The organism is Paraburkholderia sp. J63 (assembly GCF_905220245.1).
In the GTDB taxonomy this organism is placed as follows: Bacteria; Pseudomonadota; Gammaproteobacteria; order Burkholderiales; family Burkholderiaceae; genus Paraburkholderia.
Map to the genome: position 1 here is coordinate 1 of NZ_CAJMZF010000008.1, position 57,671 is coordinate 57,671.

Genomic DNA, 57,671 nt, shown 5'->3' on the forward strand with positions numbered 1-57,671 from the left:
CACAAAAAAGGCGCGGCGCCATGGTGGCGCCGCGCCTCTTGCCGGAACGGAGTCTTCGGGCTTACTGGCTGAAGAGCCGCCGCGTCGCGGGCGAGCCTGCCGGAATGCCGGCCTGCTCGAGCTTCGCGTAAAGCGTCATGAGTTGCTTGTCGATGGACTGCAGCACGGATTCGGGCAGCGGCCGGCGCTGGTCGTCCACGACACGCCCGCCGATGCGCTCCGCGAGCGAGCGCGCGTAATCGCACATCAGGCGGAACGGCAGGATGTCTTCGTCGGCCACGGGCACGTCGAGGACCAGCGTGATCATCTGGCCGCCCTTGTAGGTGAGATCGTCGCGCAGAAAGTTGGTGTCGCCGAACTGCAGCATGAACACCGGGCTCTGCTTCGCGTCGAGCTTCACGAAGCGCGTGCCGTCGCGCGAGAGCAGCAAGCCGTCCTGGGCCGCCACCGCCTGCACGTAGTTCGCCGACCACGGTGCGCCGTCCGAGAGCACGTTGATCGAGAGCTGGGCGTCGCATTGCGCCGCGAAGCCGTCGAGCTCGCGCGCCATCGCAACGGTTTCCGTCATGTCGGGGAATTCGGGCAGGCCATCGAGCGCATCGGCGAACTGCTGCACCCCCGCGACGAACTCGGAGAACTCCAGCTCGTTGAGCGGGCCATTGCGGTTCGCCAATTGCGCGGCCACCCGCAATTCTTCGTAGCGCACACCGTTCTGCAGCAGTTCCCAGCCGTCGCCGCCTTCGGGCTTACCTTCGATATGCACCGGCTTGCTGCCCGCGCGGCGCAGGCGCTGCGCGAGCGGAATCACGCGCTCGCCAGGCAGCGTCGCGCCAAGCCGGATCGGCACGATGCAGTCGATGCGGCGATCCACGATGGCCGGCGGCGCGGACGATATCGTCGTGGCGGCAGGTAGCACCGGTTCGACGCGTTCGTCGTCGTTGCGCTTGGGTTCGCGCTTTTCGTCCCGCTTCGCTTCTTTTGCAGCGCTTGCCGCTGGTTCGGGCTGCGCGGCGTCCGCCTCATCGTGCTCCGTGGAGGACGCGGGCGATTCGCTGCCTTCGACCTCGTCGGGCTCGGCGTCCGCAAAGCCATTCGGCGAGGTTCGCTCCGCCTGGATGTCGACCGGTGTGTCGGCAGGCGCCACCGCGCCAAAACCCGGCTCCACGCGCTCCTCGACGGCGCTGCCGCCCGCGAGCGACGGTTCGCGTTTGGCCGGCGCGCGCGCCGGCTCGATAAACGGGCTCGTTTCCTGCAGGTCGTCGCGCAGCGGCGACTCGGCCGCTTCCTCGGGCATCGGGCGCGGCATGCGCCGGCGCACCCTGGCGCTCTGCCATGCGTTGTACACCACCACGCCCCCGACGACCACGGCACCCGCGCCGATCAACCCGAGAGTCAACTGATCCATGCATGCTCCATCTGCAATTCTTTTCCGGCGGCGTGCATCGTCCTTCGAGGACGCGCGCACCGCGTGCGTGGCGCCAGCGACATTCGCGACAGCCGCCCTTGCGTAAAACGCAGGCGTTGCCGGTCGCGTGCCGCGCGCCGTGTTTCAGACCCGCCGTTCAAACCTGCCTTGAGACCCGCGTTGAGACCATCAGGCCGTATTCTGTGCGAAACCGGCGGCCGTTTCCATGTCGACCGCAACGATGCGCGAAACGCCCTGCTCCTGCATCGTCACGCCAATCAACTGCTGCGCCATCTCCATCGCAATCTTGTTGTGCGAGATGAACAGGAACTGCGTCTTGTCCGACATCGCGCGCACCAGATTGGCGAAGCGTTCCGTGTTGGCGTCGTCGAGCGGCGCGTCCACTTCGTCGAGCAGACAGAACGGCGCCGGATTCAACTGGAACATCGCGAACACGAGCGCCGTGGCGCTGAGCGCCTTCTCACCGCCCGAGAGCAGGTGAATCGTCGAGTTCTTCTTGCCGGGCGGCTGCGCCATCACCTGCACGCCGGCGTCGAGGATTTCGTCGCCGGTCATGATGAGCTTTGCCTGGCCGCCGCCAAAGAGGCGCGGGAACAGGTCGCCGAAATGCCGGTTCACTTCGTCGAAGGTGCCTTGCAGCAGCGTGCGCGTTTCCTGGTCGATCTTGCGGATCGCGTCTTCGAGCGTTTCGATCGCGCTCGTGAGGTCGGCGGACTGCGCGTCGAGGAAGGTCTTGCGCTCCTTCGCGGCGGCCAGTTCGTCGAGCGCGGCCATGTTGACCGGGCCGAGCGCCGCGATCGCGTTGTTGATGCGCGTGACTTCGCCCTGCAGGTAGGCCGGCTTGAGGTCGGGCGTGAGCTTCTCCTGCAGCGCGGCTTCGTCCACGCCCGCGGCCTGAAGCTGCTCGACGAACTGCTCGCCGTTCAGGCGCGCGGCCTGTTCCTTCAACTGCAATTCGGTGATGCGGTCGCGCAGCGGCTGCAGCGCGCGCTCGGCGGTGAGGCGCGTCTCGTCGGCCGCGCGCAGCTTCGCGCTCAGATCGTCGAGCTCGGCGCGCGCGGCGCGCAGCGCCTCTTCCTTCTCCGTGCGGATCTCCAGCGCGTCCTGCAGGCCCGTGTGCGCGGTCTGCTCGTTGATGGTTTCCAGTTCCGCGCGCGCGTCTTCGAGCGAGGCGGCCACGCGCTCGCTCTGGTCGTGCGCGATCTGGATGTTGCGCTTGAGCTCTTCGATGCGGTTGGCCATGTTGCGCGCCGCGAAACGCGCATCGCCCGCCGCGCGCTCGAGGTCGCGCGCTTCGTTGCGCGCGGCGCCCAGTTCCTCGTCGAGGGTCTCGAACGCCAGTTGATTGTCTTCGAAGCGGGCCTGCAATTCCGCGAGCTCGACGTCGTGGCGCTCGAAGTTCGCTTCCGACTCCGCGCGCAACGCGCGCTGCTCTTCGATCTGCGCGCGGATCTCTTCGAGTTCCTCGCGAATCTGCGTGCTGCGCGCCGTATAGCGCTCGTGCGCCTGGGTCAGCTTGAGCACGTCCATCTGCAGCGCGTGCACGCGCTGCGTCGCGCGCTCGGCCTGCTGGCGCAAATCGGTGAGCGCCTGGGCCGCCTGGGTATGCGCAGCCTCCGCGCGCACCGCGGCCGTGCGGGCCTCGTCGGCGAGCAGCGCCTGGGCGCGCACCTGGCGCGTGAGATTCTCAATTTCCTGCTGGCGCGCCAGCATGCCGGCCTGCTCCGAATCGGCGGCGTAGAGCTGCACGCCGACGCGCGTCACCATGTGGCCGGCCTGGACCACGAACGCGCCGCCTTCGGGCAACTGCGCGCGTTTGGCGAGCGCGTCGGCGAGATCGGCGGCCACGAACGTCGTGCCGAGCCATTCGTTAAGCACCGCGCGCAGGCCCGCGTCGTCGATGCGCACGAGCGAGCAGAGCGGCGTGAGGCCCGCGGGCACGGCCGGCGCCTGTCCGGCCGGCGGCGGCGCGTAGAACGCGAGCTTGGCGGGCGGCGCGTCGGTTGCGAAGGCCTTCACCCAGTCGAGATTCGACACTTCGAGCGCGGCAAGGCGCTCGCGCAGTACCGCTTCGAGCGCGGTTTCCCAGCCGGCCTCGACATGAAGCTTCTTCCACAGACGCGGCAGCGCGCCCAGTTCATGGCGCTCGAGCCAAGGCTGGATCTTGCCCTCGGTCTGCACGTTTTCCTGGAGCTGCTTGAGCGCCGCGAGGCGCGCTTCGAGCTGATGAATCTGCGCGCCTTCCGCCTGCACGCGGTCGTGCGCGGCGCGACGTTCCGCATCGAGTCGCGGCACGGTTTCCTGCGCGTCGGCAAGACGCTCCTGCGCCTCGCGCAGGATCTCTTCCTGCTCGGCCAGTTGCATGCGCAACTCTTCGAGCTGCGCTTCGTCGGGCGCGTCGAGGCCGCCTTCCTCCGTCTTCAGGCGCTCGTGGCGCTGCTGAAGCTGCTGGAGCATCTGGTCGGCGTTGCGCTGATGCGCGGCTTCGAGCTTGATCGCCTGTTCGGTGCGCGCGATCCCCGCGCGCTCGTCGTTCAGTTGCGCCTGCGCGTCGCGCCAGCGGTTTTCGAGCGCGGGCAGCGCTTCCTGCTTCGCCGCCGCCTGCTCTTCCGCGATGGCCGCCTTTTCTTCGCCCATCGCGAGCTGCTCTTCGGCGTCCGCGATGTCGTCCTGGGCCTTCTGCGCCTGCACCTGCCATTGCTCGCGCTGGGCGGTGAGCGCCGCGATCTGCGCCTGCGTGCGATTGCGCGACTCGACGATAAACTTGATTTCCGCTTCGAGGCGGCTCACTTCGGCGTTCGCTTCATAGAGCGAGCCTTGTGCGCCCTGCATCGCATCGCTCGCCGAATAGTGCGCGACGCGCAGCGTTTCGAGCTGCGCCTCGACTTCGCGCAGTTGCGCGGTGTGCCGCTCGAGGTCGATCTGCGCCTGCTCGATCGCGCGTTGCTGACGCTGCTGCTCGCTGCCCGCTTCGTTCTTGCGCAGCAGCCACAGCAGGCGCTGCTTTTCCTCGCCTTCGGCCTGAAGCTCGCGGAACTTCGTCGCGATCACGGCCTGGCCTTCGAGCTTCTCCAGGTTCGTCGAGAGCTCGCGCACGATGTCCTCCACGCGCGTGAGATTCTCGCGCGTGTCGTGCAGACGGTTTTCCGTCTCGCGGCGGCGTTCCTTGTATTTCGAGACGCCCGCGGCTTCTTCGAGGAACACGCGCAGCTCTTCGGGCTTCGCCTCGATGATGCGCGCGATCATGCCCTGCCCGATGATCGCGTACGCGCGCGGCCCAAGGCCGGTGCCGAGGAAAATGTCCTGGATGTCGCGCCGGCGCGCCGGCAGATTGTTGATGTAGTAGCTCGAGGTGCCGTCGCGCGTGAGCACGCGCTTGACGGCGATCTCCGCATACTGGCCCCACTGGCCCGCGGCGCGCCCGTCGGCATTGTCGAACACGAGTTCGACGCTCGCGCGGCTGCCCGGCTTGCGCGCGGTGGAGCCATTGAAGATGACATCCTGCATCGACTCGCCGCGCAGTTCGGACGCGCGCGATTCGCCGAGCACCCAGCGCACGGCGTCGATGATGTTCGATTTACCACAGCCATTAGGCCCGACCACCCCGACGAGTTGGCCCGGAACCTGGAAATGCGTGGGATCGACGAATGATTTGAAGCCAGCGAGTTTAATCGAGGTCAGACGCACGGCGATATCGCTGTTTGAATAGGAAGAGTGAACGGGACCGCCCGCGCCGCAAGCCACATGCCGCCGGCCTCATGGCCGGTCGCACCGCGGTGCGCCACCTGGCGCACCGCGCCAAGCGCTTGGGGCACTTCAGGCATGTCAGGCACTTCACCTCAAGCGCTTCGCTTCAGGCACTGCGGGCACTACATCTCGGGCAGCCGCCACGGCTCGCCGTGCAGAGCCGCTTGTGCGCGCCCGGCCAGCGAGGATCAGCGGCAATCATACCATCGTGCGCGCGCCATTCCGCCCGCTGCGCGGCGAAGTGCTGGGCCCGCCGGTCTCATTGGCGCCGCCGTCGCCATCGCCGCTCTCGTCGATGGGGCACGCTTGCGCGTGGGCAATCGCGCTGGCGTCGGCGCTCGCATGCTTTTCATGCATTGTGCGTTTTTTCGTGTCCTGCGCGCGGTGCACCCAACTCGAAAGCAGCGAGGCAAGCACGATGCATGCGCCGCCCGCCCACTCGCGCGGCCCCGGCGTCTCGCCCGCGAGCAGCCACGACGAGAGCGCCGTCACCACGATCTCGAACAGCATGATGATCGACGCGCGGTTCGCGGGCACGCGTGCGAGCCCGTACTGCACGAGCATGTTGTTCGAGCTGAGCAAGAGGCCCAGCACGAGCACCAGCAGCACAATGCGCGCGAGCGGCTCGCCGGCGTGCAGCACCGGCATCGGCTCGAAATGCGACGCCACCGCGCCGAAGATCGCCGCCCCGCCGAAAATCACGGCCGTGCGCATCTCCGGCTTCATCTGCGGCAGCACGCGGCTCGTCTTCACCACGAGCACGTTGCTCATCGCGAAACCCATACCGCCCGCGAGCCCCGCCCACTCGGCCGCGCTGGCCGGCAGCGGCACACCCAGCTTCGGCGACCACAGCATGAGCACCGCGCCCGCGAGCGACAAAGCCGAGAGCGCGGCGCCGGACCAGGTGAGGCGTTCGTTGAGGATGAAATGCGCGAAGATCGCCGTCCATGCGGGCGTGAGGTAGAACAGCAGCAGCACGCGCATCACTTCGCCGTGGATCGCGCCCCAGACGAAGCCGATGTTGGTCACGCCCGCCGCCAGCCCGAGCATCGGCAGGACCCAGTGCCAGCGCACCGTGGCGATCGAGCGGCGGCGCAGCAGCAGCACGAAGAGGCACCCCGCGGCGCTCGTCGCGGCACCGGCGGCCGTGCCGGTCAGGCCGAGCCCCGCCAGCGTGCGCAACGGATACCAGATCACACCCCATACCGAGGCGCCGATCATGATGGCGAGCGTCGGCCAGCCGGATTTCAGGCCCGTGCTCATCGCGCTGTCCTCCTGCACCGCGCCGATGCGCAGAGCGCGCGCAGCGGTCGATTTCCAGACTGCATATCTGTCCTTTTTTCCGTTCCTGATCGTCCTGCTTATCGTGTTGCTTGTGGCCTGCTTGCCACCGTATGGGCGATATGCGCGATATGACATGCGCCAGCGACCCGGGCCGCCGGGGCACGCCCTCCGTGCCCTGCAGGTCCCGCGAGTCCGTACCGCCCGCACTCCCGGCCATACGCCTCGCCCGAACGCGCGCGGGGGCGCCCGCAGGCCGCGCATCGCCAAGTTATAATTCACGCTTTCCAGCCGCACCCGACGCACCCGATGCACGACAGGCGCTGCGCCGCCGCGATCCCGCCACCCACGCCCGATCGCGCCGCCCGGCGCAGCGCAAACCGGCCCTATCCTGGCCACGTCGTCGCCGGAACCGGGCCGCCGACGCGGGCCGATGCCCAAGCCATCGCGCCGCGCGCCATCCACCCGTCTTTCGCTTTCGCCCGCCAAGCCAGTGAATCCGCTACTCGACACACTCCAGCCCTATCCCTTCGAAAAGCTGCGTGCGCTCTTCAAGGACGTCGCGCCGAATGCCGGCCTGCGCCACATCAGCTTCGGGATCGGCGAGCCGAAACACCCGACGCCTGCGCTGATCCGCGAAGCCATCGTCGCGTCGCTCGATGGCCTTTCGGCCTATCCGGCCACGGCCGGCAGCCCTCTGCTTCGCGAAGCCATCGCGAAATGGGTGAGCGAGCGCTACGGCCTGCCCGCCATCAATGCGGCCACGCAAGTGCTGCCCGTGTGCGGCTCGCGCGAGGCGCTCTTCGCGCTCGCCCAGGCGGTCGTGGACCCCACGGCAGGCGCGAAGAAGACGGCGGACCCGGCAAAGCGGCCGATCGTACTCTGTCCGAATCCGTTCTACCAGATCTACGAAGGCGCCGCGCTGCTCGCGGGCGCCGAGCCGTACTTCGTGAACAGCGACCCCAGCCGCAACTTCGCCTGCGATTATTCGCAAGTCCCTGAAGACATCTGGGCGCGCACGCAGCTGCTCTACGTCTGCTCGCCGGGCAACCCGACCGGCGCCGTGCTCACGCTCGACGACTGGCGCGAGCTGTTCGCGCTCTCCGACCGCTACGGCTTCGTGATCGCCTCCGACGAGTGCTACTCGGAAATCTACTTCGACGAATCGAAGCCGCCGCTCGGCGGCCTGGAAGCGGCGCACCGGCTCGGCCGCGGCTTCGAGCGCCTGATCATGCTCTCGAGCCTTTCGAAGCGCTCGAACGCCCCCGGCATGCGCTCGGGCTTCGTCGCCGGCGACGCGGCGCTGCTCAAGCAGTTCCTGCTCTATCGCACCTACCACGGTTCGGCGCTCTCGCCGGTCTGGCAGTCCGCCAGCATCGCGGCCTGGGGCGACGAGGCACACGTGCGCGAAAACCGCGCGAAATACGTGCAGAAGTTTTCGACGGTGACGCCGATGCTCGCCGAAGTGCTCGACGTCAAGCTGCCCGACGCCGCGTTCTATCTGTGGGCCAACGTCGCGCGCACCGGCCTGGCCGATACCGCGTTCGCCCAGCGCCTCTACGCCGACTATAATGTGACGGTTCTGCCGGGCTCGTATCTCGCGCGCGAAGCGCATGGCGCGAATCCCGGCAAAGACTTCGTCCGCATGGCGCTCGTCGCCGACGTCGAGGAGTGCATCGAGGGCGCGCAGCGCATCGTCGACTTCTGCCGCTCGCTCAAGCAGTAAAGCCACCTCCGTACGCGCGCCCGCTCCCGGGTGCGCGAGCTACCGCATCTGAACTCACACGAAACCACCACCATGTCGCAACAACTTCAGCAGATCATCGACACCGCCTGGGAAAACCGTGCCGACTTCTCGGCCAAGTCGGCACCGAACGACGTGCGCGAAGCCGTCGCCCACGTGATCGCCGAGCTCGACCGTGGCGCGCTGCGCTGCGCCGAGAAGAAGGACGGCGACTGGGTCGTCAACCAGTGGGTGAAAAAGGCCGTGCTGCTGTCGTTCCGCCTGGAAGACAACGTGCCGATGGCCGCCGGCGGCGAGGGTGTCAACTACACGCAGTTCTACGACAAGGTGCCCTCGAAGTTCGCCAGCTACACGGCCGAAGACTTCGCCGCGGGCGGCTTTCGCGTCGTGCCGCCGGCCATCGCGCGCCGCGGCTCGTTCATCGCGAAGAACGTCGTGCTGATGCCGTCGTACACCAACATCGGCGCCTATGTGGACGAAGGCACGATGGTCGACACGTGGGCGACCGTCGGCTCGTGCGCGCAGATCGGCAAGAACGTGCACCTCTCGGGCGGCGTCGGCATCGGCGGCGTGCTGGAGCCGCTGCAGGCGAACCCCGTCATCATCGAGGACAACTGCTTCATCGGCGCGCGCTCGGAAGTCGTCGAAGGCGTGATCGTCGAAGAGAACTCGGTCATTTCGATGGGCGTGTACCTCGGCCAGTCGACCAAGATCTACGACCGCGAAACCGGCGAAGTCTCGTATGGCCGCATTCCGGCAGGCTCGGTCGTCGTGGCCGGCAACCTGCCCTCGAAGGACGGCACGCACAGCCTCTACTGCGCCGTGATCGTCAAGAAGGTGGACGCGAAAACGCGCGCCAAGGTCGGCCTGAACGAGCTGCTGCGAGGCGACTGATGGCGAAGGCCGCAAAGACCGTCGTCGTCTACGGCATTCCGAACTGCGACACCGTGAAAAAGGCCCGCGTGTGGCTCGAAGAGCATGGTGTCGAGTTCGAATTCCATGACTTCAAGAAAGCGGGCGTCTCGAATGCGCTGGTCCAGGACTGGCTCAAGGACGTGTCGCTCGATCAGCTCATCAACAAGCGCGGCACGACCTGGCGCGCTCTGTCCGACGTGCACAAGGCCGAAGCCGACACGACCGCCGGCGCGATCGCCCTGATGATCCACAAGCCGTCGATCATCAAGCGGCCGGTGCTCGCCGTGAACGGCCGTGTGAAGACGCTGGGTTTTTCCGCCGAGCAGTACGAAACGCTGTTCGCTTGAGCGGAAACGCTGTTCGCTTGAGCGGAAACGCTGTTCGCCTGAGCCTGAATGCGCCGCCCCTTTGTTGAGCGGCGCGCGCGCCCGACGCCATGAGCGCCCGCTGTGTGTCTTTAACGCGCGCTCGTCGATTCGGGCGCACACTGATATCTCTTGCTGTTGCCGGCCCCTGTTCGATCAGCGGCGCCGGCATTTTTATTGAAAGTGGTCCATTCATGTCCGCCACCCTCGCCCTTACCGAAGCCCTGATCGCGCGTGCGTCCGTGACGCCCGACGACCAGCACTGCCAGCGCATCATGACCGAACGCCTCGCCGCGCTCGGCTTCGCGTGCGAAACGATCGAATCCAACGGCGTGACCAACCTCTGGGCCGTCAAGCGCGGCACGGCCGGCGCCGCAGGCCCGCTGCTCGCGTTCGCGGGCCACACCGACGTCGTGCCCACGGGTCCGCTCGAGCAATGGAGCTCGCCGCCGTTCGAGCCCGCGCACCGCGACGGCAAGCTCTACGGCCGCGGCGCCGCCGACATGAAGACCTCGCTCGCGGCCTTCGTCGTGGCAAGCGAGGAGTTCGTGGCCGCGCATCCGCAGCATCGCGGCGCGATCGCCTTTCTCATCACGAGCGACGAGGAAGGCCCCGCCACCGACGGCACCATCAAGGTGGTCGAGGCGCTTGAAGCGCGCGGCGAAAAGATGGACTACTGCATCGTGGGCGAGCCCACTTCCACGCACACGCTCGGCGACTGCGTGAAGAACGGCCGGCGCGGCTCGATGTCGGGCAAGCTCGTCGTGAAGGGCGTGCAGGGCCACATCGCGTATCCGCATCTCGCGAAGAATCCCGTGCATCTGCTCGCGCCGGCGCTGGCCGATCTGGTCGCCGAAAAATGGGACGACGGCAACGAATATTTCCCGCCCACCACGTGGCAGGTTTCCAATATCCATAGCGGCACCGGTGCGTCCAACGTGATTCCCGGCCACGCCGACGTGATGTTCAACTTCCGCTTTTCGACGGCCAGCACCGTGGAAGGCCTGCAACAGCGCGTGCACGAGATCCTCGACAAGCACGGCCTCGAATACGATCTGCACTGGAGCGTGAGCGGCCTGCCCTTCCTTACGCCGCGCGGCGCGCTCTCTAACGCGCTCGAAAAGTCGATCCTCGACGAGACCGGCGTGAGCACCGAGCTTTCGACCACGGGCGGCACGTCCGATGGCCGCTTCATCGCACGCCTGTGCCCGCAGGTGGTGGAATTCGGGCCGCCCAACGGCAGCATCCACAAGATCGATGAGCACATCGAAGTGAAATTCATCGATCCGCTCAAGAACGTCTACCGCCGCGTGCTGGAACAACTGATCGCCTGAACGGTGAGCGCACCCGCCGGAATACTGCTGGAGTAAACACATGACCCATCCGCTAGCCACGACCTTTTCCACCGTACGCGACCTGCTGCGCTACGGCGTCTCGCGCTTTTCGGGCGCGCAGCTCGCGTTCGGCCACGGCTCGACCAACGCCTACGACGAAGCCGCGTATCTGATCCTGCATACGCTGCATCTGCCGCTCGATCTGCTCGATCCGTTTCTCGACGCGCGCCTCGCGCCCGAGGAAGTCGACCAGGTGCTCGCCGTGATCGAACGTCGCGCGAACGAGCGCGTGCCCGCCGCCTACATCACGCAGGAAGCGTGGATGCACGGCCTGCGCTTCTACGTCGACGAGCGCGTGATCGTGCCGCGCTCGTTCATCGGCGAGCTGCTTGAAGACGGTCTGCAGCCCTACGTGGAAGATCCCGAACAAGTCACCGCCGTGCTCGAGCTGTGCACGGGCTCGGCGAGCCTCGCGATCCTCGCGGCGCACGCGTTCCCGAATGCCGACGTCGACGCCGTCGATCTCTCGGCGCCCGCGCTCGAAGTCGCAGCGCGCAATGTGCACGAGCACGGCCTCGACGAGCGCATCTCTCTGTTCGAAGGCGACCTGTACGCGCCCCTGGCCGAACGCCGCTACGACGTGATCATCACGAATCCGCCGTACGTGAACGCCGAATCGATGCAGGCGCTGCCGCCCGAATACCGCCACGAGCCGGAGATGGCGCTCGCGGGCGGCGCGGATGGCATGGACATCGTGCGCCGCATCATCGGCGAAGCGCGCAACTGGCTGACCGACGACGGCGTGCTCGTGGTCGAGATCGGCAACGAGCGCGCGAACGTGGAAGCCGTGTTCGGCGGCCTCGAACTCGTCTGGCTCTCGACGAGCGCGGGCGACGACCAGGTGTTCCTGATCCAGGCCGCAGACCTGCCGGTCTGAGCCCGGTTCAGGCGCAACCCAGACCCAACCGGGAGCCGACTCAGACCCAGCCGAGGGCCGATCCAGGCCCCAGGCCGGCGCGCTGCGCTCGCGCCTTCGATTCGCGCAACGCGGGCCTGCAAGCGCAAATGCCACCGCCCGACAGGGTTCGGTAAGATGGACGTTTCCCGGCTCACGCGGCATGGACGTTCAGCGGCTCGCACGGTCCGCGCCCGCGCGAAGCGCCGCACGGCTTCAGGAGCGTCCCACGCCCTTATGCGATTCGACTGGTCAACCCTCGGCACCCTGCTCGCGTTCATCCATGTGATCGGGCTGATCGCGGCGTGCCACGCCATCCTCAACACACGCACCTCGCAAGGCGCGATCGCCTGGGCCGTCTCGCTCGCGACGATGCCCTACCTCACGCTGATCCCGTATCTGTTCCTCGGCCGCAGCAAGTTCGAGGGCTACGCGGACGCGCGGCGTCTGCGCAACGAAACCCTGCGCTCGCGCGCGCACGTGCCCGACTGGAGCCGGCCCGGCGGCGCGGCCGACGGACTCGCCAATACGGGCGACTGGCCGGCCGACGAATTGAGCACGCGCGTGATCCGTACGTTCTCGCACCTCGGCGGCATGCCGCTCGTGCCCGGCAACACGGTGCGCACGCTCGTCAATGGCGAAGCCACGTTTGCCGCGATCTTCGACGCCATCGAAGAGGCGCGCCATTACGTGATCGTGCAGTTCTTCATCGTGCGCGCCGACGCGCTCGGCGACATGCTCAAGGACCTGCTGCTCGCCTGCGCCGCGCGCGGCGTGCGCGTGCTGTTCCTCTACGACAGCATCGGCAGCTTCGACCTGCCCGCGAGCTACGTGCACGACCTGCGGGCGGGCGGCATCGAAGTGCATCCGTTCTCGGCCAGGCGCCGCTTCGTCAACCGCTTCCAGCTCAACTTCCGCAACCACCGCAAGATCGTGGTGGTGGACGGCGAGCGTGCCTTCGTGGGCGGCCACAACGTGGGCGTCGAATATCTGGGCGCGAAGCCGCCGCTCTCGCCGTGGCGCGACACGCACATCGAGGTGCGCGGGCCCGTGGTGGCGAACATCCAGTTCACGTTCACCGAAGACTGGTACTGGGTCACCCAGGATCTGCCCGGTTGCGAGCCGCCGGCGCTAGCGGCGCGCGACGGCGACGACATGTACTGCCTCGTGATGCCCACCGGCCCCGCCGATCGTCAGGAGACCTGCTCGCTGTTCTTCGTCGAGGCGATCAACGCCGCGAAAAAGCGTATCTGGATCACCACACCCTACCTCGTGCCCGACGAAGCCGTGTTCTCGGCGCTGCGTCTCGCGGCCCTGCGCGGCGTGGACGTGCGCATCATGATCCCGAGCCGGCGCGATCACCTCGTGGTCTTCGCGGCCTCGACGCTCTACGCCTTCGACGCGGTGCGCGCGGGCATCCGCATCTTCCGCTACAAGCCGGGCTTCCTGCACCAGAAGGTCGTGCTGATCGACGACAACGCCGCCGCCATCGGCAGCGCGAACCTCGACAACCGCTCGTTCCGCCTGAACTTCGAGATCATGGTGCTGACCGTGCACCGCGGCTTTGCGTCCGAAGTGGAAACGATGCTGCTGCGCGACTTCGACGACACCTTCGAGATCGACCGCAGCGAATACCGCAGCGCCCCGGCCTGGCGCAAGATCGCGATGCATGTCGCGCGACTCTTCGCGCCTATTCTCTAGCGCGCCTGCGCTGCGCCGGCTATAGCAGTGACTCGATGTCGGCCGCAATGGCATCGGGCTTCGTGGCCGGCGCATAGCGCTTGACGACCTTGCCATTGCGGTCCACGAGGAACTTCGTGAAGTTCCATTTGATCCGGCCAATGCCGAGCAGGCCCGGCGCCTCGCCCTTGAGCCACTGGTAGAGCGGGTGCGCGTTCTCGCCGTTCACCTCGATCTTCTCGAACACAGGAAACGTGACGCCGAAGTTCTTCTCGCAGAAGGCGCCGATCTGCGCCGCGTCGCCCGGTTCCTGCTTGCCGAACTGATTGCACGGAAAGCCAAGCACCGCGAGGCCGCGCGCGGCGTACTGCTCGTGAAGCTTCTGCAAACCCTGGTACTGCGGCGTGAATCCGCACTCGCTCGCGGTATTGACGATCAGCATGACCTTGCCCGCATAGTGCTCGAAGCTCACCGGCGCGCCACCGCCGAGCGGCGTGGCCGAAAACGAATAAACCGTCGACATCTGGCTCTCCCAACGAAAACGCCAGTCTACGTGAGAAAACCTGCCCGCCGCACCCTGGCCGAATGGCCAGAACGATCCAAATGACCAGGCGGATGGCCAACGCCCGGCGTTAGCCATCCGGCCGATGCCGGCGCGGGTGCCACCCAGTCTAAAATAGCGCTTTACGTTTTATCCGCGGCTTGGTCCGCGCCGGCCCTCTCGTGATCCGCTTCAATCAATTCAGCCTCGCCCGCGGCACCAAGCCGCTTTTCGACCAGACCTCGTTCACCCTGAATCCGGGCGAAAAAGTCGGCCTCATCGGCGCCAACGGTGCGGGCAAGTCCACGCTCTTTGCCGTGCTGCGCGGCGAACTGCATGCGGATGCCGGCGATTTTTCGATGCCGCCCTCGTGGCAGATCGCCCACGTCGCCCAGGAAACGCCGGCTGTCGAGAAGAGCGCGCTCGAATACACGCTCGATGGCGACGCCGCGCTGCGCGACATCGAGACGCGCATCGCGGCGGCCTCGGCGGCCCACGACGGCGCGGCCGAGGCCGAAGCGCACGCCGCCTTCGCCGACGCCGACGGCTACACCGCGCCCGCGCGCGCCGAGGCGCTGCTGCTCGGCCTCGGCTTCACCATGGAGCAGACGCAGCAGCCCGTATCGAGCTTCTCGGGCGGCTGGCGCATGCGCCTGAATCTGGCCCAGGCGCTGATGTGCCGCTCCGACCTGCTGCTGCTCGACGAACCCACGAACCACCTCGACCTCGACGCGATCGTCTGGCTCGAAGACTGGCTCCACCGCTATCCCGGCACGCTCGTCGTGATCTCGCACGACCGCGAATTCCTCGATTCCGTCTGCAACGTCACGCTCCATCTGGAGAACCAGCAGATCAAGCGCTACGGCGGCAACTACTCGCAGTTCGAGATCCTGCGCGCGCAACAGCTCGCGCTCCAGCAAAGCGCCTACGAAAAGCAGCAGAAAACCGTGGCGCATCTGCAGAGCTTCATCGACCGCTTCAAGGCCAAGGCCACCAAGGCGCGCCAGGCGCAAAGCCGCGTCAAGGCGCTAGAAAAGATGGAGCTGATCGCGCCCGCGCACGCGAGCTCGCCGTTCACCTTCGAGTTCCGCACGCCCGACTCCGCGCCCAATCCCATGCTCGTGATGGACGGCGTGCGTTGCGGCTATCGTGCCGATGACGGCAGCGAGACGCCCATCGTCGAAGGCGTCGCGCTCTCGATCCAGAACGGCCAGCGCATCGGCCTGCTCGGCGCGAACGGCCAGGGTAAGTCCACGCTAATCAAGACGCTCGCGGCCACGCTCGCGCCGCTCTCAGGCGAACTGCGCACCGGCAAGGGCCTGCGGATCGGCTATTTCGCGCAGCATCAGCTCGAAACGCTGCGCCCCGGCGACACGCCGCTCCAGCATCTCGCGCGCCTCGCGCCCAATACGCGCGAGCAGGAGCTGCGCGATTTCCTGGGCGGATTCAACTTTCCGGGCGAGATGGCCACGGCGCCCATCGCCCCGTTCTCGGGCGGCGAGAAGGCGCGCCTCGCGCTGGCGCTCATCATCTGGCAGAAGCCCAATCTCCTGCTGCTCGACGAGCCGACCAACCACCTCGACCTCGAAACGCGTCACGCGCTTACCATGGCGCTCGCGCAGTTCGAAGGCACGCTGATCCTCGTCTCGCACGACCGGCATCTGCTGCGCGCCACGACCGACCAGTTCATGCTGGTGGCCAGGCACCGCCTGCAGCCGTTCGACGGCGATCTGGACGACTACCGCGACTGGCTGCTCCAGCACGCCGCCGAGCAGCGCGCCGCGCTCAAGAACGCGCCCGGTACGGCAAATGCGCTCGATGGCGCAGACGCAGGCGACGCCGGCGTGAACCGCAAGGAGCAGCGCCGCCAGGAAGCCGAGACGCGCCAGCGGCTCTCGCACCTGAAAAAGCCGCTGCAGGCGAAGATCGGCAAGATCGAAAAGGAAATGGATGCGCTCAACGCGGAAAAAGGCACGCTGGACGTCTTCGTCGCCGACCCCGCCAGCTATGAGCCCGCGCAAAAGACACGGCTGACCGAAGCCATCCGCCGCCAGGCCGAAGTCCAGGTGCGCCTCGAAACGCTCGAAGCCGAATGGCTCGATGCGCACGAGGAGCTCGAGCAGATCGGCTGATGCCTTGCGGGCTGGCATAGCGTTGCTCACGCAGGCGCCGGCCGCCGGATCCGTGTCCTTGCCACCGCGTGCTTGTGTCTGCGTCTTGTTGTTAATGTCGTAGCCAGCGTCATTCTCAGGAGCCAAACGAGTGTCGATACCCGCCGCATTGCAGGGCCTGCGCGTTCTCGATCTGACCCGCCTTCTGCCTGGCCCCGTGGCTACGCTGCGCCTCGCGGAAATGGGCGCCGACGTGCTGAAGATCGAGCCGCCCGGCGCCGGCGACGCGGCGCGCAACATGATGCAAAGCGCCGAAGACGAGGTCGCGGGCCGCCCCGGCGCGTTCTACCGGCTCGTCAACCGCGGCAAGCGAGAGACGCGCCTCGACCTCAAGTCCGAAGGCGGCCGCGCCGTGCTGCTCGCGCTCGCACGCGACGCCGACGTACTCGTGGAAAGCTTCCGCCCCGGCGTGATGGAGCGGCTCGGCCTCGGCTACGAAACCCTGCGGGCGAACAATCCCAAGCTCGTCTACTGCGCGATCACCGGCTATGGCGCGAACGGCCCGTTCTCGGACCGGGCGGGCCACGACCTGAACTACATCGCCTATGCGGGTGTGCTCGACCAGATCGCCACACGCGAGGGCGACCCCGTGCTGCCGAACTTCCAGATCGCCGACCTGCTCGGCGGCGCGCAGGCTGCTGTCACGCAGATCCTCGCCGCGCTCTGGCAGGTGGCGCGTGGCGGGGAAGGCCGCTTCGTCGACGTTTCCATGGCCCACCAGGTGCATGCGCACAACGTGATGGCCCAGGTCGCGCTCGCCAACGACGACGCCGCGGCGCTCCAGCCCGGCGGCGGCCTGCTCAACGGCGGCGTGCCCTGCTACAACCTGTACCGCACCCTGGACGAGCGCTGGCTCGCCGTGGGCGCGCTCGAACTGAAGTTCTGGCAGGCGCTGTGCACGGCCATCGGCCGCGAGGATTGGGCCCAGCGGCACTGGAGCCTCGGCCAGGCGCCGGGCGGCTCGGACGCGGCATCGCTCACGCGCGAGTTCGCCGCGCTCATCGCCGGGGAAACGCTGCAGACGTGGATAGACCGGCTCGAAGTGATCGACTGCTGTGTCTCGCCGGTCCTCACGCCCGGCGAGGCGGCCAACCACCCGCTTTTCAACGCCGAAGTCCTGCAGGCGCTGCTCAACGAAGCCGCTGCCCAGCGCGAAGCCGCGGCACGGCGCGCAACCGGTCAAGGCGTGGTTGCGCCCGCCGCTGCACCGGCGAGCGGTCAAACGCAAGCCGGCCAGCCGCCCGGCAAGAAGCCGTTCAATTACGGCCCTTGGGGTTGAAGGTTGAGTGAAATGCAGAAGACGAAAATGGGCGCTTGACGGCTCCGGGGCGGAGCATCAAGCGCCCATTTTCACGATTGACGAATGATTGAGGAGAAAGTGCCGACCTAGCGGCGCGGCAGTGTCTGGCGCGGTGCGCGCTCGTCGTCGTAGAGCACGTGCTTGCGGCCTTCCACATGATGCGCGATGGTGCTGCGCACCTGCGCCGGCGTGACGTTGCCGGCCACCACCTGACGTGAAATGCGGCCGTCGCTGTCGATCCACTCGACGATGCGGCAGCTGCTGCCCCAAGGCTGCAAGAGCGGCTCGGAGACCCGGCAGCCGCGCACGACGATCGAACCAACGCCGATTGACAATTCTGTCTGTTTCAAGTCGCTATCCTTTCCGCTGGATGCGGGGTTGAACATCCGCGCAAGGATAGGGAAATCGCGAAACGAAAAGGTTACAGTGCGTACCAGGGTTGTTACCAATCATTACGCGACAGACCGTGACGCCGCGCCGGCTTACTCCAGCTCGCGCACGCGGTCGATGGCTTCCTCGATCCGCTCCACCGCAAGCACGTTCAATCCCTCGATCGGCTGCTTCGGCGCATTGGCGCGGGGAATCAGCGCACAGGTAAAGCCGAGCTTGGCTGCTTCCTTCAGACGATCCTGGCCGCGCGGCGAGGGCCGGATCTCGCCCGCGAGCCCCACTTCGCCAAAAACGATCAGACCCTTGGGCAACGCCTTGTTACGCATCGATGAGTGAATCGCGAGCAGCACGGCGAGGTCGGCGGCCGGTTCGGTGATCTTCACGCCGCCCACCGCATTGAGAAAAACGTCCTGATCGAAGCAGCCGATGCCCGCATGGCGATGGAGCACCGCGAGCAGCAGCGCGAGGCGGTTCTGCTCCAGTCCGACCGCGAGGCGGCGCGGATTGGGCACCTGAGCCGTATCGACGAGCGCCTGGACCTCCACGAGCAGCGGCCGCGAGCCTTCCTGCGTCACCAGAACGCACGAGCCGGGCACGCTCTGCTCGTGCTGCGAAAGAAACAGCGCCGACGGATTCGCTACGCCGCGCAACCCGCGCTCGGTCATCGCGAACACGCCCAGCTCGTTGACCGCGCCGAAGCGGTTCTTGAACGCGCGCACAAGCCGGAACGACGAATGGGTGTCGCCCTCGAAGTACAGCACCGTATCGACAATGTGCTCCAGCACGCGCGGACCCGCGAGGTTCCCCTCTTTCGTCACGTGGCCGACCATAATGATGGCCGTGCCCGACTGCTTGGCGATGCGCGTGAGCTGCGCGGCGCACTCGCGCACCTGCGCGACGGACCCGGGCGCGGACGTGAGCGCCTCGGAATAGATCGTCTGAATGGAGTCGATCACGGCGACATCGGGCCGTTCGGTCTCGATGGTCGCCTGGATCTTTTCGAGCTGGATTTCGGCGAGCAGTTGCAGCTCGCTCGCCTTCGAACCCGGATCGAGCAGCGCCAGCCGTTGCGCGCGCAACGCGATCTGCGCCGCGGACTCTTCGCCGCTCACATAGAGCGCGCGCCGCTCAGCCGCGATCTGCGCGAGCGACTGCAACAGCAGCGTGGACTTGCCGATGCCGGGGTCGCCGCCGATCAGCACCACGCCGCCCGCGACCAGCCCGCCGCCCAGCACGCGGTCGAACTCGCCCACGCCCGTGGTGAAGCGCGGCACGTCGGACGCTTCGATATCGGCGAGGCGCCGCACCGGCGCGCTCTTCGCGAGCGACTGGAAGCGGTGATTGCCCGCCGGCTCCGCGACGCTTTCCACCAGCGTGTTCCACGCCCCGCACGCAGGGCACTGCCCTTGCCACTTCGGCGCCTGTCCGCCGCATTCGCTACAGATATAGAGCGTCTTCGCCTTCGCCGTGCTTTTTGCCATGAGCGTTATTCCGCCCGCACCGGCACGCGCGGCGCGACCGCGCACATCAGCTCGTAGCCGATCGTGCCGCACGCCTGCGCGACGTCGTCGATCGGCAGGTTCGCGCCCCACAGCTCGACGCGCGCGCCCACGCCCGCACCGGGCACCGGCGTGAGATCGACCGTAAGCATGTCCATGGAGACGCGGCCCACGACGCGCGTGCGCACGCCGTCGACGATCACGGGCGTGCCCTCGGGCGCCACGCGCGGATAGCCGTCCGCGTAGCCGCAAGCCACCACGCCGATGCGCATCGGCAGGCGCGCCGTGAAGATCGAGCCGTAGCCGACGGCCTGGCCTTCGCCAATGGTCTGCGTGGCGATGAGCTCGGAGGCGAGCGTCATGGCCGGCTGCAGCCCGACGCCGTCGAGCGCCGACGCCACGCCGGAGGGCGAGGCGCCATAAAGAACGATGCCGGGGCGCACCCAGTCGAAATGCGATTCGGGATGCCAGAGCGTGGCCGCCGAGTTCGCGAGGCTGCGCGTGCCCGCGATGCCCTGCGCGCCGCGCTCGAACGTGGCCATCTGGTCGGCGATGCCGCGCGGCGTGTCGGCGTCCGAAAAGTGCGTCATCAACGTGATCTGGCCGATGCCGGCGCAGGCGCGCGTGCGCTCCCACGCCGCACGATATTTCTCGGGCGAGTAGCCGAGCCGGTTCATGCCGCTGTTCATCTTGAGCTGGATGTTGACCGGCTTCGAAAGACGCGCCATTTCGAGCATGCGCAACTGCTCGTCGCAATGGACGACGGTGGTGAGGCTGTAGCGGTCGATGACGTCGATATCGGTCGGCCGGAAGAAGCCCTCGAGCAGCAGGATCGGCCCGGCCCAGCCGAGCTCGCGCAGTTTCACGGCCTCTTCGAGGTCGAGCAGGCCGAAGCCGTCCGTGGCGCGCAAGCCGGGGAACGCGCGTGCGAGCCCATGCCCGTAGGCATTGGCCTTGACGACGGCCCAGATTTTCGACTGCGGCGCGTATTTGCGGACGACGGCGAGGTTATTGGCGAGAGCGGCGGTATGAATCGTGGCAGAGAGGGGGCGAGGCATGGGAATTTTTTCGCAAAGACGCTTTCGAATCAGGAGCTTACAGGGTGTTTTCAGCGCCCGGCAGGTCCGCCGGATGGGCGGTCAAGGAATGTGCTAGTCCGAATCCAGCTATTTTCGTGATATAAAGCCCTGCGCACAACCCATTTCGAACGTAATAAGCCCGGATGCCTCCCACCCGTCCGGGGCGGACGGACCGCAGCGAGGAAAGCATCGCATCAGATGAAAAAAGGCTTTTACACCATCATGGCCGCGCAGTTTTTTTCGTCGTTGGCCGACAATGCGCTCCTGATCGCTGCAATTGCACTGCTGAAAGACCTCAACGCCCCGAACTGGATGACGCCGCTGCTCAAGCTGTTCTTCGTCCTTTCCTACGTCGTTCTTGCCGCATTCGTCGGCGCCTTTGCTGATTCCCGCCCTAAAGGCCAGGTCATGTTCATTACGAACACGATCAAGGTCGTGGGCTGCGCCATCATGCTGGCCGGCACGCATCCGCTCTTCGCTTATGGTGTCGTGGGCTTCGGCGCGGCGGCCTATTCGCCGGCCAAATACGGCATTCTCACCGAGCTGCTACCGCCCGAACGCCTCGTCGCCGCCAATGGCTGGATCGAAGGCACCACGGTCGGCTCGATCATCCTCGGCACGGTGCTCGGCGGCGCGCTCATCAGCCCGCACATCGCCGCCCACGTGCTCCGCCACACGCCCGCCTCGATCAGCACGCCCGCCGAAGCCGCGATGCTCGTGATCATGGTCATCTACGTGATCGCCGCGCTCTTCAATCTGCGCATCCCCGACACCGGCGCGCGCTATCCGCGCCAGCAGCACGGGCCGATCCGCCTCATCACCGACTTCGCCGACTGCTTCAACACGCTCTGGCACGACAAGCTCGGCCAGATTTCGCTCGCGGTCACCACGCTGTTCTGGGGCGCGGGCGCCACGCTGCAGTTCATCGTTCTCAAATGGGCCGAAGTGTCGCTCGGCATGTCGCTCTCGGAAGGCGCCGTGCTGCAGGCCGTGGTGGCCGTGGGCGTCGCAGCCGGCGCGATGATCGCCGCCGCGCGCATCCCGCTCAAGAAGTCGCTCTCGGTGCTGCCGGTGGGCATCATGATGGGCATCGCCGTCATGCTCATGGCGTTCTACACGCGCCACCTGTTTCCGCCGCACTGGGGCCTGCGTATCGGCCACATGCACATTCCCGGCTACCTCGTGTTCGCCTATCTGTTCCTGATGGTGGTCGGCGCGCTCTCGGGCTTCTTCGTCGTGCCGATGAACGCGCTGCTCCAGCATCGCGGCCACGTGCTGCTCTCCGCCGGCCACTCGATCGCCGTGCAGAACTTCAACGAGAATCTCTCGGTGCTCGTGATGCTCTGCCTCTACGCCGTGCTCGTCTGGCTCGACGTGCCAGTGACCATCGTGATCGTGCTGTTCGGCACCTTCGTCTGCCTGATGATGTGGCTCGTGATGCGCCGCCACCAGGCCAATCAGCGCTCGTTCGACTCGGTCGCGCTGATCGGCGAAAATCATCGTCATTGAAGCGCGGATTGCGGGTGCGAATGGCGGCTGCGGGCCTCGCCCTGCCGCACACAGCGAATCCGGGCGCGCGAGACCTGAACGCGCCGGCCGCCGCGGGCCTCCACCGTAATCCGTAATCGACTCTTTCCAGCGCCTCGCGCAACGGCGGCCGGCCGGCCCTGAAGCGCGGCGCATTTGCGACGCTGCCATGACCTCACCGATTCCCAATGTCCTCACGATCGCCGGCTCCGATTCGGGTGGCGGCGCAGGCATCCAGGCCGACCTCAAGGCTTTCTCCGCGCTCGGCGCCTATGGCGCGAGCGTCATCACCGCCCTCACGGCGCAGAACACCCGCGGCGTCACCGCCATCCACGCGCCCGATGCGGGCTTCGTCGCGGCGCAGCTCGACGCCGTGTTCGAGGACATCCGCATCGACGCCGTGAAGATCGGCATGCTCGCCAACGCCTCGATCGTGCGCGCCGTCGCCGACGCGTTGCGCCGCTACCAGCCGCCGCGCGTCGTGCTCGACACGGTCATGATTTCGAAGAGCAATCACGCGCTGCTCGCGCCCGAGGCCGTGGCCGCGTTGCGCGAGGAATTGCTGCCGCTCGCGGGCGTCGTCACGCCGAATCTGCCCGAAGCCGCAGCGCTGCTCGGCGTGGCGCCGGCCGCCGACGAAGCCGCGATGGTCGAGCAAGGCGAGGCGCTGCGCGCGCTCGGCGCGCAGGCGGTGCTGATGAAGGGCGGACACCTCGGTGGCGCCGACAGCCCCGACTGGCTGATCGAAGCGGGCGGCACGCTGCGCCTGGGCGGTCCGCGCGTGCCGGTGACGAACACGCACGGCACGGGTTGCACGCTCTCCTCGGCGATTGCCGCGCTGTGGCCGCAACAGGCGACGCTCGCCGATGCCGTCGCGCAGGCGAAGACGTATCTCACGGGTGCGCTCGAAGCGAGCGAGCGGCTCGACGTGGGCCATGGCGTCGGCCCGGTGCATCACTTCTGGCGCTGGTGGTGATTGCGGCGCGGCGTCGTGGGTAACGACGTCATTCGCGCGCGAAGGCTTGTGCGCGCGAAGGCCAGTCGTCGGGGACGATGAAGCCGCGCGAGCGCTCGACGTAGCCGCCTGCGCCATCGGCGACAAAGGCGGCGACCATCGCGGGCTCGTGGGGTCGCGCGAGGCTGGCGAATAGCGTCGCCGCATCGACGGGCGCAGCAATGGCTGTACGATCTGCGAGGGTCGCTTCTTCTCCGTCGCGTCGCCCCGCTCGCGTTCCGCGTCCTCCTCCCTGGCGACCCGACGGCCCTTCCGGTCCCGACGGACTTCCCTCTCCGCTCGGCTGCTGCGCAGACGTGTTGCTGGCCGCACCTTGGCTGTTAGTTGCAAAGTCAGCACGATCTAAAGATTTATCGGTGCGTGGCGTCTCAGCCCCGATGCGCCGAGGCGCAAGCCAGGCAAGCCGAGGCAGCAAGCTCCAGCCATCCACGCCCTCGTGACCGGCAAAATCGGCCCAGTCGGCATGCGTGACCCACCAGCCGCGCCCATGCCGCGCGGCAAGCTCCGGCGGATCGTCCGGCGCTAATCCCGCGCCCTTGCCCGCGCGATAGAACAGCCAGCCCTTCACGAACATCTGCGCGAGCCACGGTCCTTCATAACCGAGCCACGCGAATTCCTCGCGCGCGCTCAGGCGCAGCTGGTGATCGAGCAGATGGGCGAGCTTCAGATCGAAGCGGTCGCGCAGGTTCGGGCCGACGAAATCGGCGAGCCGTGGCGCCACGCCCGCTTCCACGCCTGCATGCAAATAGCACTTCACCGCCAGCTCCCAATGGAGCCGCTGGGCATCGCTCGTTTGCACGAGGAAATCGCACTCGCCGAGCGTGAGGCCCGCGCGCCGCAGCGCGACGTTCGCCGCGACGAGCCGGGGCGCCGGTCCATGCGCGAGATACCAGCCGAGCAGCGCTTCGGCGTAACGGCCGAGGCGCGTAAGACGCGTCGCGTCCAGCACGGCATGCAAGCGCGCAGGATCGTGGTCGAGCTCGGTGAGCCAGGCCGCGGCGGCGCGGGCCTCGTCATCGCCGGCCCACGGCGCGGCAAGCGGCGCATGAGGTTGCGCGCGCAACAAATCGGCGCTAAAGAGCAGCCACGCGAGATCGCGCACCGCGGGATCGCCGAAACGCTCGTAGAGCGCGTCGAAAGGCGGCCCGTCGCTGCGCGCGGCGGACGGGCCGCCGAAGGCGTCTGCGGGCCGCCGCGCGGTCATGGCTTGCCGCCTCCGGCCGCATGCCAGGTGTCGCGGGCGAGGCACAGGTCGGCCCAGGCCTTCGACTTGTCGTGCAGGCTGCGCAGCAAATAGGCCGGGTGATACGAGACGATCACGGGCACGCCTTCGTATTCGTGCACGCGTCCGCGCAGCGAGGCAATGCTGCCCTCGGTCCTGAGCAGGCTTTGCGCCGCAAAGCGCCCGAGCGCGAGGATGATCTTCGGCTTCACGAGCGCCACCTGGCGCTGCAGATAAGGCTCGCAGCGCGCAACCTCGTCCGGCTCCGGATTGCGGTTGCCCGGCGGCCGGCATTTGATGACGTTCGCGATATAGACGTTCTCGCCGCGCGCGAGCGACAACGAACGCAGCATGTTGTCGAGCAGCTTGCCCGCCTGGCCGACGAACGGCTCGCCGAGGCGGTCCTCGTTCTCGCCCGGCGCCTCGCCGATCAGCATCCACTCGGCGTTCCGGTCGCCGACGCCGAACACCGTGTTGGTGCGCTTCTCGCACAGGCGGCATCGCGTGCACGATGCCACACGCTCGGCGAGCGCATCCCAGTCGAGCGTCGCGACGTCGTCGCGCGGGGCGCGCGCAGGCGCCGGATCGTGCGACAGCGACGGCTCGGGCGCAGCATCGAACCACGCGAAATCGTCTTCGGTCAGCGGCGGAGGCTCCTCCGGCCCGGCTTGCCTCGGCTCCGCGGCTGCACGGCCGGCGCGTGCCGGTGACACTGGCGCTTCTGCAAAGGCTTCTGGTTCCGGTGCCTGCGCCACGGCACGCTTCGCAACCGGCTGCGTCGGCACATCCTCTGCGGCTGCGTCGTCCACGCCAACGCGGCCAGTCGGCACCGATTGCGTCACGGACTCAACCGATGACCGTGCAACCGGCGCGGCCATCAATCCGGGCGGCGCATCGGCGGCGCGCTCGTCATCCCGTGCGCCCGCCTGCCCCGCCGCCGCGCCCTTGCGCACCCAGCGCGGCGCGAGGCCGAGCTCCTCCAGCGCGATCTCATCGAGCGGCATCCGCGCCCTCCAGTGCAAAAGTGAAGCGCATCACGATCGCGTCTTCACGGGTGTGATGGCGAGCCGGGTAGTAATTCTTGCGTCGCCCGATGGTGACGAAGCCGAATTGCTCGTAAAGCCGGATCGCCCGATGATTCGACGGCCGCACCTCCAGCAACAGCCCTTCGAGCCGCTGCGCCTGCGCGATGCGCACGCCTTCGCGCAGCAACGCAAGGCCTGCGCCCGCGCCCTGCGCCTGCGGCGCGACGCACAGGTTCAGCAGATGCATCTCGTCGACGACCGGCATGAGCACGCAATAGCCGATCAAGGTCCCCGTCACATGGCGCATGCACAGGCCAAAATAGCCGTTGCGCAGCGAGTCTTCGAAGTTGCCGCGCGACCAGGGGAATTCGTATGCCGATTTTTCGATGACCACGACCTCGTCGAGGTCGCTCTCGGTCATCGGCGAGAGGTAGCGGTCCGTCATCAGCACGCCGCTCATCGTTCGCCTTCGCGGGTGCCGTTCTGTGCCGCGCCCTGCGCAGCCTTCGCGGCCAGGCGCTCGGCCGTGGTCTGCGCGACCTTGTTGCGCACATATTCGGGCGCGGCCTCATCGGCGCGCACGGTACGGCCCGCGCGCAATGCGCGCAGCGCGGCGTGGGCGAGCGGCAGCGCGTGCGGCAGGGCTTCGGCGTCGATGGTGCGCGCCGTCGTCGAGGCAACCAGGCGCGCGCCGAATGCCGCCGCGGCGTTGCCCGCGAGCGTGAACGGCGCGTCGGGCGCGGCGATGGCCTCGGGCGCGTCGAGCGACGCCGGGCTCAGCGTGCACCAGTCGCCGGCGGCCGCGTCCCAGGCGTAGTTGGCCCAATACGCTTCGTCCATGCGCGCGTCGAGCGCCGCGAGCACGCGCGTCGCCGACGGATCGCGCATGCGCGCGCTCTCGGCGCAGACGAGCAGCGTGCTCACGGGAACCACGGGAATGTCGAGGCCGAACGCGAGGCCCTGGGCGACGCCCGTGGCGGTGCGCAGACCGGTGAAGGAGCCGGGGCCCGCGCCGAACGCGATCGCATCGCAGTCGGCGAGCGTGAGTCCCGCTTCGGCCAGCAACTCGCCGATGGCGGGCAGGAGCCGCGTGCTCGAGACGGCGCCGGTCGCTTCGTGGCGCATCCAGACGCGCGGCTCGGGCGGCGCCTCGGCGGCGGAGTCGGCAGCGGAATCGGCGGCGGAGTCGGACGCGGCGCCGGCAGGCGCGGCGGCGCGAAGCAAGGCGACCGAGCAGTATTCGGTCGAGGTATCGAGGGCAAGCAGCACGGTTTCAGTCATGACCGCTATTGTAATGCGCCGCCTTCATGCAGTCGCCGGCCAGGCATGGCCCATGCGTTCACGCGCCCGGCCTCGCCAGAATGGAGCAATGGTTCCAGCCCCATATCGAATACGCTGCGAATGGCGCTGCTACCATCGCCCGAGCTGTCCCGCTATCCCGATTACCCAGTGGAGGAAAAAACAATGAGCGATGTGAACGCCCAATTCGAGCAGGCCCAGCAAGACGTGCAACAACTGCCGGAGCGGCCGGGCAACCTGACGCTGCTGCGCCTGTATGCACTCTTCAAGCAGGCGACCGAAGGCGACGTGCACGGCGACAAGCCGGGCTTCACCGACATCGTCGGCAAATACAAGTACGAGGCATGGGCGGCGTTGCAGGGCACCGCGCAGGACGCCGCGAAGACGCAGTACGTCGAGCTGGTCGAATCGCTCAAGAGCGGCGCTGCGAGCTAACAGGATCGGCGAGAAAGGAACGGCGAGAAGCCACGAAAGCGGCGAAGAAACGGACTGCTGCACCGCACACGGCCCGCGCCACGCGCCGGGCCGCTCGCGATTCGGCTTCATCCTGATCGCGCCCTTTCTCCTTATTGCACCTTGGCAGCCGCCCTTGTCGCGCCTCACACATAGGTGCAAAGACCGCTGGCGCGCTGCAGCAAAACGAGATACAATACGCGCTGCGTTGCGCTCCGGTCGCCTTTGCGATCAGCAAAACGCCTCGTAGCGTTAAGCTCCAATCCAGTTTAGAACCTGTCCCCTCCTGCCATGGCCCTGTTTTTCGGGCCGTCAATATCAGGCTGGCGGCTGGCCAATCCCGGCCTGAACCGCACCCAAAACAGCTTCTAACGAAAAATCCGCCCTTCCGTGGTGCGGATTGCCCCCGTTTTTCGATTTGTTTGCACGATCTAACGACTTGGGTATGCCGATTGGCGCCGACGTTCTATTTCCTGTGTACCAAGGATTTTCATGACTTCGAGCAATACCCAAAGCCCCCTCGACGCGATTGCCAACGACGCCCTCGGTCTCGACGCCGCCGCCGCTTCCCCTGAAGCCGCCGTGCAAGCCGACGAGACGCCCGCAGGCCCGACGTTCGCATCGCTCGGTCTGTCGCCGGAGATCGTCTCCGCGCTGACCGCGGCGGGCTACAAGGCCCCGACGCCCGTGCAGGAACGCGCCATTCCTGCCGCCATCGCCGGCCGCGATTTGCTGGTCTCCAGCCCGACCGGTTCGGGCAAGACCGCTGCTTTCATGCTGCCCGCGATCGAGCGCTTCGCGCAGCTGCAAAAGACGCAAGCCGCTCAACCGCGCGAGCCGCGTCCCCAAGGCCAGCAAGGCCAGGGCGACCGCCGCCAGCGCCGTCCGCAGCCGGTCGCGCGCCCCGGCCTGCTCGTTCTCACGCCCACGCGTGAGCTCGCCATGCAGGTGACCACGGCCGCTTCGACGTACGGCCAGCATCTGCGCCGTCTGCGCACGGTCAGCATTCTCGGCGGCGTGGCCTATGGCCAGCAGCTCATGCTGCTCGCGAAGAACCCCGAGATTCTCGTGGCGACGCCGGGCCGTCTGCTCGATCACCTCGAGCGCGGCCGCATCGACCTGTCCGAACTCAAGATGCTCGTGCTCGACGAAGCCGACCGCATGCTCGACATGGGCTTCATCGACGACATCGACACGATCGTGGCCGCTACGCCCGAAACGCGTCAGACGATGCTGTTCTCGGCCACGCTCGACGGCAAGATCGCGTCGATCACGGGCCGCCTGCTCAAGGATCCGGAGCGTATCGAGATCGTGCGCAAGGTCGAGGCGAACTCGAACATCGCGCAGACCGTGCATTACGTGGACGACCGCGATCACAAGGATCGCCTGCTCGACCATCTGCTGCGCGACGAAAAGCTCGACCAGGCCGTCGTGTTCACGGCGACCAAGATGGACGCCGATCAACTCGCCGGCAAGCTCGCCGACGCCGGTTTCGAAACGGCCGCCCTGCACGGCGACCTGCCGCAAGGCGCGCGTAACCGCACGATCCGTGCGCTGCGCGAGCGCCGCGTGCGCGTGCTCGTCGCGACCGACGTCGCGGCGCGCGGTATCGACATCCCCGGCATCACGCACGTCTTCAATTACGACCTGCCGAAGTTCGCCGAAGACTACGTGCACCGTATCGGCCGTACCGGTCGTGCGGGCCGTTCGGGCATCGCCGTGAGCCTCGTGCATCACGCCGAGCAAGGCGCGCTCAAGCGCATCGAGCGCTTCGTGCGCTCGCCGCTGCCCGTCAACGTGATCGAAGGCTTCGAGCCGCGCAAGGCGCCGCCCGCGAACCGCGGCTTTGGCGGCCGTGGCCGTCCGGGCGGTGGCAACGGTGGTGGCCGTCGCTTCGGTAACGGCAACGGCAAGCCGGGTGGCTATGGCAACCGCGGCGGCGAGCGCAGCTTCGGCGACCGTCCCCAGGGCGAACGCAGCTTTGGCGATCGTTCGAACGGCGGCGAGCGCAACGGCAACAGCAACAGCTGGGGCAACCGCTCGGAAGGCTCGCGCGGCGGCTATGGCCAGCGTGAAGGCGGCTACGGCGCCTCGCGCCGCGAAGGCGGCGGCGGCGATCGTGGCGGCTACGGCCAGCCGCGTGGCGAAGGCTTCGGCCGCTCGCGCGAAGGCGGCTACGGCGCGCGCCGCAACGACGGCCCGCGTGGCGCACGTCGCGACAGCTAAGCCGACGTACGCGGGCGGAACGCAGTTTCCGCTCGCCGACTAACGTCGAAATCAAGGACCGGTGCTTCGTCACCGGTCTTTTTTTGCCCGCAGCCAGGATTTCACGATACGAAAAATTTTTTTGCTTCGTAAAAAATCGTGCTGCGCGGCACAAAGACGCTCATTGCAAGATGGAAAATTGCGTTTCTTATCGCGGAACGAACATCATAAGCTATTGATTTTATTTGATTAAAAAACACGAAAATTCCTCATTGCCTGTCTGTTGCGGGGCGATCGATTTGCCTAGACTCTTATATAAGAGTTCGCGAAACGAAACACCCCGACGCAGTCCTCCAGGTGCCCCCCTTCGCGAAGCTCAGTGGTTCAGCAGTTCCGATCAGCGCTTCATTTATCAGCTCATTTACCCGGTCTACGAAGGAGCACACCATGTCGACTCGTCAACAGCAAGCCCAGCAACTCCAACAGCAATGGGAAACGGATCCGCGCTGGAAGGGCATCAAGCGCAACTACACGGCTGAAGACGTGGTGCGCCTGCGCGGCTCGATCCAGCCCGAGCACACGCTCGCGAAGAACGGCGCCGAAAAGCTCTGGAAGGGCGTGAACACCGAGCCGTTCATCAACGCACTCGGCGCGCTCACGGGCAACCAGGCCATGCAGCAGGTCAAGGCCGGCCTCAAGGCCATCTACCTCTCGGGCTGGCAAGTTGCAGGCGACGCCAACGTCGCCGGCGAAATGTACCCGGATCAGTCGCTCTACCCGGCCAACTCGGTGCCGCAAGTGGTCAAGCGCATCAACAACACGCTCACGCGCGCCGACCAGATCCAGTGGTCCGAAGGCAAGAACCCCGGCGACGAAGGCTACACCGACTTCTTCCAGCCGATCGTGGCCGACGCTGAAGCCGGCTTCGGCGGCGTGCTCAACGCGTTCGAACTGATGAAGGCGATGATCGAAGCGGGCGCCGCGGGCGTGCACTTCGAAGACCAGCTCGCTTCGGTGAAGAAGTGCGGCCACATGGGCGGCAAGGTGCTCGTGCCGACGCGCGAAAACATCGCCAAGCTGACGGCCGCACGTCTCGCGGCCGACGTCTGCGGCGTGCCGACCGTGCTGCTCGCGCGCACCGACGCCGAAGCCGCCGACCTCGTCACCTCCGACATCGACGACAACGACCGCCCGTTCCTCACGGGCGAGCGCACGGTGGAAGGCTTCTTCCGCACGCGTAACGGCCTCGAGCAGTCGATCTCGCGCGGCCTCGCCTATGCGCCGTACGCCGACATGATCTGGTGCGAAACGGGCAAGCCCGATCTCGAGTTCGCGAAGAAGTTCGCGGAAGCGATCCACAAGGAATTCCCGGGCAAGCTGCTCTCGTACAACTGCTCGCCGTCGTTCAACTGGAAGAAGAACCTCGACGACGCGACGATCGCCAAGTTCCAGCGCGAGCTGGGCGCGATGGGCTACAAGTTCCAGTTCATCACGCTCGCGGGCTTCCACTCGCTGAACTACTCGATGTTCAACCTCGCGCACGGCTATGCGCGCCAGAACATGAGCGCGTTTGTCGAGCTGCAGCAGGCCGAGTTCGCCGCCGCCGAAAAGGGCTTCACCGCCGTGAAGCACCAGCGCGAAGTGGGCACGGGCTACTTCGACGCCGTGACGCAGACGGTCGAGCGCGATGCATCGACGACCGCCCTGCACGGCTCGACGGAAGACGAGCAGTTCTTCGACAAGAAAGTGGCGTAAGACCACACGCGGGGGGCGCGTCCCCCTGCCCTTTTCTGGCGCCGGACGCACGGCGCGGCGGCCGGCTCGCATGTCCTTGGCGGGGCGCGCCGGACGCCGCCACCGCCGGACGGGCGCCAGTCATCGCGCGAAAAGCATCACAAGCGCGACGAGGCAAACCAAGGAAGGCGCATGGACATCGGCCGTGCATGTCCATGCGCCGACCGCGGTCCGGGCGAGCGCCCGAAATCAGATCACGAGATCAGGCACGGACCCGCAAGCGGCCGCGCTTAGCGATAGACGATCACCGGAATCTTCGTATGCGTGAGCACGCGCTGCGTCTCGCTGCCGATCAGCAGGCTGCCCAGACCGCGCCGCCCGTGCGAAGCCATGAATATGACGTCGCAGCCGCAATTTTCGGCGGTTTCGATAATGCCGAGGTAAGGCGAAGGATGCACGCTGGTGCAGGTGTCGCACGTGACGCCCACGCTGTGCGCCGCCGCCTCCACTTCCTGCAGATGGATACGCGCCTCCCGCTCGCTGCGGGTCTGAAAATCGCCGGGCAGCTCGATCACGACGTCGGCGTAGGGCGAGTACGGATATTGCGGCAGGCACGCGTAAGCCGTGACGCGGGCGCCCACCGTGCGCGCAAGATCGATTGCGCCGTCGATGGCCTTCTTCGACAGATCGGTGCCGTCGGTCGGCACGAGAATGTGCTTGAACATGGCGCCCTCCGTCCTTCGATATTGATCTGCGGGTCTGGACGCGCTCGCTGACGCGCCACGCGCCAGGAAAAACCCCGCGCCGGGAAGCCCTGAAATCGATTGTAGTGCGCGAATAATCGGCGCACGGCGCGCATGCGGGCATCTCCCCATATCGGAAACGCGGATGAATCCGGCGCTGGCGCCCCATGCCAGTGCGCTGGTCATTCAATCCTGGCCCCAGTAACCCGGCTGACCGTAGGTATGCTTGAGAAAGTCGAGAAAGAGGCGCACGCGCAACGGCAAGTGGCGGCGCTGCGGAAAGACGGCGTGAATGCCGATGGGCGGCGCGGCGTAGGCGTCGAGCACGCTTGCGAGCCGTCCCGCCGCAATGTCCTCCCCGACTTCCCACCACGAGCGCCAGGCCAGGCCATAGCCTTCGAGGCACCATTCGTGGAGCACCGCGCCGTCCGAGCATTCCATCGTGCCGGACACGCGTATCGACACCACTTTGCCGTCCTGCTGAAAGGTCCAGCCGCGCTGCTGGTTGGCGCTGCTCGCGCCGAGCGCGAGACAGTTGTGGCGCGCGAGATCGGCCAGCGTCTCGGGCGCGCCGCGCCGCGACAGATAGGCGGGCGACGCCACGCATACGCGCCGGTTCTCGCCGAGCTTGAGCGAGACCAGCGACGAATCGGGCAGCTCGCCGAGCCGCACCGCGCAGTCGAAACCCTCGTTGACGAGGTCGACGAGCCGGTCCGAGAGGTCGAGCGTGGTCGTCACATCGGGATGCGCGGACGTGAAATCGGGCACGAGCGGCGCGACGTGACGCCGGCCAAAGCCGGCCGGCGCGGAGACGCGCAGGTGCCCGCTCGCCTTCACGCCGCCCGCGGAGACGCTGGCCTCGGCGTTCTGCATGTCGTGAATGATGCGCTGGCAGTCTTCGAGGAACGCCGAGCCCTCGAAGGTCAGCGTAATGCGCCGCGTGGTCCGCACGAAGAGCTTCACGCCGAGCCGCTCTTCGAGCGCGTCGATGCGACGGCCGATGATCGCGGGCGCGACGCCCTCGGCCTGCGCCGCCGCGGAAAGGCTGCCCTTCGCGGCGACATTGACGAAGGTTTCGATTTGTTTGAAGCGATCCATCGGAAAACGAGAAAAACAGAATTACAGAACGCGCTTGATGGCAAAAATCTGCCTGATCGTCAGATTAGGTGGGTAAAAGTAAAAGATCAAGTGATCATTCCCGTCTTTTTCCGTGTGGGGGCTCATGAATACAATTCAACCCGACCTCTGATGATGGAGTGCAAGGCTATGTCGGCCAGAACGACACCCACTGCGACACCCGGCACGGCACAATCCGCGGCACCGCGATTTCCCAAGGCTGTGATCTTCGATGCGTACGGCACGCTCTTCGACGTGCATTCGGTCGTCGCGGTAGCCGAGCAGATGTTCCCCGGCCACGGTGACGCGCTCTCGCAGCTCTGGCGCGCCAAGCAGATCGAATACACGCAGTTGCGCACGCTCTCGGACCCCGCTGGCGCGCGCTATCGCCCCTTCTGGGACATCACGCTCGACGCGCTGCACTACGCGGCGCGGCGCCTGAACCTGTCGCTCTCGGGCGCGGGCGAAAAGCGTCTGATGGACGAGTACACCTGCCTCTCGGCCTTCCCCGACGTGCTGCCCGTGCTGCGCCGCCTGCGCGAGCCCGGCACGGACGGCACGCGCCTCGGCCTCGCCATCCTCTCGAACGGCAACCCGCAGATGCTCGACATCGCGGTGAAGAGCGCCGGCATGAACGGCCTGTTCGATCACGTACTTTCGGTCGACGCCGTGCGCGCCTACAAACCGGCCACGGCCGCGTATGCGCTCGGCACGGCCGCGTTCGACGCCGCGCCGCGCGACATCGTGTTCGTTTCGTCGAACGGCTGGGACGCCGCGGGCGCCGGCTGGTTCGGCTACACCACATTCTGGATCAACCGCCAGCGACTGCCCGCCGAAGAACTCGGCGTGCCGCCGCACGGTACCGGCGGCGGCATGGCAGAACTCGCCGCCTTTCTCGAAACCGCTGTGCCTGCAGAGCGAAGCCGCCCCGCGCCCCAGCCCGGGCGCGCGACGAAATCGTCCTGACCGGCACGGCTATTACAACCAACCACATTCAAAGTCTGACCGACCAAGGAGCAAGCAATCATGGCGAACACGTTGCAACTGCCGCAAGGCATGCAGATCACCGGTGAAATCAAGCCCGGCTTCGAAACGATCCTTACGCCCGAAGCACTCGAACTCGTCGCGAAGCTGCACCGCGCGTTCGAGCCGCGTCGGCAGGAACTGCTCAAGGCGCGCGTCGAACGCACGAAGCGCCTCGACGCCGGCGAGCGCCCCGACTTCCTCCCGGAAACGAAGTCGATCCGCGAAGGCGACTGGAAGATCGCGCCGCTGCCGAAGGATCTCGAATGCCGCCGCGTCGAAATCACGGGCCCGGTCGAGCGCAAGATGATCATCAACGCGCTGAATTCCGGTGCGGACTCCTACATGACCGACTTCGAGGACTCGAACGCGCCGGGCTGGGACAACCAGATCACGGGCCAGCTCAACCTCAAGGACGCCGTGCGCCGTACCATCTCGCTCGAGCAGAACGGCAAGACCTACAAGCTCAACGACAAGACCGCCACGCTGATCGTGCGTCCGCGCGGCTGGCACCTCGACGAAAAGCACGTGACGGTCGACGGCCAGCGCGTCTCCGGCGGCATCTTCGACTTCGCGCTCTATCTGTTCCACAACGCCAGGGAACTGCTCTCGCGCGGCACCGGCCCGTACTTCTATCTGCCGAAGATGGAAAGCCACCTCGAAGCGCGCCTGTGGAACGACATCTTCGTCGCGGCGCAGGAAAGCGTGGGCATCCCGCGCGGCACGATCCGCGCCACGGTGCTGATCGAAACGATCCTCGCCACGTTCGAGATGGACGAAATCCTCCATGAACTGCGCGAACACAGCTCGGGCCTGAACGCCGGCCGCTGGGACTACATCTTCTCGGCAATCAAGAAGTTCAAGAACGACAAGGACTTCTGCCTCGCGGAGCGCTCGCAGATCACCATGACGGTGCCGTTCATGCGCGCCTATGCGCTCGAACTGCTCAAGACCTGCCACAAGCGCAATGCGCCGGCCATCGGCGGCATGAGCGCGCTGATCCCGATCAAGAACGACGCCGCGGCGAACGACAAGGCCATGGGCGGCGTGCGCTCGGACAAGGCGCGCGACGCCACCGACGGCTACGACGGCGGCTGGGTGGCTCACCCGGGCCTCGTGCCCATCGCGATGGAAGAGTTCGTGAAGGTGCTCGGCGACAAGCCGAACCAGATCGGCAAGCAGCGCCCCGACGTCAACGTGACGAGCAAGGACCTGCTCGACTTCCGTCCCGAAGCGCCGATCACCGAAACGGGCCTGCGCAACAACATCAACGTGGGCATCCACTACCTGGGCTCGTGGCTCGCAGGCAATGGCTGCGTGCCGATCCACAACCTGATGGAAGACGCCGCCACCGCGGAAATTTCGCGTGCGCAAGTCTGGCAGTGGATCCGCTCGCCCAAGGGCAAGCTCGACGACGGCCGCAAGGTCACGGCCGAGCTCGTGCGCGAACTGATCCCGCAGGAACTCGACAAGGTGAAGGCCTCGGTCGGCGGCAATACGAAGCCGTACGAGCGCGCTGCGCAGATCTTCGAAGAAATGTCGACGTCGGAGAACTTCGTCGACTTCCTGACGCTGCCGCTCTACGAAGAGATCTGATCGTTCGTTCTGCTTGACGATTAGTCGATGAAAAAGGCCCGGCGGATTCACTCCGCCGGGCCTTCGTGTTTCTGCGCCGCGTGCTTGCGCAGCGCGCGTGTTCGAAGTGTGTGGCGTGTCTAGCGCCCAAGACGGTGCGCGACCCAGTCGCCGCCGTGAATCTGCGGACGCCCTTTCACCGCGTGATGCGCGACCGGATAGAACAGGCATTCGAGCCGTTCGCCCGCCACTTCCAGATTCACCCTCTGCGAGACGAACAGGCCATCGACGCCGGGATAGACCTGCTCGATTTCGTCGAGCACGGCCACGAGCGCATCGTCGACCTCGTAGACGTCACCGACCACCATCTCGGCCTGCGCATCGACCACCATCCCCGGATACGTTCCGAAGTCGAACAGACGGCCCGCCACCGCCGTGCGGCCGATGAGACGCGGCTGCCCGATCGCATGGCGCGCCGCCGCGAGATTGATGTCGTTGATCTCGCCCGCGCGCAGCGTGCCGTAGATGAATACGTACTTCATGGCTTGTGCTCCTTGCTCCTGATTGCCTGTTGCCGATACCTCGTGCGGCGAGCGGGCCGTAGGGCCGGCCGCTCGCCTCATCGCCGGGAGGACGTCGTCCAGAATGCGCCCAATATGCGCCAGCGATAAATCCGGCAGCATTATGCGCCTGCGCCCAAGCCGACGGGCACGTTCGCACGACGACATCCGCGCGCGCCTACAATGATGCGGTGAGCAACGCCCCGACCCGCCATGCCTTTCTCCTCGCCCGCCGCCACGCTTCCCGCCGAGCTCGCCGACATTCCGCCCGAATTCGAGCCGGCGCCCGCGCATCCCATCCGCGTACGCTCGCGGCCGATGGGCGCCGGCGTGCGCATCGCGCAGCATACGCACGCGTGGGCGCAGCTCGCCTATGCCTCGCGCGGGGTACTGCGCATGACCACGCCGGGTACGACGTGGATGGTCCCGCCTTCGCGGGCGATCTGGGTACCGCCGTTCATCACGCATGAGGTCGTGATCGTCGAGGACGCGTTCCTGCGCACGCTCTATGTCGATGCCTCGGTGATTCCGCCTGGGCTCGACGCATGCCGCGTGGTGGAGGTCTCCGGCCTGCTGCGCGAGGCGATCGCCGCGTTCGACGAGCGCGGCATCCGCCCCGCGCGCGAGCGCCTGCTGGGAGCCGTCGCGCTCGACGAGATCACGCGTTCGGCGCCGCTGCCGCTCTCCGTGCCGATGCCCGTGGAAAAGCGTCTGCGCTCGCTGTGCGAGGCGCTGCTCGCCGATCCGGCCGGCCCCGGCTCGCTCGAATACTGGGCCGCGCACGTGGGCGCGAGCACGCGCACGATCGCGCGGCTGTTCCGGCAGGAGCTCGGTGTGAGTTTTTCACAGTGGCGCCAGCAGGCGATCCTCGCGCGCGCGATTCCGCTGCTGAACCAGGGCAAGCCGATGGCCATCGTGGCGCAGGAGCTCGGCTACCAGAGCCAGAGCGCGTTTTCCGCGATGTTCCGGCGTGCGTTCGGCGAGAGCCCGCGCGCGTTCATTGCGCGAGGCACGGGCGAGCGCGAATACGACTCGCACGAAGAAGACGTGACGAACGACGTACCGATTCCGGCGGCGCCCATCGAATCAGCGCGGTAAGAGCGCGCGCCACGACGCCTGAACGCGCGCCCGATAGACGCAAGCGGGCTCTGCCACGGGGAATTGTTCGCGCAGATTCGTCAGACCTGCCGCGTCATATGACGGATCGAGCCGAGGCGCGCGAGGCGCGGCCCCGCCACGCGGTAACCCATGCGCAGATAGAGCCGCGCCGCGGGATTGTCGACGAACACGCGCAGCTGCAACTCGCGCAGCCCGCGCTCGCGCGCCCAGCGATGCGACATGTCGAGCAGGAAGGTCCCCGCGCCGTTGCCGCGATAGCCTTCGGCGATCTGCACGTCGCGGATGTGCAGCGAATCGCCCTCCTGGGTGACGCGCAGCACGCCGATGGCCTCGCCATCGAGTTCGAGGATGAAATTCTCCGATTCGCGGTAGCTGGCCAGAAAGAGATCGCCGCGCCAGATCAGATGATGGCGCTGGTAATAGCCGCCCATGTTCCGGCGCGTCAGCGACTCGGCGAACTCGAAGTCGTCCATGGTGGCGTGACGGAGCTGAAAGCGCGACGGGATGTCGTTCGGTGCGAACATGGCGGGCAACGCGGAAATTCGAAAGTTCCGACAACGCTACGATAACGCGCCCGCTCAGGCAATGGCCGTTTGTCCGTATCCGCGAGGATTGGAGAGGATTTGAAGGGGGAAGGAGAAATAGAAAAAGCCCGCTGGAACTTCCAGCGGGCTTTGATTCTGGCGGAGCGGACGGGACTCGAACCCGCGACCCCCGGCGTGACAGGCCGGTATTCTAACCGACTGAACTACCGCTCCAGTCCTGCTTTACTGCACCGGCGGTCGGTTAGAACCCGCTGGCGGCGTCGCCTTACTACTACTTGATGGCGCCACATTTTATTTGGCGTCCCCTAGGGGATTCGAACCCCTGTACTCACCGTGAAAGGGTGATGTCCTAGGCCTCTAGACGAAGGGGACAACACAGGCTTGCGCCTTGAACCACATGCCACCCGATACCCTGGGCAGATCGAATCTGGCGGAGCGGACGGGACTCGAACCCGCGACCCCCGGCGTGACAGGCCGGTATTCTAACCGACTGAACTACCGCTCCAGTCCTGCTTTACTGCACCGGCGGTCGGTTAGAACCCGCTGGCGGCGTCGCCTTACTACTTCTTTGGCGCCGCATTTTGTTTGGCGTCCCCTAGGGGATTCGAACCCCTGTACTCACCGTGAAAGGGTGATGTCCTAGGCCTCTAGACGAAGGGGACAACACAGGCTTACGCCTATAACACTTCAACTAAAAAGCCCGCTCACGGATTCTGAACGGGCTTCTATCTGGCGGAGCGGACGGGACTCGAACCCGCGACCCCCGGCGTGACAGGCCGGTATTCTAACCGACTGAACTACCGCTCCAGTTTCGACATACACAGATGGGCGTCGGTTGATTCCCACCTGCTGCCTCGCCGATATCATTACGATTTGCTCGACGACGCTCATGTCTGGCGTCCCCTAGGGGATTCGAACCCCTGTACTCACCGTGAAAGGGTGATGTCCTAGGCCTCTAGACGAAGGGGACATGATCTTTTCAGATAATGCCTTGCTACATACTACGTTGTTCTGTTGGTGGAGGTAAGCGGGATCGAACCGCTGACCTCTTGCATGCCATGCAAGCGCTCTCCCAGCTGAGCTATACCCCCTTGCAGAACAGAAGCGAGATTTTAAACATCAATTTCGCTTTCGTCAAGAGCGTTTTGAATCTTTTTTTCATCGCTTCGACGTTTTGGCGAAACATCGTTGCTCGATTCAAGCGCTCTTTGCGTGAAACTTGCTGCTGTTTCGCGCTCCGTGTTCAACGGAGCCCGAATACTACAAGAACTCTGTCCCCGACGCTAGTGCCAGAGCGAAAATTCTTCAAATATTTTTACGCACTCTCCTGGCCATGGATTCAAGCGCCCTTCGCGAGACCCTGCTCGATGCGGCTCACGACTGCATCGCGGCCGAACAGCGTAAGCACCGCGTCGATCGCCGGCGTATGCGTCGTGCCCGCCACGAACAGGCGCACCGGCATCGCGAGCTGCGGCATCTTGAGCTTGTGCGCGCCCAGCGTCGTCTTGAAGGCGGCCGAGATGGCCTCCTTGGTCCACTCCGCGCCCTTGAGCGCGACGACGAGATCGGCGAGCGCCGGACGCACCGCGCCGGTCACGTGCTGCGCGAGCGCGTCCGCTTCGGGCTGCGGCTCGCGATAGAACATCATGGCGCTCTCGGCGATCTCCTTGATCGTCGTCGCGCGGTCCTTGAAGAGCGCCACCACGCCGTCGAGCGACGGCCCCTTCGCGAGCGTCGCTTCATCTACGCCCAGCGCCGCGAAGAACGGCTTCGAGAGTTCGGCGAGACGCGCGTTGTCGACTTCCTTCAGGTAGTGGTTGTTGAGCCAGTTGAGCTTGTTGTGGTCGTACTGCGCCGGCGACTTGCCCAGATGGTCTAGGTCGAACCAGTCGACGAACTGCTCGCGCGTGAACACCTCGGCGTCGCCATGCGACCAGCCCAGACGCGCGAGGTAGTTCAGCACCGCTTCGGGCAGATAACCGGCGTCGCGATACCCCATCACGCTCATGGCGCCGTGACGTTTGCTCATCTTTTCGCCCTGCTCGTTGAGCACGGTCGGCAAGTGCGCATAGACGGGCGGCTCGGCGCCCAGCGCGCGCAGGATGTTGATCTGGCGCGGCGTGTTGTTCACGTGATCGTCGCCGCGGATCACGTGCGTGATCTTCATGTCGATGTCGTCGACCACGACGCAGAAGTTGTAGGTCGGCGTGCCGTCCGGGCGCGCGATCACGAGATCGTCGAGCTCCTCGTTCGAGATCTCCACGCGGCCCTTCACGGCGTCGTCCCATGCGACCACGCCCGTGAGCGGGTTACGGAAGCGCAGCACCGGCTGCACGCCTGCGGGCGGCGTGGGCAGCACCTTGCCCGGCTCGGGACGCCACGTGCCGTCGTAGCGCGGCTTCTCGCCGGCCTCGCGCTGGCGCTCGCGCAGCGCGTCGAGCTCCTCGGTCGACATGTAGCATGGGTAGACGAGGCCCTGGTCCTGCATCTCTTTGAGCACTTCGCGATAACGGTCCATGCGCTGCATCTGGTAGAACGGACCTTCGTCGAAATCGAGGCCGAGCCATTGCATGCCTTCGAGGATCGCGTCGACCGATTCGGTGGTCGAGCGCTCGAGGTCGGTGTCTTCGATCCGCAGCACGAAGGCGCCCTTGTTGTGGCGCGCGAACGCCCACGGGTAGAGCGCGGAACGGATGTTGCCGAGGTGGATGAAGCCGGTCGGGCTCGGCGCAAAGCGGGTACGGACGGGGGTCGTGGTCATGGGCGAATACTCGAGGACGATGCCGTCCGGCGACCGGCAGGCGCTGCGGCGTCAACGACACGGACGACGCAGCGGGCACATTCGGTCAGCGGCGGACAGCGAAGGTTCGCGACGCAGGCCGTCGTCCCGGCGATGCGTGCTCCGGGAGAGCACGGCACAGCGCGGCGCGGCAGGCGCAAAACGCGAACGGAAAACCGGGAAAATTAGAGACGGGATTATACCCGCCGCGCGGGCGTTCGGCCGCGCATGGGAGTGGGCGCGGGCGCAGCCACCGCGCGCTGCGTAGCGAAGCTTGCCGGATCGTGGTCGATTCCTGGCCGACTCGCGGTCCATTCATGGCCGATTCATGGCCGCCCCAAGGCCGACTCGCGACCGATCCATCGCCTCGGGCAACGGCGACACATCGCGTTACACGCACGAAGCGTGAGCGCGCACGGCTTTGCCTTATCATGTCGGCGCGCTGACGCCCTCGCCGGCGCCGCTCGCCCGTTGTGGCGGGCGGCAAGAACAAACGCGGCGCGCGCACGCCACACGAAAATCGCCTTCGCACGCGCCGCCTGGAGAAATTGCTTGAAACCCAGTTCGAAGCCGGACCCGAAACCGGACTTGAAGCCCGACCCGCAGTTGGACCGCAATCCGTCGCCACGTTCCTTGAGCCGCCGCCATTTCTCGCTTGCGGCCGCCTCCACCGTGCTCGCCGCCTGCACGACCGCAGGCACGCAGACCGCAGACAACAAGAGCGGCACGGCCGCCCCGCCGCCGCTCGCGAAAACGCCGCGGCCGATCCGCGTGGGCCTCGCGCTCGGCGGCGGCGCCGCGCGTGGCTTCGCGCATATCGGCGTGATCAAGGGGCTCGAGGCGCGCAACGTCCAGGTCGATCTGATCACCGGCACGAGCGCGGGCTCGGTGGTCGCGGCGCTCTACGCCTCGGGCATGAACGGCTTCGCGCTCAACAAGCTCGCGCTGACGATGGACGAAGCGTCGATCAGCGACTGGGCCATGCCGTTTCGCACGCGCGGCATTCTGCAAGGCGTGGCGCTGCAGAACTTCCTGAACACGACGCTGCACGACCGCCCGATCGAGAAGATGACGAGGCCGCTCGGCGTGGTCTCGACCGATCTGCGCACCGGTCAGCCGATCCTGTTCCAGCGCGGCAACACGGGCATTGCGGTGCGCGCCTCGTGCAGCATTCCGTCGATCTTCGAGCCGGTGCGCATCGCGGGCCACGAATACGTGGACGGCGGCCTCGTGAGCCCGGTGCCGGCCTCGTTCGCGCGCAAGATGGGCGCCGACTTCGTGATTGCCGTGGATATTTCGGCACGCCCCGAAACGGCGCCCACGCAGAGCCAGTTCGACGTGCTGATGCAGACCTTCACGATCATGGGTCAGTCGATCAAGAACTACGAACTCGAAAAATACGCCGACATCGTGATCCGGCCGAACCTCAACGCCATGTCGAGCAGCGACTTCACGCAACGTAACGCCGCGATACTCGCAGGCGAGGAAGCGGCGGCGAAAATCTTTCCCGAGCTCGAGCGCAAGCTGGCCGCCGCACGCATGGCGACGGCCTGAGCGACCAACCGAACGGCGGACCGAACGCAAAAAGCCTGCTTCAAAGAAGCAGGCTTTTTGTTGCGCCCTGGCTTGCGATCAGTTGCCGCTGTTGGCGTCGAACTGCGCGCTCACGCGCTGCTTGAGGTCTTGCTGCTGATCCGGCGTGAACGACGTTTCAATCCGGCGCGCACCCGTGAAGCGCTTTTCCCAGTAGCCGCTATCCAGATCGTCGACGCGGATCGTGCTGCCGGTGGACGGCGAGTGCACAAACTTGTTGTCGCCGATATAGATGCCCACGTGCGAGAACGTGCGGCGCATCGTATTGAAGAACACGAGGTCGCCGGGCTTGAGGTTGCTCATGCTCACCTTCTCGCCCACACGGCTCATTTCCTCGGCGCGGCGCGGCAGGTTCAGGCCGAGCGTGTCCTGGAACACGTAGCGCACGAAGCCGCTGCAGTCGAGACCCGAGTCCGGCGTGTTGCCGCCCCACCGGTAGCGCACGCCGATCATGTTCAGCGCGCCGACCACGACGTCGCCGGCCTTGCCCGCCATGCCGGAGAGAAATGACTTCGCACCGCCTTGGGCCGGAGCCGGTGCGGTGGTTTGAGTCGTGGTCGGGATCGCGGGTTGAACTGCGGAGAGCGACTGCGAATTCGCCGAATTGCTCGGCGAAAATGAGACGTTCTGATTAAAACTGCCTGCTTCGTCGGCGAACGCGCCGGGAGCTGCAGCCATCAGTGCGCCGATGAACATCCCGGCGACGACGCGCGTGCAAGCCTGGGTCAAGGATCGGTGCTGCATGGGTCGGAATAAATTGCCCGTAAATCAGGGAGTTAGAAGAAAAGTTTGGACGATACTAGCCAGTAAGTATTTGTGTGTCAAAACAAATAGAAAAAAACAATTACGATGGGCACCTCATTGGTGAATTTCACCAAAAAAGCCCCTTAAGTTCCGCGATCGTTCAGCGATCGAACGCGGCTTTCAACAACTTTCGCGTGTAAGGGTGGGTGGGGTCGTCAAAGATTTTTGTTACATCTCCAGTCTCGACGATCGCCCCGTTCTGCATCACCGCCACCCGATGCGCCATCGCCCCGATGACCTCGAGGTCGTGGCTGATGAAGACGTAGCCCAAGTTGTACTTGCGTTGCAAATCCGTCAACAATCGCAACACCTGTTGCTGGATCGAGACGTCGAGCGCGCTGGTGGGTTCGTCGAGCACAATCACGCGCGGTTCCAGCACGAGCGTGCGCGCAATGGCAATGCGCTGGCGCTGGCCGCCGGAAAACTCGTGCGGGTAGCGTTGCAGCGCCGTGCGATCGAGGCCCACTTCCCGCAACACGCCCACGACGCGCTTGCGGCGCTCCTCGACGGAAAGCTCGGGCCGGTGCAGCGCCAGCCCCTCCCCCACGATGCGCTCGATGGTTTGCCGCGGCGAAAGCGAACTGAACGGATCCTGAAAGACCACCTGCAGATGCGAGCGCAGCCCGAGCTTGTCGCGGCCCCGATAGCTCGCGAGCGGACGGCCCTGAAACTCGATTGCCCCGCCCGCGGTTCGTTGCAGACCCAACATCGCCATCGCCAGCGTCGATTTTCCCGACCCGGACTCGCCGACGATCCCGAGCGTCTCGCCCTGGCGCACCGAGACGCTCGCGTCGTCGACGGCACGAAAGCGGCCGCGCCGCCACCAGCCCGCAAAGCCGGACAGCTTCGTCGCGAAATCGACGCTCACGTCTTTCGCTTCGAGCAGCACCGGCGCGATCGGCAGCACCGGCAACACGTTGCGCTCGGGACGGCTGGCGATCAAGCGCTGCGTATAAGGATGCTGCGGCGTGGCGAAGATCTGCTCGACGGTCCCCGTCTCAACCAGCCTGCCCTTCTCCATTACCGCCACGCGCTGCGCGAAGCGGCGCACGAGATTCAGGTCGTGCGTGATGAGCAGCACCGACATGCCGCTGCCGGGCTTCGCCGCCTCCTCGCGCTGCAATTCGAGCAGCAGATCGACGATCTGCCCGCGAATCGTCACGTCGAGCGCCGTCGTGGGCTCGTCAGCCAGCAACAGGCGCGGGCGGCACGCGAGCGCCATCGCGATCATCACGCGCTGGCGCTGGCCGCCCGAAAGTTGATGCGGATAACTAAATAGACGCCGGCGCGGCTCGGGAATGCCGGTGCGCTCGAGCAGCCCCACTGCGCGCTCGTACGCCGCCTTCTTCGTCACGCCGTCGTGCAGCACGATGGTCTCCGCAATCTGCTCGCCAATCGTATAGAGCGGATTGAGGGCCGTCATCGGCTCCTGGAAGATCATCGCGATGTCGCTGCCGCGCAGGCCGCGCATCGCACGCTCGCTCTTCGCGAGCAGATCCTCGCCGTCAAGACGTATCGATCCCGAGATGCGCGCATCGCTCAGGAGCCGAAGGATCGCGAGCGCCGTCACGGTCTTGCCCGAGCCCGACTCGCCCACGAGTGCCACGCGCTCGCCGCGCCCGATGTCGAGCGCGATGTCGTCCACGGCGAGCGTCTCGCCAAAGCGCACGTTCAGATGCTCGATCGAGAGCAGCGGCGTGGCGCCCTTATCGATTTCACGCGGCAGCGCGCTCACTGATTGCCTCCAGCCTTCATCGCGTCGGAGATGCGCGTGTCGAGCGCGTTGCGCAGCGCGTCGCCCATGAACGTGAGCAGCAGCAAGGTGACGACAAGCACGCCGAACGTCGACATCGAAATCCACCAGGCGTCGAGATTACCCTTGCCCTCGGCGAGCAGTTCGCCGAGGCTCGGCGTGGGCGGCGGCACGCCGAGACCGAGAAAGTCGAGGCTCGTGAGCGCGAGGATCGAGCCGCTCATGCGAAACGGCAGGAAGGTGATGACGGGCGTGAGGCTGTTGGGCAGCACATGGCGCCAGATGATCTGCCAGTTCGAGAGGCCCATCGCGCGCGCGGCGAGCACGTAATCCTGATTGCGGTTGCGCAGGAACTCGGCGCGCACGTAGTCCGAGAGCCCGATCCAGCCGAACAGCGAGAGCAGCACGATCAGCAGGATGAAGCCCGGCTCGAAGATCGACGCGAAGATGATCAGCAGATAGAGCTCGGGCAGCGCGCTCCAGATCTCGATCAGCCGCTGCCCGATGATGTCGATGCGTCCGCCGAAGTAGCCCTGGAACGCGCCCGCCAGCACGCCGAGGAACGTGCCGATCGCGGTCAGCACGAGCGCGAACTCCACCGAAACTCGAAAGCCGTACAAGAGGCGCGCGAACAGGTCGCGCCCGCTCGCGTCGGTGCCGAGCCAGTTGTCGCGCGACGGCGGCGCCGGGTTCGGCACCTTCGAGAAATAATTGAGCGTGTCGTAGTAATACGGGTTCGGCGGATAAATTGCGAAGTTGCCGGGCGCGTCGAAGCGATGGCGAACGTACGGGTCGAGATAATCGGCGGGCGTCGGGAAATCGCCGCCGAAAGCCGTCTCCGGATAATCCTTGAAGAGCGGGAAATACAGATGCCCGTCGTAGCGTACGACGAGCGGCTTGTCGTTGCACCAGAGCGGACCTGCGAGGCTCGCCGCGAACGCGATCACGAAGACGATCAGGCTCCAGTAGCCAAGGCGCTGCTGCTTGAAGCGCAGCCACACCCGGCGCGCGGGCGTGGGCGACTTGAAGGCGCGCACGCTCTCGGTGCGCAGTTCGGGCTCGGCGCCGGCGCGGGCTCTGTTCAACTCAGCGCTCCAGGTGTTCGAATTGAATGCGGGGATCGACCCACACGTAGCAGAGATCGGAGATGAGCTTGGTCAGGAGCCCGATCAGCGTGAAGAGATAAAGCGTGCCGAGCACGACCGGATAGTCGCGCCGCACCACCGACTCATAGGACAGCAGGCCCAGGCCGTCGAGCGAGAACAGCGTCTCGATCAGCAGGCTGCCCGTGAAGAACGCGCCGATGAAGGCGGCCGGAAAGCCCACGACGAGCGGCAGCAGCGCGTTGCGGAATACGTGCTTCCAGAGCACGGTGCGCTCGGAGAGGCCCTTCGCGCGCGCGGTCAACACGTATTGGCGGCGGATCTCTTCGAGAAAGGCGTTCTTCGTGAGCATGGTCGTAACGGCGAAGCTGCCCACGACCGATGCCGTGACCGGCAGCGTGATGTGCCACAGATAGTCGAGAATCTTGCCGCCGAGCGAGAGCGTGTCCCAGTCGTCGGAGGTGAGATTGCGCAGCGGAAAGAGCTGCAGGAAAGTGCCGCCGCCGAACAGCACGAGCAGCAGCACGCCCAGCACGAAGCCCGGAATCGCATAGCCGATCAGCACGACGAGGCTCGTGACGAGATCGAAGCGCGAGCCGTTGCGCACCGCCTTCGCGATGCCCAGCGGCACCGATATCAGATAGGTGAGAAAGAAGGTCCACAAGCCGATGCTGATCGACACCGGCAGCTTGGAGACGATCAGCGACCACACGCTCTGATGATGGAAGTAGCTCTGCCCGAGATCGAAGCGCGCGAAGCGTCCGAGCATCAGGAAATAGCGCTGGAGCGGCGGTTTGTCGAAGCCGTAGAGCTGCTTGAGTTGCGCGATCTGCTGCGCGTCCACGCCCGAATGCGCGCGCATGCCGAACGGCATGCCCTGCTCCGCGCCACGCTTGAGCTCGCGCACCGCCTGCTCGACGGGACCGCCCGGCACGAACTGGATCACGGCGAAGGTCAGCGTGAGCACGCCGAGCAGCGTCGGGATCATCAGCAGCAGGCGTTTGACGATGTAGCTCCACATGATTTGCGCGTTCCGTCGATTCAGTGCTGCGGCTTGAACCACCACGTCGAAATGATCCAGTCGATCGCGCCATAGTACAGCGGCAGCTGCGCCGGATAAGCCAACGTGTTCCTGTACGCCACGCGGTGCGTCGCGCTGTACCACTGCGGCACCACATAGTAGCCGTGCATCAGCACCCGGTCGAGCGCATGCGTGGCGTCGAGCAATTGCTCGCGCGTCTGCGCGAGCATGAGCGCCTTGAGGATCGCGTCCACGGCCGGCGACTTCAGGCCGATCAGATTGCCCGAGCCCGGCTCACCCGCGGCCTTGCTGCCGAAGCGATCGAGCTGCTCGGCGCCCGGCACCTGCACGTCGGGGAACTTGATCGTCGTGATATCGAAGTCGAAGGCGTCGAGCCGCTTCTGATAGAGCGCGAAGTCGACCGACCGATAGTTCACGCGGATGCCGAGACGCGCCAGCGCCTGCGTGTACTGCGCCATGATCGGCGCCCATTGCGCGGAAGCGCTCGTATCGTCGAGCACCTCGAACTCGAACGGCTGACCTTGCGCGTTGCGCAGCGCGCCGTCGCGATAGGTCCAGCCCGCCTCGGCCAGCAGCGCGCGCGCCTTGAGCAGATTCGCGCGCAGCGAGCCGGGCGGATTGGTGTTCGGCTGAACGGGCGGCGCTCCGAACACGGTCGGGTCGAGCTGCTTGCGCCACGGATCGAGCAGCGCGAGCTCGCCTGCCGAAGGCAAGCCCTTCGCCTGCAGATCCGTATTCACGAACCAGCTGTCGATGCGCTTGTACTGGCTGTAGAACAGCATGCGGTTGAGCCACTGGAAGTCGAGCGCGAGATCGAGCGCCTCGCGCACGCGCACGTCCTCGAACATCGGCTTGCGCAGGTTGATCACGTAGCCCTGCATGCCGGTGCCGTTGTGCTGCGGGAACTCGCGCTTGACGAGCTCGCCGCTGTCAAACTTCTTGCCCACGTCGCGACGCACCCAGTTGCGCGCGACGTACTCGACGAGCGCGTCGTACTCGCCCGCCTTGAACGCCTCCAGACGCGCGACGTCGTCGGAATAGAGCTTGTAGACGATCTGCTCGAAGTTGTTGGAGCCCACGCGCACGGGAAGATCACGGCCCCAGTAGTTCGGATCGCGCTTGTAGGTGATCGTGCGGCCGTTCGAGTAACGCGCGATCACGTACGGGCCGCTGCCGATCGGCTCTTCGAATGCGAGCTGGTCGAACGCAATGCGCGAGCCGTCGGCGCGCAGTCCCCACTTGTGCGAGAACACCGGCATGCCGCCCGCGATGAGCGGCAACTCGCGGTTGTTGGTGCGGAACTCGAAGCGGATCGTGGCCGGATCGACCACCACGGCGCGCGTGATATCGCCGAAATACGCCTGCATCGATGGCGCCGCCTGGCGGCTCTTGAGCGTGTCGAGCGAGAATTTGACGTCGTCCGCGGTGACCGGATCGCCGTTCGAAAAATGCGCGCGCGGATTCAGATGAAACGTGACCGACAAGCGATCGGGCGCGATGCGGATATCGTCGGCGAGCAGGCCGTAGGCCGACGCCACCTCGTCCATGCTGCCCGTCGTCAGGCTCTCGAAAATCATGCCGAGGCCCGGCGCCGCGTTGCCGCGCATCGTGAACGGATTGAACTTGTCGAAGCTCGTCAGCCGGTCGGGATTCGCGAGCACCAGCGTGCCGCCCTTGGGCGCGTCGGGGTTCACGTAGTCGAAGTGCTTGAAGTCCGGCGGATACTTCGGCTCGCCGTATTGCGCGATCGCGTAGACCGCGTGCGCGGACGGCATCGCCGCGAATGCGAGGGCAAATGCAACACCCGCGGCCGCCAGCCCGCGCGCCGATGCGAACCGCGAGGCACGCCACGCGGCCCACGCCGCGCGCCGCCAGTCAGGAACCGTTGCCCCACGCGCCGCGCGCGTTCTCCTGCCTCGCGTTCCTGTCGTCATAGAAAGGGATTTGTCCGGGGTGCCGTGTCAATTGTGAGAGAATTCTACCCAAACCGCGCGGCGCCGCCTTTGCCGGCGCCCGGAGCATTAAACCTGTTCAGGAGAATTCATGGGCTTCCTCGCTGGCAAACGCATCTTGTTGACCGGCCTGCTGTCGAACCGCTCGATCGCGTACGGCATTGCGCAAGCATGCAAGCGCGAAGGCGCGGAACTGGCGTTCACCTATGTGGGCGAGCGCTTCAAGGACCGCATTACCGAATTCGCCGAGGAATTCGGCAGCAATCTCGTCTTCCCTTGCGATGTGGCCGACGACGCACAGATCGACGCGCTCTTCGCCGACCTCAAGCAGCACTGGGACACGCTCGACGGCCTCGTGCACTCGATCGGCTTCGCGCCGCGCGAAGCGATCGCGGGCGACTTCCTCGACGGCATGACGCGCGAAAATTTCCGCATCGCGCACGACATTTCGGCCTACAGCTTCCCGGCGCTCGCCAGGGCCGCGCAGCCGATGCTCAACGCGAATTCCTCGCTGCTCACCCTCACCTATCTCGGTGCCGAGCGCGCGATCCCGAACTACAACACGATGGGTCTCGCAAAGGCCTCGCTCGAAGCGAGCGTGCGTTATCTCGCAGTGTCGCTCGGCGCGAAGGGCGTGCGCGTCAACGGTATCTCGGCGGGCCCGATCAAGACGCTCGCGGCAAGCGGCATCAAGAGCTTCGGCAAGATCCTCGACTTCGTCGAGCACAATGCGCCGCTGCAACGTAACGTGACGATCGAGCAAGTCGGCAATACGGCCGCGTTCCTGCTCTCCGATCTCGCGGGCGGCGTGACGGCTGAAATCGTTCACGTCGATGCAGGCTTTAACGCCGTGGTCGGCGGCATGGCGGGTCTCGGCGAGTAACGCCGAACAGCATGCTGCACGCCTGCGCCTCGTTGCGCAGGCAACCGTAAAAGTAAAAAGCCGCCCGAGGGCGGCTTTTCTTTTGACCTTGTCCCGGCCTGTTCGCGCGCTTCGTCAAGCGTGACGCGCGCAAAGCGGGCTCGAAGCTGGCTTAGTGCCAGTGTCCCGGAGGACCGCCACGATCCCCATAGCCGCGGCCATAGCCGCCGTGATGGCGATACCAGTCGTTACGGTTCCAGTAGCGGCGGCCATCCCAGTAGCGGTCGCCGTGCCAGCCGATCACGATGGCCGGCGGCGCCGCATAGACAGGCGCGGGCTGATAGACCACGGGCGGAGGCGGCGGCGCGTAGACCGGCTGCGGAGCGACATAAACCGGGGCGGGAATACCGATGTTGACACCGACGCTCACGCCAGCCATAGCCGCACTCGACGCAGCACCGATAGCCAGGCCCCCGATCAGCATTGCAATAACACGAGCGAACTTCATGGACTCACCTTTTGGGGTTGATGTTTTGTTGAAGCCAATATAGCGCAAGCTCCCCAGCTAGCGTATTTCAACATTGTAATAACTGATGCACAAAACCACGGTGCGGTCATCGGTGTAACGTCTCGTTACACCCGTGCCCATCTGGCAATAACGCACGCGAGCATAGCATCGCCTGTATCGACGCGCAGACACGCCGATCCATTTAACTCATTTAATTCGATGTCCTGAACAAACCGGCAAGCAGACAAAATCGAATGCGTTCGTGCAAATCGAAGCCAACTGTATGGCAATACGTTCATCGCCGATACGCGCGCCGGACGGACCCAAAACCGGCGCCGGAAAAACAAAAACCCCGCAAGCCGAGACTTGCGGGGTTTCGCCGCCATAACTGGCGGAGACGGAGGGATTCGAACCCTCGATCCAGGTTTTGGCCCAGATGCTCCCTTAGCAGGGGAGTGCCTTCGACCTCTCGGCCACGTCTCCCGAAAACTTCGTTTGCGCCAGGGAGGCAGCGCAACGAAGCCAAGATAATAGCGGGTTCGAGCGTTCCGGTCAATTTTTAAGACGCACTTTTTGCAAACTTTTTCGTGCGTCCCCTCAATTGGACCGGGCGCCCGTCACGCCCGCGTCGCACAGCACCCGTTCAGGCGTGTTCGAGCTCGAACGCCTTGTGCAGCGCGCGGACCGCCAGCTCCATGTACTTCTCGTCGATCAGCACCGAGATCTTGATTTCGGACGTCGAAATCATCTGGATGTTGATGCCCTCTTCCGAGAGCGTGCGGAACATCTTGCTCGCCACGCCCACGTGCGAGCGCATGCCCACGCCGACCACCGACACCTTCGAGACCTTCGCGTCGCCCAGCACCTGCTCGGCGCTCACGTGACCCTTCACCTGGTTGTTGAGCACGTCCATGGCGCGTTGATAGTCACCGCGCGGCACCGTGAACGTGAAGTCGGTCTTGCCGTCCACGCTCTGGTTCTGGATGATCATGTCGACGTCGATGTTCGCGTCCGCCACCGGGCCGAGGATCTGATACGCGATGCCAGGCTTGTCGGGCACGCCCATCACGATGATGCGGGCCTCGTCGCGCTGGAACGCGATACCCGAGATGACTGCTTTTTCCATGGTCTCGTCTTCTTCAAAGGTAATCAGGGTGCCCGACTTCATTTCTTCGTCGAGGGACATCGCCGGGTCGGTCAGGCTCGAGAGCACGCGCGTCTTCACCTGATACTTGCCCGCGAATTCCACCGAGCGGATCTGCAGCACCTTCGAGCCGAGGCTGGCCATTTCCAGCATTTCCTCGAACGTGATGCGGTCGAGCCGGCGCGCGTCGTCCACCACGCGCGGGTCGGTCGTATAAACGCCGTCGACGTCGGTGTAGATGAGGCATTCGTCGGCCTTCAGCGCGGCTGCCACGGCAACCGCCGAGGTGTCCGAGCCGCCGCGGCCGAGCGTGGTGATGTGGCCTTCCGGATCGATGCCCTGGAAGCCCGTGATCACGACCACCTTGCCGGCATCGAGGTCGGCCAGCACGCGCTCGCCGTCGATGTCGTTGATGCGCGCCTTGGTGAAGGAGCTGTCGGTTTTGACCGGCACTTGCCAGCCGGTGTAGCTGATGGCGTCCACGCCGGCGTCCTGCAGCGCGATCGACAGCAGACCGACGCTCACCTGCTCACCGGTCGACGCAATCATGTCGAGCTCGCGCGGGCTCGGTTGCGGCGAAATCTCTTTCGCAAGGCCGAGCAGACGATTGGTTTCGCCGGACATCGCCGAGGGCACGACGACCATCTTGTGGCCGGCCTTGTGCCATTTGGCGACGCGTTTGGCGACGTTCTTGATGCGCTCGACCGAGCCCATCGAGGTGCCGCCGTATTTGTGTACGATGAGTGCCATTGTCGTTCTGAACTGGAGATGTTACCGCGCTGGCGCACCGAAGATGGCTTCGCCCGGTACCGTTCAGACCGCGCGAAGGCTTGGCGCGTGCAGCACACGCGGAGTTTGCCCGGGCGGTGGCGAGGCAGCCGCATCGGCATCGTGGAGATACAGATACGGGCTCGCGCGCCCTGCCCGCATGCCGCTACGACGTCCTTGCAATCGTCGGATACCGCTGGAAGGAGACATCGCGTCTGGCACGGCGTGCGCCGCTTTTGACGGCGTCCGTGAACGCGAAAAAGCGGGCTGGACAAACAAGTTACACTACCCGATCAAGGTCAAAATTACAAGGCGAAATTGGGCTACGGGGAGCGAAAAACGCTTGTGCGGCAAGGATTTGCGCGGGTCGGGAACGTCTGCCGGGGGGGAATTGGATACGTGCCGGCATTTTTCCGCATTGCCGGCGCACCCGAGCTCCCAGGCACTACGGCGCGCTCTGGCGGCACCTTGCACCGTCTTCGCTTTACGCGATCAGCAAATCCTCGCGCCATTCGATGCGCCGCCACAGAGACGCATCCGCTTCGTCCAGCGTCTTGAATGCGGAGCGGTTCACCCCAATCCGGGGTACGAACAATAGCGTCCCACCGACGTAGAGCAGCGGCACATCGCGCTCCCATGCAGGCACGCCGCGCGCCTGAAACAGGTTCTTGAGCGTGCGGCTCACGTTCGCCGCTTCGTCGCGCAGACGCTCGCCGCCCGCTCTCTCGCGCGCAACGAGCGGGCCGCCGCGCAGCACGCTTTCGGGTACGGCGTCGGGGTCGCTCGCATCGGCGGGCGCGAAGACGTAGCTGCCGCGCCATTGCGGCAAGCGCCAGACCTCCTCGCCGCGCCAGGTCATGCTGACGGGCTCACGCCCGGCGCCCTCGTCTCCGTGTCCATCCGCCGCACCGGCGGTCTGCGCCTCGGTGGGCGGCGTCTCCCAGAACACGCGTCCGCGATAGCAACGCAGCGTACGTCCGGCATGATCGACGCGCAGTGCGTGGCCTTCGCCTTCACGCGCGATCTCGCGCAACTGGCGCAGCGCGTCGGCGAGCCGCGCCGTCGACGCGGCCGGCAAGCCCAGCGAGCGCATCCAGTAACGCAGCAGATTGAGCGCGCGCGCGTCGTCGAGTGCGATAAGCCCCGTATGCGAGAGCGTAGCGTCGTCATCGGCGTCATCGTGTTCCGCCTCGCGCAGATCGATGCGCGCCAGATCGTCGAGCAGGCGCTGCGCGGAGGCCGCATGCGCCGCCGTGCGCGCGAGCGCGTCGCGAAATCCAGGGAAATACGCGGAAAGCGCGGGCACCACGTCGTGGCGCAACGCGTTGCGCGCGTAACGCGTATCCGCGTTCGATTCGTCTTCGATCCAGTGCAGATGGCGCGCATGCGCATAGCGTTCTAGTTGCGCACGCAACAAATTCAGCAAAGGCCGCACGCGCGGCACGCCGCCCGCCACCTCGCGCGCCGGCGCCATCGCGGCGAGACCCGCGAGACCCGCGCCGCGCAGCAATTGCAGCAAGACGGTTTCGGCCTGATCGTCGGCGTGCTGGGCGAGCCATAGCGATTGCGCGCCATGCGCGGCGCACATCGCATCGAGCGCGCGGTAGCGCGCCTCGCGTGCAGCCGCTTCCACACCCGCTCCGTCGTCGGGCGCGAGCGTCACGCGCCGTGCATCGAACGCCACGCCATAGGCGCGCGCCGTCGCCTCGCAATGCGCGAGCCATTGATCGGCGTTCGGGCTCAGCCCGTGATGCACGTGGAGCGCGACGAGCCGCGGCGCGAGCGCCGTGCGCACGGCTGCGTCGAGCAGCACCGACGAGTCGAGGCCGCCGCTGAACGCGATGGCGATGCGCGCATCGCGGGGCAGCGTGGAAAGCACAACGCCGAGCGCATCGAGAACGATGCGCCCGGCGTCGGATTCGGAATGGTCGGTCACGGCATGACGGCGCCTCGCGCGCCGCCTCACGTCAGTGACGTCGCGCGCTTACGCGCCCGGCGTCGTTTCCTTGAACTTGCCGTAGGCCATCAGGCGCTCGTAGCGACGCGCCTTGAGGTCGGCGACGCTCATGCCCTGGAACTGGCGCAGCGAGTCCGAAAGCGCGCGGCGCAGCAGCGCGGCCATGCCCTTCGGATCGCGATGCGCGCCGCCGAGCGGCTCGTTCACGATCTTGTCGATCAGGCCCAGCGCCTTGAGGCGGTGCGCGGTGAGGCCCAGTGCTTCGGCGGCCTCGGGCGCCTTCGCGGCGCTCTTCCACAGAATCGACGCGCAGCCTTCCGGCGAGATGACGGAATAGGTCGAGAACTGCAGCATCATGACCGTGTCGGCCACGGCGATCGCGAGCGCGCCGCCCGAACCGCCTTCGCCGATGATCGTCGTGATGATCGGCGTCTTGAGCTCGGCCATCACGTAGAGATTGCGGCCGATGGCTTCCGACTGGCCGCGCTCTTCCGCGCCGATGCCCGGGTACGCGCCCGGCGTATCGACGAACGTGAAGATGGGCAGGCCGAACTTCTCGGCGAGGCGCATCAGGCGCTCGGCCTTGCGATAGCCTTCCGGGCGCGGCATGCCGAAGTTGCGCGCGGCGCGCTCCTTCGTGTCGCGGCCCTTTTGCTGACCGATCACCATGCAGGCCTGGCCGTTAAAGCGCGCGAGGCCGCCGACGATCGAGAGGTCGTCCGAGTAGGCACGGTCGCCATGGAGTTCGTGGAAATCGGTGAACAGCTCGTGCACGTAGTCGAGCGTATACGGACGCTGCGGATGACGCGCGATCTGCGAAACCTGCCACGGGCTCAGGTTCGCGTAGAGGTCCTTCGTGAGCTGCTGGCTTTTCTTCGACAGCCGCTCGATCTCTTCCGAAATATCGACGGCCGAATCGTCCTGAACGAAGCGCAGTTCTTCGATCTTCGCTTCGAGTTCAGCGATCGGCTGCTCGAAATCCAGAAACGTGGTTTTCATGTGTTGGAATCCTTGCACTTTGCGGCAGCGCGTATTCTAACCGCGCCGGCCGACGTCGAAACCGGCGCAGAACTATCAAATTCCGATAACGATAGGAAAAACCTGGTGAAGCCGGCCTAGCCATATCGACTAAAAAACGGGGCCGGCACCGCCGCACGCCGATGGCGCAGCTGTCGGCAGGCGCCGTTTTTCACGACGGTTCGAGGCTGCGCCACATATACCAGGTTGCGACGGTACGCCACGGCTCCCAGTTGGCCGCGACTTCGCGGGCCTCACTGCGCGTGACCGGCTCGCCGCTGAAATAATTGACGCTGATCGCCTGGATGAGCCCGAGGTCGTCGAGCGGCAGCACGTTCGGACGCGCGAGATTGAAAATCAGGAACATCTCGGCGGTCCAGCGGCCGATGCCGCGTATTGCCGTGAGCTCGGCGATCACGTCCTCGTCGTCCATGCTGGTCCACTTGCCTACGTGGAGCGCGCCGGAGACGAAGTGCTGCGCGAGATCGAGGATGTACTCGGTCTTGCGCTTCGAGAGACCGCACCCTGCCAGCTTTTCGTGACCGAGCTTGATGAACTGCTGCGGCACGAGCTTCGGGCACGCGGCCTCGACGCGCTGCCACAGCGCCTGAGCCGCCGCCGTCGAAATCTGCTGGCCGACCACGGAGCGCGCGAGCGTCACGAACGGGTCGTCGCTACTCATGAGATGCACGGGGCCGAACTTCGGGATGAGCTTCTTGAGGATGCGATCGCGCTTGACGAGATCCGCGCAAGCCTTGTCCCAGTAATCGGGGCGCACCACTTCCGGCTCGTTGCCGTGCGAGGCCGCCACCGCGGCCTGCATGCTCTCGGTGGACGCTGAAACCTCGGGCAGCGCTGGCGCCATCGGCGCCGCGCCGTCGAGCGCGCCATTGCTCTTCGTGCGCGCCTTCGCCGTGCCATCGGCACCCGCGTGCGCCTTCGCTGCGCCCGCTTTCGCTGCGCCGTTAGTCACGCGCGGCTCCACCTGCGCCTTCTGGGCGCCACTGCGCGCGGCGCGCCTGCTGGCCTCGCCTGCCGCGCCCGTTAGCGACGCAGCGCGCTTCGCCTGCGTCTTCGTGGCCGTTGCCATCCTGCCTCCTGCCTCGCGAATCGATCAGTGGAAACTGGACAGCCCGCTTACACGCGGCGCCACTCGGTCAACCCGCCCGGTTTGTCTTCGAGCGCGACACCGGCATCGAGCAGTTCGGCCCGGATCCGGTCCGCCTCCGCATACTGTTTCGCCTGCTTCGCCGCCGTGCGCGCCGCGATCTTCGCTTCGATCGCGGCCACGTCGAGCGCGCCTGCATCCTGCGCGCCCGCGGCCTGCTGAAGGAACGCGCGCGGCTCGCGCACGAGCACGCCGAGCACGCGTCCGAGACGCTGCAACTGGCGCGCCAGCACCGCGTCACGCGTGCGGTTCACTTCGGTCGCCAGTTCGAACAGCACCGAGATGGCGACAGGCGTATTGAAGTCGTCGTTCATCGCCGCCTGGAAACGCTGCGCGTACGCCTCGTTCCAGTCGAGCTCGCCCGCATCGGGGCTCACATCCTTGAGCGCCGTGTACAGACGCGTGAGCGCGTTGCGCGCGTCGTCGAGATGCACGTCGCTGTAGTTGAGCGGCGAGCGGTAATGCGCGCGCGCCATGAAAAAGCGCACCACTTCCGCATCGTACTTCGCGAGCACTTCGCGGATCGTGAAGAAGTTGCCGAGCGACTTCGACATCTTCTCGTTGTCGATCTGCACGAAACCGTTATGCATCCAGTAATTGACGAACTTCTCGCCAGTCGCACCTTCGCTTTGCGCAATCTCGTTCTCATGGTGCGGAAACTGCAGATCCTGACCGCCGCCATGAATGTCGAAATGCTTGCCGAGCAGCGAGCAGCCCATCGCCGAACATTCGATGTGCCAGCCCGGACGGCCACGCCCGTACTTCGAGTCCCAGCTCGTGTCGGCCGGCTCTTGCGGTTTTGCCTGTTTCCACAGCACGAAGTCAAGCGGATCCTGCTTGGCATCGTTGGCCGCCACACGCTCGCCCGCGCGCAGGTCCTCGATCGACTTGCCCGAGAGCGCGCCATAGTTCGCGAATTTGCGCACCGCGTAATTCACGTCGCCGTCCGCGCCCTGGTAGGCGTAGCCATTGCTTTCCAGGATGCCGATCATGTCGAGCATCTGCGGAATGTACTGCGTCGCGCGCGGCTCGAGATCGGGACGCTCGACGCCGAGCGCATCGGCGTCTTCGTGCAGCGCATCGATGAAGCGGTCCGTGAGCGCCTTGATCGTTTCACCATTTTCCACCGCGCGACGAATGATCTTGTCGTCGATGTCGGTGATGTTACGCACGTAAGTCACCTTGTAGCCGAGCGTGCGCAGCCAGCGCTGCACGACGTCGAACACCACCATCACACGCGCGTGGCCCACATGACAATAGTCGTACACCGTCATCCCGCAGACGTACATGCGTACGACGCCGGGCTCGATTGGCACGAAATTTTGCTTGTCACGCGCGAGCGTGTTGTAGATGCGCAGTGATTCCATAAAGACGATGGATACGTGGGTCGAAAGAAGTCCGCGACAGCGCCGACAGCAGCCCGCGGGTGAAAGCACCGCGTTGCTCGAGGCTGCGTACAGTCGCGCTCAATCAGTCATCAGGGCGGAGACGACCACGAGTAGCGAAAGAAAGGCTGGCGTGCCGCGACAGAGCCGTCCGGAAGCAACGCTCCGCGTCGATTGCAGCAAGCCGCAATGAGCCGGAGCAGGCACTCGCCCGAAGCGCGGCCATTACGCGCGACGAAAACGCACAG

The 57,671-nt window shown here is 65.9% G+C and carries 45 protein-coding genes and 8 tRNA genes; 18 read left to right on the forward strand and 35 right to left on the reverse strand.

Going from position 1 to position 57,671, the window contains the following annotated elements; translation table 11 throughout:
• Window positions 1-61: 61 nt before the first annotated feature.
• The 3 genes from U5775_RS10940 to U5775_RS10950 form a co-directional block, all read right to left on the reverse strand.
• Window positions 62-1,405 (reverse strand): cell division protein ZipA C-terminal FtsZ-binding domain-containing protein, encoded by a 1,344-nt coding sequence (locus U5775_RS10940; protein WP_322058161.1) that lies wholly within the window; start codon window positions 1,403-1,405, stop codon window positions 62-64.
• 189 nt (window positions 1,406-1,594) lie between these two features.
• Window positions 1,595-5,113 carry a chromosome segregation protein SMC gene (gene smc, locus U5775_RS10945; protein ID WP_322058162.1) on the reverse strand — a complete coding sequence of 1,173 codons (3,519 nt, stop codon included), beginning with the start codon at window positions 5,111-5,113 and terminating at the stop codon, window positions 1,595-1,597.
• Between the two features lie 258 nt (window positions 5,114-5,371).
• Window positions 5,372-6,436 carry a DMT family transporter gene (locus tag U5775_RS10950; protein ID WP_322058163.1) on the reverse strand — a complete coding sequence of 355 codons (1,065 nt, stop codon included), beginning with the start codon at window positions 6,434-6,436 and terminating at the stop codon, window positions 5,372-5,374.
• Between the two features lie 451 nt (window positions 6,437-6,887).
• Between U5775_RS10950 and dapC the strand changes: the two genes are divergently transcribed.
• The 6 genes from dapC to cls all read left to right on the forward strand — a co-directional run bounded on the left by dapC (window position 6,888) and on the right by cls (window position 13,468).
• Window positions 6,888-8,180 (forward strand): succinyldiaminopimelate transaminase, encoded by a 1,293-nt coding sequence (dapC, locus tag U5775_RS10955; protein WP_322058164.1) that lies wholly within the window; start codon window positions 6,888-6,890, stop codon window positions 8,178-8,180.
• Window positions 8,181-8,252: 72 nt separating this feature from the next.
• Window positions 8,253-9,092, forward strand: a complete 840-nt coding sequence (gene dapD / locus U5775_RS10960) for a 2,3,4,5-tetrahydropyridine-2,6-dicarboxylate N-succinyltransferase (protein WP_322058165.1) — start codon at window positions 8,253-8,255, stop codon at window positions 9,090-9,092.
• The gene (locus U5775_RS10965) at window positions 9,092-9,460 is read left to right on the forward strand and encodes an ArsC family reductase (RefSeq protein WP_322058166.1); all 369 of its coding nucleotides are present in this window, start codon (window positions 9,092-9,094) and stop codon (window positions 9,458-9,460) included. Before dapD ends, U5775_RS10965 begins: the two co-directional genes overlap by 1 nt.
• Window positions 9,461-9,672: 212 nt before the next feature.
• Window positions 9,673-10,812 carry a succinyl-diaminopimelate desuccinylase gene (dapE, locus tag U5775_RS10970; protein WP_322058167.1) on the forward strand — a complete coding sequence of 380 codons (1,140 nt, stop codon included), beginning with the start codon at window positions 9,673-9,675 and terminating at the stop codon, window positions 10,810-10,812.
• Between the two features lie 40 nt (window positions 10,813-10,852).
• Window positions 10,853-11,749, forward strand: coding sequence for a 50S ribosomal protein L3 N(5)-glutamine methyltransferase (gene prmB / locus U5775_RS10975; RefSeq protein WP_322058168.1), 897 nt, complete (start codon window positions 10,853-10,855; stop codon window positions 11,747-11,749).
• 255 nt (window positions 11,750-12,004) lie between these two features.
• Window positions 12,005-13,468 (forward strand): cardiolipin synthase, encoded by a 1,464-nt coding sequence (gene cls, locus U5775_RS10980; protein WP_322058169.1) that lies wholly within the window; start codon window positions 12,005-12,007, stop codon window positions 13,466-13,468.
• A 19-nt stretch (window positions 13,469-13,487) separates the two neighbouring features.
• On the opposite strand, the gene U5775_RS10985 is transcribed toward cls, so the two are convergent.
• Complete coding sequence (locus tag U5775_RS10985; RefSeq protein WP_322058170.1) at window positions 13,488-13,970, reverse strand: glutathione peroxidase; 483 nt, start codon at window positions 13,968-13,970, stop codon at window positions 13,488-13,490.
• Between the two features lie 200 nt (window positions 13,971-14,170).
• Between U5775_RS10985 and U5775_RS10990 the strand changes: the two genes are divergently transcribed.
• Window positions 14,171-16,120 carry an ATP-binding cassette domain-containing protein gene (locus tag U5775_RS10990; RefSeq protein ID WP_322058171.1) on the forward strand — a complete coding sequence of 650 codons (1,950 nt, stop codon included), beginning with the start codon at window positions 14,171-14,173 and terminating at the stop codon, window positions 16,118-16,120.
• Window positions 16,121-16,268: 148 nt separating this feature from the next.
• Window positions 16,269-17,438, forward strand: a complete 1,170-nt coding sequence (locus tag U5775_RS10995; RefSeq protein WP_322058348.1) for a CaiB/BaiF CoA-transferase family protein — start codon at window positions 16,269-16,271, stop codon at window positions 17,436-17,438.
• 107 nt (window positions 17,439-17,545) lie between these two features.
• On the opposite strand, the gene U5775_RS11000 is transcribed toward U5775_RS10995, so the two are convergent.
• From U5775_RS11000 to alr, 3 genes are all read right to left on the reverse strand, one after another.
• Window positions 17,546-17,809, reverse strand: a complete 264-nt coding sequence (locus U5775_RS11000; protein WP_322058172.1) for a DUF2866 domain-containing protein — start codon at window positions 17,807-17,809, stop codon at window positions 17,546-17,548.
• A gap of 132 nt (window positions 17,810-17,941) precedes the next feature.
• Window positions 17,942-19,330: a DNA repair protein RadA gene (gene radA / locus U5775_RS11005; protein WP_322058173.1), complete on the reverse strand. Its 1,389-nt coding sequence runs from the start codon at window positions 19,328-19,330 to the stop codon at window positions 17,942-17,944.
• A gap of 5 nt (window positions 19,331-19,335) precedes the next feature.
• On the reverse strand, window positions 19,336-20,406 hold the full coding sequence (gene alr / locus U5775_RS11010) for an alanine racemase (protein WP_322058174.1): 1,071 nt from the start codon (window positions 20,404-20,406) through the stop codon (window positions 19,336-19,338).
• A gap of 219 nt (window positions 20,407-20,625) precedes the next feature.
• Between alr and lplT the strand changes: the two genes are divergently transcribed.
• Window positions 20,626-21,936 carry a lysophospholipid transporter LplT gene (lplT, locus tag U5775_RS11015; protein WP_322058175.1) on the forward strand — a complete coding sequence of 437 codons (1,311 nt, stop codon included), beginning with the start codon at window positions 20,626-20,628 and terminating at the stop codon, window positions 21,934-21,936.
• Between the two features lie 187 nt (window positions 21,937-22,123).
• Entirely contained in the window at window positions 22,124-22,930 is an 807-nt protein-coding gene (gene thiD / locus U5775_RS11020) for a bifunctional hydroxymethylpyrimidine kinase/phosphomethylpyrimidine kinase (protein ID WP_322058176.1), read from the forward strand.
• A 28-nt stretch (window positions 22,931-22,958) separates the two neighbouring features.
• Here thiD and U5775_RS11025 read toward each other — a convergent pair whose 3' ends face one another.
• Genes U5775_RS11025 through tsaB form a run of 4 tightly spaced genes read right to left on the reverse strand, consistent with a single transcriptional unit; the run spans window position 22,959 to window position 26,497 of the window.
• Window positions 22,959-24,173 carry a DUF1853 family protein gene (locus U5775_RS11025; RefSeq protein WP_322058177.1) on the reverse strand — a complete coding sequence of 405 codons (1,215 nt, stop codon included), beginning with the start codon at window positions 24,171-24,173 and terminating at the stop codon, window positions 22,959-22,961.
• Window positions 24,170-25,195: a uracil-DNA glycosylase gene (locus U5775_RS11030; RefSeq protein WP_322058178.1), complete on the reverse strand. Its 1,026-nt coding sequence runs from the start codon at window positions 25,193-25,195 to the stop codon at window positions 24,170-24,172. The genes U5775_RS11025 and U5775_RS11030 overlap by 4 nt, the downstream gene beginning before the upstream one ends.
• The gene (rimI, locus tag U5775_RS11035) at window positions 25,182-25,676 is read right to left on the reverse strand and encodes a ribosomal protein S18-alanine N-acetyltransferase (protein ID WP_322058179.1); all 495 of its coding nucleotides are present in this window, start codon (window positions 25,674-25,676) and stop codon (window positions 25,182-25,184) included. Before rimI ends, U5775_RS11030 begins: the two co-directional genes overlap by 14 nt.
• Window positions 25,673-26,497 (reverse strand): tRNA (adenosine(37)-N6)-threonylcarbamoyltransferase complex dimerization subunit type 1 TsaB, encoded by an 825-nt coding sequence (gene tsaB, locus U5775_RS11040; RefSeq protein ID WP_322058180.1) that lies wholly within the window; start codon window positions 26,495-26,497, stop codon window positions 25,673-25,675. The genes rimI and tsaB overlap by 4 nt, the downstream gene beginning before the upstream one ends.
• 183 nt (window positions 26,498-26,680) lie before the next feature.
• On the opposite strand from tsaB, the gene U5775_RS11045 reads away from it, so the two are divergent.
• The 3 genes from U5775_RS11045 (at window position 26,681) to aceA (ending at window position 30,928) form a co-directional block, all read left to right on the forward strand.
• Window positions 26,681-26,950 carry an acyl-CoA-binding protein gene (locus U5775_RS11045; RefSeq protein ID WP_322058181.1) on the forward strand — a complete coding sequence of 90 codons (270 nt, stop codon included), beginning with the start codon at window positions 26,681-26,683 and terminating at the stop codon, window positions 26,948-26,950.
• 510 nt (window positions 26,951-27,460) lie between these two features.
• Window positions 27,461-29,194, forward strand: a complete 1,734-nt coding sequence (locus tag U5775_RS11050) for a DEAD/DEAH box helicase (RefSeq protein WP_322058182.1) — start codon at window positions 27,461-27,463, stop codon at window positions 29,192-29,194.
• A 426-nt stretch (window positions 29,195-29,620) separates the two neighbouring features.
• Window positions 29,621-30,928, forward strand: a complete 1,308-nt coding sequence (aceA, locus tag U5775_RS11055) for an isocitrate lyase (RefSeq protein ID WP_322058183.1) — start codon at window positions 29,621-29,623, stop codon at window positions 30,926-30,928.
• Between the two features lie 269 nt (window positions 30,929-31,197).
• Here the strand turns inward: aceA and U5775_RS11060 are convergent, their stop codons facing one another.
• Both U5775_RS11060 and U5775_RS11065 read right to left on the reverse strand, forming a co-directional pair.
• A complete protein-coding gene (locus U5775_RS11060; protein WP_322058184.1) occupies window positions 31,198-31,632 on the reverse strand; it encodes a universal stress protein in 435 nt (144 codons plus the stop codon).
• Window positions 31,633-31,836: 204 nt separating this feature from the next.
• The gene (locus tag U5775_RS11065; protein ID WP_322058185.1) at window positions 31,837-32,748 is read right to left on the reverse strand and encodes a LysR family transcriptional regulator; all 912 of its coding nucleotides are present in this window, start codon (window positions 32,746-32,748) and stop codon (window positions 31,837-31,839) included.
• A 168-nt stretch (window positions 32,749-32,916) separates the two neighbouring features.
• Here U5775_RS11065 and U5775_RS11070 point away from each other — a divergent pair, with 168 nt between their 5' ends.
• Complete coding sequence (locus U5775_RS11070) at window positions 32,917-33,732, forward strand: haloacid dehalogenase type II (protein ID WP_322058186.1); 816 nt, start codon at window positions 32,917-32,919, stop codon at window positions 33,730-33,732.
• Window positions 33,733-33,792: 60 nt separating this feature from the next.
• Entirely contained in the window at window positions 33,793-35,385 is a 1,593-nt protein-coding gene (gene aceB, locus U5775_RS11075) for a malate synthase A (RefSeq protein ID WP_322058187.1), read from the forward strand.
• Between the two features lie 119 nt (window positions 35,386-35,504).
• On the opposite strand, the gene U5775_RS11080 is transcribed toward aceB, so the two are convergent.
• Window positions 35,505-35,906 (reverse strand): gamma-glutamylcyclotransferase family protein, encoded by a 402-nt coding sequence (locus U5775_RS11080; RefSeq protein WP_322058188.1) that lies wholly within the window; start codon window positions 35,904-35,906, stop codon window positions 35,505-35,507.
• A 231-nt stretch (window positions 35,907-36,137) separates the two neighbouring features.
• Here U5775_RS11080 and U5775_RS11085 point away from each other — a divergent pair, with 231 nt between their 5' ends.
• The gene (locus U5775_RS11085; RefSeq protein WP_322058189.1) at window positions 36,138-37,022 is read left to right on the forward strand and encodes a helix-turn-helix transcriptional regulator; all 885 of its coding nucleotides are present in this window, start codon (window positions 36,138-36,140) and stop codon (window positions 37,020-37,022) included.
• Window positions 37,023-37,102: 80 nt separating this feature from the next.
• Here U5775_RS11085 and U5775_RS11090 read toward each other — a convergent pair whose 3' ends face one another.
• The 9 genes from U5775_RS11090 to gltX all read right to left on the reverse strand — a co-directional run bounded on the left by U5775_RS11090 (window position 37,103) and on the right by gltX (window position 40,349).
• Window positions 37,103-37,567 carry a GNAT family N-acetyltransferase gene (locus U5775_RS11090; RefSeq protein WP_322058190.1) on the reverse strand — a complete coding sequence of 155 codons (465 nt, stop codon included), beginning with the start codon at window positions 37,565-37,567 and terminating at the stop codon, window positions 37,103-37,105.
• 157 nt (window positions 37,568-37,724) lie between these two features.
• A tRNA-Asp gene (locus U5775_RS11095) sits at window positions 37,725-37,801 on the reverse strand.
• Between the two features lie 83 nt (window positions 37,802-37,884).
• A tRNA-Glu gene (locus U5775_RS11100) sits at window positions 37,885-37,960 on the reverse strand.
• Between the two features lie 56 nt (window positions 37,961-38,016).
• Window positions 38,017-38,093, reverse strand: a tRNA-Asp gene (locus U5775_RS11105).
• Window positions 38,094-38,174: 81 nt separating this feature from the next.
• A tRNA-Glu gene (locus U5775_RS11110) sits at window positions 38,175-38,250 on the reverse strand.
• Window positions 38,251-38,318: 68 nt separating this feature from the next.
• Window positions 38,319-38,395: transfer RNA gene (locus U5775_RS11115), tRNA-Asp, on the reverse strand.
• Window positions 38,396-38,482: 87 nt separating this feature from the next.
• Window positions 38,483-38,558, reverse strand: a tRNA-Glu gene (locus U5775_RS11120).
• A gap of 45 nt (window positions 38,559-38,603) precedes the next feature.
• A tRNA-Ala gene (locus U5775_RS11125) sits at window positions 38,604-38,679 on the reverse strand.
• A gap of 248 nt (window positions 38,680-38,927) precedes the next feature.
• Entirely contained in the window at window positions 38,928-40,349 is a 1,422-nt protein-coding gene (gene gltX, locus U5775_RS11130) for a glutamate--tRNA ligase (protein WP_322058191.1), read from the reverse strand.
• A 606-nt stretch (window positions 40,350-40,955) separates the two neighbouring features.
• Here gltX and U5775_RS11135 point away from each other — a divergent pair.
• Entirely contained in the window at window positions 40,956-41,921 is a 966-nt protein-coding gene (locus tag U5775_RS11135; protein WP_322058349.1) for a patatin-like phospholipase family protein, read from the forward strand.
• A gap of 78 nt (window positions 41,922-41,999) precedes the next feature.
• Here U5775_RS11135 and U5775_RS11140 read toward each other — a convergent pair whose 3' ends face one another.
• From U5775_RS11140 to U5775_RS11160, 5 genes are all read right to left on the reverse strand, one after another.
• Window positions 42,000-42,704 (reverse strand): C40 family peptidase, encoded by a 705-nt coding sequence (locus U5775_RS11140; protein ID WP_322058192.1) that lies wholly within the window; start codon window positions 42,702-42,704, stop codon window positions 42,000-42,002.
• 160 nt (window positions 42,705-42,864) lie between these two features.
• On the reverse strand, window positions 42,865-44,499 hold the full coding sequence (locus tag U5775_RS11145) for a dipeptide ABC transporter ATP-binding protein (RefSeq protein ID WP_322058193.1): 1,635 nt from the start codon (window positions 44,497-44,499) through the stop codon (window positions 42,865-42,867).
• Window positions 44,496-45,602 carry an ABC transporter permease gene (locus tag U5775_RS11150; protein WP_322058194.1) on the reverse strand — a complete coding sequence of 369 codons (1,107 nt, stop codon included), beginning with the start codon at window positions 45,600-45,602 and terminating at the stop codon, window positions 44,496-44,498. The genes U5775_RS11145 and U5775_RS11150 overlap by 4 nt, the downstream gene beginning before the upstream one ends.
• Before the next feature lies 1 nt (window position 45,603).
• Window positions 45,604-46,641, reverse strand: a complete 1,038-nt coding sequence (locus U5775_RS11155) for a microcin C ABC transporter permease YejB (protein ID WP_322058195.1) — start codon at window positions 46,639-46,641, stop codon at window positions 45,604-45,606.
• 20 nt (window positions 46,642-46,661) lie between these two features.
• Window positions 46,662-48,596: an extracellular solute-binding protein gene (locus U5775_RS11160; protein WP_322058196.1), complete on the reverse strand. Its 1,935-nt coding sequence runs from the start codon at window positions 48,594-48,596 to the stop codon at window positions 46,662-46,664.
• 109 nt (window positions 48,597-48,705) lie between these two features.
• Here U5775_RS11160 and fabI point away from each other — a divergent pair, with 109 nt between their 5' ends.
• Window positions 48,706-49,497, forward strand: coding sequence for an enoyl-ACP reductase FabI (gene fabI / locus U5775_RS11165; protein WP_322058197.1), 792 nt, complete (start codon window positions 48,706-48,708; stop codon window positions 49,495-49,497).
• Window positions 49,498-49,648: 151 nt separating this feature from the next.
• Here fabI and U5775_RS11170 read toward each other — a convergent pair whose 3' ends face one another.
• The 7 genes from U5775_RS11170 to cysS form a co-directional block, all read right to left on the reverse strand.
• Window positions 49,649-49,984 carry a hypothetical protein gene (locus tag U5775_RS11170; protein WP_322058198.1) on the reverse strand — a complete coding sequence of 112 codons (336 nt, stop codon included), beginning with the start codon at window positions 49,982-49,984 and terminating at the stop codon, window positions 49,649-49,651.
• A gap of 389 nt (window positions 49,985-50,373) precedes the next feature.
• Window positions 50,374-50,467 (reverse strand) — tRNA-Ser (locus U5775_RS11175).
• Between the two features lie 160 nt (window positions 50,468-50,627).
• Window positions 50,628-51,878 carry an aspartate kinase gene (locus tag U5775_RS11180; protein WP_322058199.1) on the reverse strand — a complete coding sequence of 417 codons (1,251 nt, stop codon included), beginning with the start codon at window positions 51,876-51,878 and terminating at the stop codon, window positions 50,628-50,630.
• Window positions 51,879-52,380: 502 nt separating this feature from the next.
• Entirely contained in the window at window positions 52,381-53,832 is a 1,452-nt protein-coding gene (gene tilS, locus U5775_RS11185) for a tRNA lysidine(34) synthetase TilS (RefSeq protein ID WP_322058200.1), read from the reverse strand.
• A gap of 48 nt (window positions 53,833-53,880) precedes the next feature.
• Window positions 53,881-54,852, reverse strand: a complete 972-nt coding sequence (locus tag U5775_RS11190; RefSeq protein WP_322058201.1) for an acetyl-CoA carboxylase carboxyltransferase subunit alpha — start codon at window positions 54,850-54,852, stop codon at window positions 53,881-53,883.
• 190 nt (window positions 54,853-55,042) lie between these two features.
• Entirely contained in the window at window positions 55,043-55,960 is a 918-nt protein-coding gene (locus tag U5775_RS11195; protein WP_322058202.1) for a DNA-3-methyladenine glycosylase, read from the reverse strand.
• A gap of 47 nt (window positions 55,961-56,007) precedes the next feature.
• Window positions 56,008-57,405, reverse strand: a complete 1,398-nt coding sequence (gene cysS, locus U5775_RS11200; RefSeq protein ID WP_322058203.1) for a cysteine--tRNA ligase — start codon at window positions 57,403-57,405, stop codon at window positions 56,008-56,010.
• Window positions 57,406-57,671: the final 266 nt, after the last annotated feature.

Excerpts from the sequence above, each read along its gene's own strand:
- U5775_RS10940 (WP_322058161.1), bottom strand. The coding sequence starts at position 1,405 with ATGGATCAGTTGACTCTCGGGTTGATCGGCGCGGGTGCCGTGGTCGTC.
- U5775_RS10950 (WP_322058163.1), bottom strand. The coding sequence starts at position 6,436 with ATGAGCACGGGCCTGAAATCCGGCTGGCCGACGCTCGCCATCATGATC.
- dapC (WP_322058164.1), top strand. The coding sequence starts at position 6,888 with ATGCCCAAGCCATCGCGCCGCGCGCCATCCACCCGTCTTTCGCTTTCG.
- dapD (WP_322058165.1), top strand. The coding sequence starts at position 8,253 with ATGTCGCAACAACTTCAGCAGATCATCGACACCGCCTGGGAAAACCGT.
- U5775_RS10965 (WP_322058166.1), top strand. The coding sequence starts at position 9,092 with ATGGCGAAGGCCGCAAAGACCGTCGTCGTCTACGGCATTCCGAACTGC.
- dapE (WP_322058167.1), top strand. The coding sequence starts at position 9,673 with ATGTCCGCCACCCTCGCCCTTACCGAAGCCCTGATCGCGCGTGCGTCC.
- prmB (WP_322058168.1), top strand. The coding sequence starts at position 10,853 with ATGACCCATCCGCTAGCCACGACCTTTTCCACCGTACGCGACCTGCTG.
- cls (WP_322058169.1), top strand. The coding sequence starts at position 12,005 with ATGCGATTCGACTGGTCAACCCTCGGCACCCTGCTCGCGTTCATCCAT.
- U5775_RS10985 (WP_322058170.1), bottom strand. The coding sequence starts at position 13,970 with ATGTCGACGGTTTATTCGTTTTCGGCCACGCCGCTCGGCGGTGGCGCG.
- radA (WP_322058173.1), bottom strand. The coding sequence starts at position 19,330 with ATGGCAAAAAGCACGGCGAAGGCGAAGACGCTCTATATCTGTAGCGAA.
- alr (WP_322058174.1), bottom strand. The coding sequence starts at position 20,406 with ATGCCTCGCCCCCTCTCTGCCACGATTCATACCGCCGCTCTCGCCAAT.
- lplT (WP_322058175.1), top strand. The coding sequence starts at position 20,626 with ATGAAAAAAGGCTTTTACACCATCATGGCCGCGCAGTTTTTTTCGTCG.
- thiD (WP_322058176.1), top strand. The coding sequence starts at position 22,124 with ATGACCTCACCGATTCCCAATGTCCTCACGATCGCCGGCTCCGATTCG.
- U5775_RS11025 (WP_322058177.1), bottom strand. The coding sequence starts at position 24,173 with ATGACCGCGCGGCGGCCCGCAGACGCCTTCGGCGGCCCGTCCGCCGCG.
- U5775_RS11030 (WP_322058178.1), bottom strand. The coding sequence starts at position 25,195 with ATGCCGCTCGATGAGATCGCGCTGGAGGAGCTCGGCCTCGCGCCGCGC.
- rimI (WP_322058179.1), bottom strand. The coding sequence starts at position 25,676 with ATGAGCGGCGTGCTGATGACGGACCGCTACCTCTCGCCGATGACCGAG.
- tsaB (WP_322058180.1), bottom strand. The coding sequence starts at position 26,497 with ATGACTGAAACCGTGCTGCTTGCCCTCGATACCTCGACCGAATACTGC.
- U5775_RS11045 (WP_322058181.1), top strand. The coding sequence starts at position 26,681 with ATGAGCGATGTGAACGCCCAATTCGAGCAGGCCCAGCAAGACGTGCAA.
- U5775_RS11050 (WP_322058182.1), top strand. The coding sequence starts at position 27,461 with ATGACTTCGAGCAATACCCAAAGCCCCCTCGACGCGATTGCCAACGAC.
- aceA (WP_322058183.1), top strand. The coding sequence starts at position 29,621 with ATGTCGACTCGTCAACAGCAAGCCCAGCAACTCCAACAGCAATGGGAA.
- U5775_RS11060 (WP_322058184.1), bottom strand. The coding sequence starts at position 31,632 with ATGTTCAAGCACATTCTCGTGCCGACCGACGGCACCGATCTGTCGAAG.
- U5775_RS11065 (WP_322058185.1), bottom strand. The coding sequence starts at position 32,748 with ATGGATCGCTTCAAACAAATCGAAACCTTCGTCAATGTCGCCGCGAAG.
- U5775_RS11070 (WP_322058186.1), top strand. The coding sequence starts at position 32,917 with ATGTCGGCCAGAACGACACCCACTGCGACACCCGGCACGGCACAATCC.
- aceB (WP_322058187.1), top strand. The coding sequence starts at position 33,793 with ATGGCGAACACGTTGCAACTGCCGCAAGGCATGCAGATCACCGGTGAA.
- U5775_RS11080 (WP_322058188.1), bottom strand. The coding sequence starts at position 35,906 with ATGAAGTACGTATTCATCTACGGCACGCTGCGCGCGGGCGAGATCAAC.
- U5775_RS11085 (WP_322058189.1), top strand. The coding sequence starts at position 36,138 with ATGCCTTTCTCCTCGCCCGCCGCCACGCTTCCCGCCGAGCTCGCCGAC.
- U5775_RS11090 (WP_322058190.1), bottom strand. The coding sequence starts at position 37,567 with ATGTTCGCACCGAACGACATCCCGTCGCGCTTTCAGCTCCGTCACGCC.
- gltX (WP_322058191.1), bottom strand. The coding sequence starts at position 40,349 with ATGACCACGACCCCCGTCCGTACCCGCTTTGCGCCGAGCCCGACCGGC.
- U5775_RS11140 (WP_322058192.1), bottom strand. The coding sequence starts at position 42,704 with ATGCAGCACCGATCCTTGACCCAGGCTTGCACGCGCGTCGTCGCCGGG.
- U5775_RS11155 (WP_322058195.1), bottom strand. The coding sequence starts at position 46,641 with ATGTGGAGCTACATCGTCAAACGCCTGCTGCTGATGATCCCGACGCTG.
- U5775_RS11160 (WP_322058196.1), bottom strand. The coding sequence starts at position 48,596 with ATGACGACAGGAACGCGAGGCAGGAGAACGCGCGCGGCGCGTGGGGCA.
- fabI (WP_322058197.1), top strand. The coding sequence starts at position 48,706 with ATGGGCTTCCTCGCTGGCAAACGCATCTTGTTGACCGGCCTGCTGTCG.
- U5775_RS11170 (WP_322058198.1), bottom strand. The coding sequence starts at position 49,984 with ATGAAGTTCGCTCGTGTTATTGCAATGCTGATCGGGGGCCTGGCTATC.
- U5775_RS11180 (WP_322058199.1), bottom strand. The coding sequence starts at position 51,878 with ATGGCACTCATCGTACACAAATACGGCGGCACCTCGATGGGCTCGGTC.
- U5775_RS11190 (WP_322058201.1), bottom strand. The coding sequence starts at position 54,852 with ATGAAAACCACGTTTCTGGATTTCGAGCAGCCGATCGCTGAACTCGAA.
- U5775_RS11195 (WP_322058202.1), bottom strand. The coding sequence starts at position 55,960 with ATGGCAACGGCCACGAAGACGCAGGCGAAGCGCGCTGCGTCGCTAACG.
- cysS (WP_322058203.1), bottom strand. The coding sequence starts at position 57,405 with ATGGAATCACTGCGCATCTACAACACGCTCGCGCGTGACAAGCAAAAT.